38 protein-coding genes are annotated in these 41,727 nt (G+C 70.6%); 21 read left to right on the forward strand and 17 right to left on the reverse strand.

What is annotated here, in order from left to right; all coding sequences use genetic code 11:
• Positions 1-58 precede the first annotated feature (58 nt).
• A complete protein-coding gene (locus tag ACFV0T_RS37165) occupies positions 59-1,393 on the reverse strand; it encodes an ABC transporter substrate-binding protein (RefSeq protein WP_385789183.1) in 1,335 nt (444 codons plus the stop codon).
• Positions 1,394-1,681: 288 nt separating this feature from the next.
• The gene (locus tag ACFV0T_RS37170) at positions 1,682-2,689 is read right to left on the reverse strand and encodes a LacI family DNA-binding transcriptional regulator (RefSeq protein ID WP_385789185.1); all 1,008 of its coding nucleotides are present in this window, start codon (positions 2,687-2,689) and stop codon (positions 1,682-1,684) included.
• Between the two features lie 438 nt (positions 2,690-3,127).
• Between ACFV0T_RS37170 and ACFV0T_RS37175 the strand changes: the two genes are divergently transcribed.
• Complete coding sequence (locus ACFV0T_RS37175; RefSeq protein ID WP_385789187.1) at positions 3,128-4,627, forward strand: MFS transporter; 1,500 nt, start codon at positions 3,128-3,130, stop codon at positions 4,625-4,627.
• A 61-nt stretch (positions 4,628-4,688) separates the two neighbouring features.
• On the opposite strand, the gene ACFV0T_RS37180 is transcribed toward ACFV0T_RS37175, so the two are convergent.
• Positions 4,689-5,504 carry a DUF899 domain-containing protein gene (locus tag ACFV0T_RS37180; RefSeq protein WP_385789189.1) on the reverse strand — a complete coding sequence of 272 codons (816 nt, stop codon included), beginning with the start codon at positions 5,502-5,504 and terminating at the stop codon, positions 4,689-4,691.
• 625 nt (positions 5,505-6,129) lie between these two features.
• Between ACFV0T_RS37180 and ACFV0T_RS37185 the strand changes: the two genes are divergently transcribed.
• Positions 6,130-6,645: a hypothetical protein gene (locus tag ACFV0T_RS37185; RefSeq protein WP_385789191.1), complete on the forward strand. Its 516-nt coding sequence runs from the start codon at positions 6,130-6,132 to the stop codon at positions 6,643-6,645.
• A gap of 76 nt (positions 6,646-6,721) precedes the next feature.
• Here ACFV0T_RS37185 and mca read toward each other — a convergent pair whose 3' ends face one another.
• Complete coding sequence (mca, locus tag ACFV0T_RS37190; protein WP_385789193.1) at positions 6,722-7,603, reverse strand: mycothiol conjugate amidase Mca; 882 nt, start codon at positions 7,601-7,603, stop codon at positions 6,722-6,724.
• 86 nt (positions 7,604-7,689) lie between these two features.
• Complete coding sequence (locus ACFV0T_RS37195; protein WP_385789195.1) at positions 7,690-7,947, reverse strand: hypothetical protein; 258 nt, start codon at positions 7,945-7,947, stop codon at positions 7,690-7,692.
• A gap of 175 nt (positions 7,948-8,122) precedes the next feature.
• Here ACFV0T_RS37195 and ACFV0T_RS37200 point away from each other — a divergent pair, with 175 nt between their 5' ends.
• A complete protein-coding gene (locus ACFV0T_RS37200) occupies positions 8,123-8,647 on the forward strand; it encodes a MarR family winged helix-turn-helix transcriptional regulator (protein ID WP_385789197.1) in 525 nt (174 codons plus the stop codon).
• A gap of 161 nt (positions 8,648-8,808) precedes the next feature.
• Here ACFV0T_RS37200 and ACFV0T_RS37205 read toward each other — a convergent pair whose 3' ends face one another.
• The 4 genes from ACFV0T_RS37205 to ACFV0T_RS37220 all read right to left on the reverse strand — a co-directional run bounded on the left by ACFV0T_RS37205 (position 8,809) and on the right by ACFV0T_RS37220 (position 11,981).
• Positions 8,809-10,311 (reverse strand): MFS transporter, encoded by a 1,503-nt coding sequence (locus tag ACFV0T_RS37205; RefSeq protein ID WP_385789199.1) that lies wholly within the window; start codon positions 10,309-10,311, stop codon positions 8,809-8,811.
• A gap of 431 nt (positions 10,312-10,742) precedes the next feature.
• Positions 10,743-11,237, reverse strand: coding sequence for an SRPBCC domain-containing protein (locus ACFV0T_RS37210; RefSeq protein ID WP_385789201.1), 495 nt, complete (start codon positions 11,235-11,237; stop codon positions 10,743-10,745).
• Positions 11,234-11,602 carry an ArsR/SmtB family transcription factor gene (locus ACFV0T_RS37215; RefSeq protein WP_385789203.1) on the reverse strand — a complete coding sequence of 123 codons (369 nt, stop codon included), beginning with the start codon at positions 11,600-11,602 and terminating at the stop codon, positions 11,234-11,236. Before ACFV0T_RS37215 ends, ACFV0T_RS37210 begins: the two co-directional genes overlap by 4 nt.
• A 4-nt stretch (positions 11,603-11,606) precedes the next feature.
• The gene (locus tag ACFV0T_RS37220) at positions 11,607-11,981 is read right to left on the reverse strand and encodes a VOC family protein (RefSeq protein ID WP_385789204.1); all 375 of its coding nucleotides are present in this window, start codon (positions 11,979-11,981) and stop codon (positions 11,607-11,609) included.
• A gap of 572 nt (positions 11,982-12,553) precedes the next feature.
• Between ACFV0T_RS37220 and ACFV0T_RS37225 the strand changes: the two genes are divergently transcribed.
• Both ACFV0T_RS37225 and ACFV0T_RS37230 read left to right on the forward strand, forming a co-directional pair.
• Positions 12,554-13,369, forward strand: coding sequence for an endonuclease/exonuclease/phosphatase family protein (locus ACFV0T_RS37225; RefSeq protein ID WP_385789206.1), 816 nt, complete (start codon positions 12,554-12,556; stop codon positions 13,367-13,369).
• Between the two features lie 258 nt (positions 13,370-13,627).
• Positions 13,628-14,170 (forward strand): GNAT family N-acetyltransferase, encoded by a 543-nt coding sequence (locus tag ACFV0T_RS37230; RefSeq protein ID WP_385789208.1) that lies wholly within the window; start codon positions 13,628-13,630, stop codon positions 14,168-14,170.
• 25 nt (positions 14,171-14,195) lie between these two features.
• Here ACFV0T_RS37230 and ACFV0T_RS37235 read toward each other — a convergent pair whose 3' ends face one another.
• Together ACFV0T_RS37235 and ACFV0T_RS37240 are read right to left on the reverse strand one after the other, a co-directional pair.
• Positions 14,196-14,414 (reverse strand): hypothetical protein, encoded by a 219-nt coding sequence (locus tag ACFV0T_RS37235; protein WP_385789209.1) that lies wholly within the window; start codon positions 14,412-14,414, stop codon positions 14,196-14,198.
• 305 nt (positions 14,415-14,719) lie between these two features.
• A complete protein-coding gene (locus ACFV0T_RS37240; RefSeq protein ID WP_385789211.1) occupies positions 14,720-15,655 on the reverse strand; it encodes a LysR family transcriptional regulator in 936 nt (311 codons plus the stop codon).
• Between the two features lie 134 nt (positions 15,656-15,789).
• Between ACFV0T_RS37240 and ACFV0T_RS37245 the strand changes: the two genes are divergently transcribed.
• Complete coding sequence (locus ACFV0T_RS37245) at positions 15,790-17,034, forward strand: MFS transporter (protein ID WP_385789213.1); 1,245 nt, start codon at positions 15,790-15,792, stop codon at positions 17,032-17,034.
• 782 nt (positions 17,035-17,816) lie between these two features.
• Here ACFV0T_RS37245 and ACFV0T_RS37250 read toward each other — a convergent pair.
• A complete protein-coding gene (locus tag ACFV0T_RS37250; protein ID WP_385789215.1) occupies positions 17,817-18,335 on the reverse strand; it encodes an adenylate kinase in 519 nt (172 codons plus the stop codon).
• A gap of 147 nt (positions 18,336-18,482) precedes the next feature.
• On the opposite strand from ACFV0T_RS37250, the gene ACFV0T_RS37255 reads away from it, so the two are divergent.
• Positions 18,483-19,025 carry a TIGR00730 family Rossman fold protein gene (locus ACFV0T_RS37255; protein ID WP_385789249.1) on the forward strand — a complete coding sequence of 181 codons (543 nt, stop codon included), beginning with the start codon at positions 18,483-18,485 and terminating at the stop codon, positions 19,023-19,025.
• Between the two features lie 315 nt (positions 19,026-19,340).
• On the opposite strand, the gene ACFV0T_RS37260 is transcribed toward ACFV0T_RS37255, so the two are convergent.
• Complete coding sequence (locus ACFV0T_RS37260) at positions 19,341-20,780, reverse strand: PLP-dependent aminotransferase family protein (RefSeq protein WP_385789217.1); 1,440 nt, start codon at positions 20,778-20,780, stop codon at positions 19,341-19,343.
• A 47-nt stretch (positions 20,781-20,827) separates the two neighbouring features.
• On the opposite strand from ACFV0T_RS37260, the gene ACFV0T_RS37265 reads away from it, so the two are divergent.
• From ACFV0T_RS37265 to ACFV0T_RS37320, 12 genes are all read left to right on the forward strand, one after another.
• A complete protein-coding gene (locus tag ACFV0T_RS37265; protein WP_385789219.1) occupies positions 20,828-21,328 on the forward strand; it encodes a carboxymuconolactone decarboxylase family protein in 501 nt (166 codons plus the stop codon).
• Positions 21,329-21,425: 97 nt separating this feature from the next.
• The gene (locus ACFV0T_RS37270; RefSeq protein ID WP_385789221.1) at positions 21,426-22,190 is read left to right on the forward strand and encodes an MIP/aquaporin family protein; all 765 of its coding nucleotides are present in this window, start codon (positions 21,426-21,428) and stop codon (positions 22,188-22,190) included.
• A 67-nt stretch (positions 22,191-22,257) separates the two neighbouring features.
• Positions 22,258-23,148, forward strand: a complete 891-nt coding sequence (locus tag ACFV0T_RS37275; RefSeq protein WP_385789222.1) for an NAD-dependent epimerase/dehydratase family protein — start codon at positions 22,258-22,260, stop codon at positions 23,146-23,148.
• A 568-nt stretch (positions 23,149-23,716) separates the two neighbouring features.
• Complete coding sequence (locus ACFV0T_RS37280; protein ID WP_385789224.1) at positions 23,717-24,268, forward strand: sortase; 552 nt, start codon at positions 23,717-23,719, stop codon at positions 24,266-24,268.
• Positions 24,269-24,464: 196 nt separating this feature from the next.
• A complete protein-coding gene (locus tag ACFV0T_RS37285; protein WP_385789251.1) occupies positions 24,465-25,061 on the forward strand; it encodes a class F sortase in 597 nt (198 codons plus the stop codon).
• A gap of 681 nt (positions 25,062-25,742) precedes the next feature.
• A complete protein-coding gene (locus tag ACFV0T_RS37290; protein ID WP_385789226.1) occupies positions 25,743-27,278 on the forward strand; it encodes an ATP-binding protein in 1,536 nt (511 codons plus the stop codon).
• On the forward strand, positions 27,275-27,682 hold the full coding sequence (locus ACFV0T_RS37295) for a roadblock/LC7 domain-containing protein (protein ID WP_385789228.1): 408 nt from the start codon (positions 27,275-27,277) through the stop codon (positions 27,680-27,682). Before ACFV0T_RS37290 ends, ACFV0T_RS37295 begins: the two co-directional genes overlap by 4 nt.
• Positions 27,679-28,026 (forward strand): DUF742 domain-containing protein, encoded by a 348-nt coding sequence (locus ACFV0T_RS37300; protein ID WP_385789230.1) that lies wholly within the window; start codon positions 27,679-27,681, stop codon positions 28,024-28,026. The genes ACFV0T_RS37295 and ACFV0T_RS37300 overlap by 4 nt, the downstream gene beginning before the upstream one ends.
• 13 nt (positions 28,027-28,039) lie before the next feature.
• A complete protein-coding gene (locus tag ACFV0T_RS37305; protein ID WP_385789253.1) occupies positions 28,040-28,633 on the forward strand; it encodes an ATP/GTP-binding protein in 594 nt (197 codons plus the stop codon).
• Positions 28,630-29,853: a cytochrome P450 gene (locus ACFV0T_RS37310; RefSeq protein WP_385789232.1), complete on the forward strand. Its 1,224-nt coding sequence runs from the start codon at positions 28,630-28,632 to the stop codon at positions 29,851-29,853. The genes ACFV0T_RS37305 and ACFV0T_RS37310 overlap by 4 nt, the downstream gene beginning before the upstream one ends.
• The gene (locus tag ACFV0T_RS37315; protein WP_385789234.1) at positions 29,850-31,076 is read left to right on the forward strand and encodes a cytochrome P450; all 1,227 of its coding nucleotides are present in this window, start codon (positions 29,850-29,852) and stop codon (positions 31,074-31,076) included. Before ACFV0T_RS37310 ends, ACFV0T_RS37315 begins: the two co-directional genes overlap by 4 nt.
• Before the next feature lie 296 nt (positions 31,077-31,372).
• Positions 31,373-32,155, forward strand: coding sequence for a class I SAM-dependent methyltransferase (locus ACFV0T_RS37320; protein WP_385789236.1), 783 nt, complete (start codon positions 31,373-31,375; stop codon positions 32,153-32,155).
• A 97-nt stretch (positions 32,156-32,252) separates the two neighbouring features.
• Here the strand turns inward: ACFV0T_RS37320 and ACFV0T_RS37325 are convergent, their stop codons facing one another.
• The 4 genes from ACFV0T_RS37325 to ACFV0T_RS37340 form a co-directional block, all read right to left on the reverse strand.
• Complete coding sequence (locus tag ACFV0T_RS37325; RefSeq protein ID WP_385789238.1) at positions 32,253-35,132, reverse strand: FAD-binding and (Fe-S)-binding domain-containing protein; 2,880 nt, start codon at positions 35,130-35,132, stop codon at positions 32,253-32,255.
• A gap of 167 nt (positions 35,133-35,299) precedes the next feature.
• Positions 35,300-36,466 (reverse strand): anhydro-N-acetylmuramic acid kinase, encoded by a 1,167-nt coding sequence (locus ACFV0T_RS37330; protein WP_385789240.1) that lies wholly within the window; start codon positions 36,464-36,466, stop codon positions 35,300-35,302.
• A gap of 185 nt (positions 36,467-36,651) precedes the next feature.
• Entirely contained in the window at positions 36,652-38,202 is a 1,551-nt protein-coding gene (locus tag ACFV0T_RS37335) for a sodium:solute symporter (RefSeq protein WP_385789242.1), read from the reverse strand.
• Between the two features lie 136 nt (positions 38,203-38,338).
• Positions 38,339-39,319 carry an N-acetylglucosamine kinase gene (locus ACFV0T_RS37340; protein WP_385789244.1) on the reverse strand — a complete coding sequence of 327 codons (981 nt, stop codon included), beginning with the start codon at positions 39,317-39,319 and terminating at the stop codon, positions 38,339-38,341.
• A 201-nt stretch (positions 39,320-39,520) separates the two neighbouring features.
• Here ACFV0T_RS37340 and ACFV0T_RS37345 point away from each other — a divergent pair, with 201 nt between their 5' ends.
• Together ACFV0T_RS37345 and murQ are read left to right on the forward strand one after the other, a co-directional pair.
• Positions 39,521-40,465: a MurR/RpiR family transcriptional regulator gene (locus ACFV0T_RS37345; RefSeq protein WP_385789246.1), complete on the forward strand. Its 945-nt coding sequence runs from the start codon at positions 39,521-39,523 to the stop codon at positions 40,463-40,465.
• A gap of 35 nt (positions 40,466-40,500) precedes the next feature.
• Positions 40,501-41,397: an N-acetylmuramic acid 6-phosphate etherase gene (murQ, locus tag ACFV0T_RS37350; RefSeq protein WP_385789248.1), complete on the forward strand. Its 897-nt coding sequence runs from the start codon at positions 40,501-40,503 to the stop codon at positions 41,395-41,397.
• Positions 41,398-41,727: the final 330 nt, after the last annotated feature.

The raw sequence follows: 41,727 nt of genomic DNA on the forward strand, positions 1-41,727 counted from the left end.
GCCCCCGGTAGACGCCACCACGCGGGTCTCGCGGGTCGCGGTGTCAGTCATACCGTGGTCACTTGCCCGCGGTGGCCGGGATCGCCTGATCCTTCATCGACTTCAGCGCGGTCGCCTGGGCGGCCGAGAGCGCGTCGCTGAGCGTGCCGCTGCCACCCGCCGCCTTGGCCATCGCGTCCTGGAGCGACAGGTTCACCGTCTTCTGGGTCGGACCCCAGGAGAAGTCGGTGTCGATGTTCTTGGACGAGTCGGCGAAGACGTCGAAGATCTTCTCGTTGTTGTAGTAGGGGACGCCCTGCGAGAGTGCGGGAAGCTGCGAACCGGCGGTGGCCGCCGGGTAGAGGCCGCCCAGCTTGTTCTCCAGCGCCAGCGCCTCCGGGTCGGTGTTCAGCCAGGAGTTGAACTTGACCGACTCGTACAGGTGCTTGTTGCCCTTCATGAACGCGACGGTGGATCCGCCCCAGTCGCCCGACGCGGCGCTCGAACCCCAGGTCGGCATCGGGACTATCGACCACTTGCCGGCCTGGTCGGGCAGGTTGTCGCGGAACATGCTGTAGCCCCAGGCGGCGCCGACGTAGCTGGCGATCTGGTTCTTCTGGTACGCGGTGTACATCTGGGTCGAGCCGTGGGCGAGGTCGGTGCGCACGAGCTTGTCGTCGATCAGCTTCTGCCAGTAGTCGGCAACCTGCTTGCTCTGGTCGGACGCGACCGAGACGTGCCACTTGTCGCCGGAGTACGTGTACATCTCGGCGCTGTTCTGCCAGAGGAGTCCGTTGAACGCCTCGGCGTTGTTCGGATCGAAGAACGTGATGCTGAGTCCGGGGTCCGCCTTGTGCAGCTTCTGCGCGTCCGCCGCGTAGTCGTCCCAGGTCTTGGGGATCTCGAGACCGTGCTTCTTGAAGATGTCGCTGCGCACGTAGAGGGCCATCGGGCCGGTGTCCTGCGGGAGGGCGAACACGCCGGTGCCGCCGAAGCTGGTCTGGGACCAGGTCCAGGGCACGAACTTCGACTTGGCCGCGGTGGCCGCGGAGCAGGCCGAGGCGTCCACGAAGGCGTCCTGGGTGCGCAGGAAGGGGAGTTCGTCATAGCCGACCTGGGCGAGCTCCGGCGCCTTGCCTGCCTTGAGGGCGTTGCCGATGGTGCCGTACTGGTCGTTGGAGATGTTCTTCATCTCCACCTGGATGTCCGGGTTCTTCTTGTTCCACAGGGCGACGACCTTGTCCATGCCCGGAACGGTGTTCCAGTACTGGAGGGTGACCTTGCCCTTGGCGGGCTCGCAGGAGGCCGCGGCCGCATCACTCGACGGAGCGGGCGACGAGCACCCGGCGAGTACGGCGACACTGGCTGCCGCAGCGACGACGGCAAAGCGGATCCGCGTGACTGTGTTGCTCATATCTTCCGTTCCAGAGAACGACTAGCGACGGCGCTAGGCGGGTCGACGTTGACACCTCAGGCGTGAAGCCATCTGGTTGGAATGGCGGGACATCACGGTGTCGGCTAGAACACCCGGCGCCGTGGCGGGACAACTCAGCAACTCTGTAGAGCGCTCCGTGAGCGTTCCCGTGAACGTTCACGGGAACGCTCACGGGAACGTTCACGGGAACGTTGTGAATTGCTCGGAAGTTTGCGCTCCGGCGTGCACGAGTGTCAAGACTTTCGAGTCGCGCACGAGTCCCCCAGGTTACGCGGACCCGCTCAGCCGCAGCTCAGCGCGGACGACGAGGTCGTCGTCCGCCAACGGGTTCGCCCCCGTCAGCAGCCGGGCGACCTGCTCGATGGCGAGCGCGCCGAGCTTGCGCGTGTCGAGGGCGACGCTGGAGAGCGGGGGCTCCACGAGCGCCCCCAGTTGCAGGCCGTCAAAGCCGATCACCGCCAGATCCTGCGGCACGCTCCTGCCGAGCCGGCGCGCCTCGCGCAGGACACCGATAGCGATGATGTCGTTGAAGGTGAAGACAGCCGTGACATCGGGATGGGCGTAGAGCAAGGCCCTGAGCGCCGCTCCTCCACCGTCGGCAGACTGCTCCGCGCCGACCACCACGTCGGCGGCGATCCCGTTCGACACCGCGGCCGTCGTGAACCACTCGCGCCGGATGCTGGGATCGACGCGACCGTCGTGGTCGAGCATGCCGATCCGCGTGTGACCCTGCGCGACCAGGTGCGCGACCGCGGCGTGCACGCCCTCCTCGCCGTCGATCCGGATCGAACTGAACCGCGCGGTGTGGTGCTCACGGCCGATGAGCACCACCGGCATGCCACGGGTGAACAGCTGGAGCTCGTCCTCGGCGCAACTGAAGTATCCGACGACCGCGTCCACCTGTGAGCTGATCACCTGCAGTGTGCCGCGTTCCTCTTCGGCCCGGTCCGCGGTGTCGTACACGACCACGTGCCAGCCGCGCGCCCGGGCCGCCTCCAGCGCGGCCGCCGCGACCTCGGTGAAGAACGGGTTGAGCAGGTCGGGTATGACCAGCCCGATCGTGGTGGCGTCCTGGCGGACCAGGCCGCGGGCGAACCGGCTCGGCCGGTATCCGAGCGCGCGGGCGGCGTCGAGGACGCGCTGTTTGGTGGAGCCGTCGATCTCGTCCTTGTCGTTCAGTGCCCTCGACACGGTCTGCCGGGACACCCCGGCGGACCGGGCGACGTCATGGATCGTGACTTTGCGGGGCTCCCCCGACACCGACGACGACACCATCGCCCACCTCCTGCTGCCAGCGGACGCCGTTGCGCCCGCAGGGCCCCGAGTATGCCTGTGCCTGGCGCGAACGCGCGACGTCAGGCCTCCTCGCGGCCGCACGGCCCGTGCCCACGGTATCGCCAGGTCCGCGCGGTTCTCCGCGTTTCACCCGCCGGCCGTACGAAGTCGTACGGGGCTGCCGGCGCGCCGCACGGACACCGGATTGTCGCCTTCCCCCCGGGGCCGCGGAAGGCCTGCGGACCCGGCCCCGTTCCCGGCGGCAGCACGGGAGCGCCTGGGCGTCGGCGGTGCGCGCGCCCGGGCGCGGCGGTGACCCCGACTACGCGAAAGGCATCGGCTACAGCGCGAAAGGCATCGTCCCAGGCCCGGCGGCCGCGACGCGCGCGGAACGGCTCCTTCCAAGCGTTGGGCGGGGTGGCTGTCTAGCGTGACCCCATGACCACAGTCCAGGCCCGGCCCACCCCCGACAACCGGCGGTGGAAGGCGCTCGCGGTCTGTCTGACGGCGGGCTTCATCTCGCTGCTCGACACCTCGATCGTGAACGTGGCGCTGCCCTCCATGGAGCATGGGCTGGCCGCCTCGGAGGCAGCCCAGTCCTGGGTGGTCTCCGGATATGCCCTGACCTTCGGACTGGTGCTCGTCCCCGCGGGCCGGCTGGGCGACATGCGCGGGCGGCGCCAGGCCTTCCTGCTGGGGCTGGCCCTGTTCACGCTGGCCTCGGCCGCGTGCGGCCTCGCTCACAGTGCCTCCTGGCTCGTGCTGTTCCGGCTGCTCCAGGGCACGGCGGCGGGTCTGATCGCCCCGCAGACCTCGGGGCTGATCCAGCAGATGTTCCAGGGCTCCGAGCGGGCCAAGGCCTTCGGCCTGCTCGGCAGCGTCATCGGGGTCTCGACGGCGGTGGGTCCGCTGGCGGGCGGTCTGCTGATCAACGCCGTCGGCACCGACAGCGGCTGGCGCTGGGTCTTCTTCGTCAACCTGCCCATCGGGGTGGCCGCGTTCGTGGCGGGACTGCGGCTGCTGCCCCGAATCCCGGCGTCGACGGGCAAGCGGGAGGAGTTCGACCTGTTCGGCGTGCTGCTCCTCGGCGCCGCCGTGCTCGCGCTCATGCTGCCGCTGGTGCAGGAGCAGCAGTGGACCGGGCGGCTGAAGTGGGCGCTGCTGCCGGTGGCCGCGCTGCTGCTGGCCGCCTTCTGGGCGTGGGAGCGGCGCCAGGGACAGCGCGGGCGGGCTCCCCTGGTCGATCTGGGCCTGTTCTCCCTGCGGTCCTTCACGCTGGGCTCTCTGATCAGCCTGACCTACTTCGCGGGCTTCACCACGGTCTTCTTCGTCTACTCCCTGTTCCTGCAGAACACGGTCGGTTACAGCGCACTGGCGGCGGGCATCTCGGTGCTGCCCTTCGCTGCCGCCTCGGCGGTCGGTGCCGCCATCGGGGGCCGGCTGGTGATGCGCCATGGGCGCAAGCTGGTCGTCCTCGGCCTGAGCGGGGTGGTGGTGGGGCTGCTCGGGGTGGTCGTGGCGGTGCAACTGGCGCCCCTGCAGAGCGTGGGGTGGGCGACGGCCGTGCCCATGTTCATCGGAGGAATCGGCTCCGGTCTCACGGTCTCCCCCAACACGACGCTCACTCTGACCCGCGTCCCCGTGCACCGTGCCGGTGCGGCCGGCGGAGTGCTGCAGACGGGGCAGCGCATCGGCTCGGCGGCCGGGATCGCCGTGGTGGGCGCGGTGTACTTCGCGCATCAGGCCAACCACGAGCGCTCCGTCACGGCCATTCAGCTCGGACTGCTCACCGCCGTCGGCATCAGCCTGATCGCACTGCTGCTGGCGGTCACGGACCTGCGTGAACGCCACGTGCACCCCGAGCCGGAGCGAGCGGTCGAGCCCGCCCGGCAGGGGTCCGAGGAGGGCGGCGCCGGGGAGGCGGTCGGATCGCGCTGACCGAACCGGGCCGTGGCCGACGTGGATCGCACGCCGGCCGCGGCCCGTCGGCGAAGGCGCGTCAGTGGTGGTGGCCGTGCCGGCCGAGGGTCTCCACGGGGGTCGCGCCGGGGCGGGTCCACTGCGGCACGGGCCGGCTGGTCGGTCCCCAGGTGGCGACGCCGTCGGCGTCCGAGCGCCAGTACCAGCAGGCCTGGCGGCCCACGGCCGGATACCCCTCGCGGACATCGCCGATCACGCGCCGGCCTTCGGGGTTGTCCTCCCACGCCTCGCCGCGGCCGTAGGGCGTCATGTCGAGCAGGCTGAGGGACCCGTTGACCGGCTCGTTTCCACGGCCTGTCGTGGAGTAGGTGAGGAACACCCGGTCGCCGTCGCGCAGGAAGCAGGTGAGGTGACCCATGTCGCCGCCGACCGGCGCCTGTGAGCCGCGCACCGAGTACCAGGGCTGGGTGTAGCCCATGAACTCGACGTAGGGGGCCACCTCGTCCCAACGGCCCGTGGTCAGGACGGCGAACGAGACGCCGCGGGCGTTGAGGTAGACGGCGTCCTTCACGTGCCAGGCCGTGGTGGTGCAGCCCTCGCACTGCCCCTGGTGCGGCGCGCCGTCGTGCCACATGTGCTTGTAGACCACGAGTTCGTCGCGCCCCTGGAACAGGTCCAGGAACGGGACCGGGCCGTCGGGTCCGACGACCTGGACCGTCCCGTCGAATTCCACCATCGGTAGCCGGCGGCGGGCCGCGGCGATGGCGTCACCCTCGCGGGTGTGGGCCTTCTCGCGGACCAGCAGCTCGTCACGGGCAGTCTGCCAAGTAGCCAGATCGACCACGGGCGGGCGGCCGGGCAGCGCGGTGGTCGGGTCGTCCGGGGCGGTGGTCATGATGTCCTCCGAGGTGTTTCGCGCCAGGCGGCGTCGTACGACGTTCTACGGCGTCACACCGGAACAGACTCGTGACCCGGCCGGAACTCATCGCAGCAGCTGTTCGGCCTGGCCGGCGCCGGCCTTCCGGTACGGGGGCTTCACGTCCTGCCCGGCGCGTCCCTGTGCTTCAGGGACTCCCCATTCGGCCGCGACAGCCTGCCGTTGATCGCGAGCTTCGCGCTCCTGGCGACCGGCTCGGGGGTCGCCCCGCCGTTGACGACGGTTGACCCCGCCCGGACGTGGCGCGTCACCGCCCTCCCGCGCCAACCAGGTTCGTGGCTGCGACGGCTTCCACCCCGCCACCACCATCGGCCCCGGCACCCCGTCCGCGACAGGCGGGTGCCTCCGCCATAGCGTTCACCCGCAACCCGTTGCAACGATTGACGATGCGCCTGTTGCATTAGCTTCAGCCCATTGCAACAATTTCCCCGACTCTACCTGCACATATGAAGGTGTCACGCAACAAAGTCGTTGCCCACTACGTGAATGCAACGTAGCGTTTCTTCCACAAGAAACGCCATGCCGGAGCGCACAGGTCGAGAGGCGCGCGTTTCACGGAGTGAGCGATCGAAGGGGGCGGATCATGGACACAACGCAGCGGCAGCAGCAGGCGGCACCCGCCGCCTTCGCCCGCTTCGTGCTCTGCGGCGGCGGAGTGGGGCTCGCCTCCAGCTTCGCCGTCGCGGCCCTCGCCTCCTGGATTCCCTGGGTCCTTGCCAACGCCCTGATCACCGTGGCCTCCACGCTCCTCGCCACCGAGTTGCACGCCCGCTTCACCTTCGGCGCGGGCGGCCGCGCGACCTGGCGCCAGCACGCGCAGTCGGCCGGGTCCGCGGCAGCCGCGTATGTGGTGACCAGCCTGGCGATGCTCGTCCTGCAGCAGCTGGTCGCGGCACCGGGCGCGATGCTGGAGCAGGGCGTCTACCTGTCCGCCTCCGCACTGGCCGGTGTCGCGCGTTTCGCGGTGCTGCACCTCGTCGTCTTCGCGCGAAACCGCGCGCAGGCCGGGACCGCCGTCCGCACCACCCGTCCCACGCACGTGACGGTGGCTCACGCCGCGCCACTGGTCGCCCCGGCGGCGGCCTGCCGCGCCGCCTGAACGTTCCGGTGGCGCTCTCCTCGGAGGCGAGACACCGCCTCCCGCCTCGGCGAACGGGGTTTCGGCCAGGGCAGGGTCAGACGGTGATGTCGGCGGTGACGCCGGCGAACAGGTCGACCTCGGGGAGGGTGGTGTCGACCAGCGAGCGGGCCAGCTCGTACTCCTCGGTCGGCCAGATCTCGCGCTGGACGTCGACCGGCACCCGGAACCACGGGCCGTCCGGGTCGATCTGGGTGGCATGGGCGAGCAGCGCCCGGTCGCGCACCTCGAACCAGTCGGCGCACTGCACGCGGGTGGTGAACTCGCGATCCGTGCGGCCCTCCTTGTCCCAGTCGGCGATCCACTCGCCGTAGGGGGACTCGTGGCCGTGCTGCACCAGGTAGGCGTGAAGGGCGCGGATCCGGGCCATCGAGAGGCCGTGGTTGTAGTACACCTTCAGCGGCTGCCAGGGCTCACCGGACTCCGGGTAGGCGTCGGGGTCCCCGGCCGCCTCGAAGGCGGCCATCGTGATCGTGTGGGTCATGATGTGGTCGGGGTGCGGGTAACCGCCGTTCTCGTCGTACGTGGTGATCACGTGCGGCCGGAACTCCCGGATCAATTTGACCAGCGGTTCGGCCGCCTCCTCCACCGGCACCAGCGCGAAACAGCCCTCGGGCAACGGAGGCAGCGGGTCACCCTCCGGCATGCCGGAGTCGACAAAGCCCAGCCAGGCCTGTTTGACGCCGAGGATCTCCCGCGCGGCGTCCATCTCCTGGCGCCGCACCTCGTGGATGTGGGCCTCGATCTCCGGGTCACCCTGGAGCTTCGGATTCAGAATGGAACCGCGCTCTCCCCCGGTACAGGTGGCCACCAGTACGTCCACGCCCTGCGCGAGATACTTCGCCATGCTGGCGGCGCCCTTGCTCGACTCGTCGTCCGGGTGGGCATGGACCGCCATCAGCCGCAATTGCTCTGTCAACGCATGTTCCTTTCGCATCGCCCCGCGGCGGGGGCGGGAAACCTTCGCCGGGGCCCTCCGCACCGGACAACCGAACAGAGGACCACTCAGCGGCCTGCCATGCCTTTCATGGCGGTGATGTCGTGCCGGTACCGCTCCACCGACGCCGTGACCGTCAACTCGAGCTGCTTGTCGGGCATCTGAGCCCGCGTCACGGTGAGCACGACCGGCGCCCCGACCCGCGGGCCGTGCAGGACGCCGTCCAGCCCCCACATCCCGTTGGCGCCACGCCGGGCACCGGCGAAGGTGACATGCGACTCACGCCTGCCCCCCAGGAACGTCCGCGACAGCACCTCGCGCAGCACGCCGAGCAGAGATCGAACCTGGAGTCGTAGTCGATGCCGTACTCACCCCGCGGAAATCCCCCGGCACTCGGACAGGACACCTTTCACTTGAACTTTCATGTCTCACCTTAAGGTGCCACACGTGAAGATTCAAGGGTGAGCTGTCCGTGACGTTCACGCCGGATAGACTCCGGGCATGCCTGAACAGCCTCCGCACCCCAACGATCAGCCCCGCTGGCTGACCCCGACGGAGCTGGAGACATGGCGGCAATTCGGCCTGATGCTGCACAAGCTGCCCACCGCACTGGAGGCGCACCTGCAGCAGGACGCGGGCCTGCGTTACGTCGAGTACTACGTCCTGGCCGGGCTGTCCGGCCAGCCGGAACACCGCATGCGCATGAGCGACCTGGCCGTGCTCGCCAACTCCGAACTGTCCCGTCTCTCCCACCTGATCAGCAGGCTGGAACGCCGGGGCCTCGTCCGCCGCGAACCCGACCCGACCAACGGCCGCTACACCCACGCGATCCTGACAGACGCCGGCCACGCCCATCTCGTCGAGGCCGCCCCAGGACACGTGGCCCGGGTACGCGACCTCGTCCTCGACGTTCTCGAGCCCGCCGAACTGGACAGCCTGCGCACCGCCGCCGAGAAGATCATCGAACGGATCGACCGCCGGGAACAGCACGACGGCCCCGGCAAGGACACAGCCCCCAGCGCATGAAGCCCGCAGCAGCGGTCCTCCTGGCCGGGGGCCACTGAGACCCGCGGCACCGACACGGTCCAGTTCGTCTTGGCCTCGGGCCACCGGCTACGGATGAGCGAACCGGCCAGGAACGCGGAGGTCACCCGCTCGCGCCTCTCACCTCAGGTGGACCCGGTGCCTCAGTGCGCGACCACCGGCACAGCCACCTCGTCCTCGGCGCTCTCGCTGCCCGGCCGGCCGGCGTTCACCAGCGTCAGGACGATGAGCGTGGCGATCACCAGCATGCCGACGGCGAACCATACGGCGGTGGTGTAGCCGTGCACCACGCCCTGCAGCTGGACCAGTTGCGGCTTCGTCGCGGCGTCGGCGACGTGGTCCTTGACGTACGAGGTCGCCGCGGAGGCGGCGATCGTGTTCAGCAGGGCCGTGCCGATCGCACCGCCCACCTGCTGCGAGGTGTTGACCATCGCGGAGGCGACCCCGGCGTCCCGGGGCTCGATGCCCAGGGTGGGCAGGGACATGGCGGGGTTGAACGTCGTACCCATGCCGAGACCGAGCAGCACCAGCGCCGGCAGGACGGTCGAGGTGTACGACGAGCCGATCTCCAGCCGCGTCAGCAGGAGCATGGCGAGCGCGGCCACCAGGAAGCCGGAACCCATCAGGAACCGGGCCGGGACGCGGGTCACCAGACGCGTGCCGATCTGTGTCGAGCCGACCATCATGCCCGCCACCATCGGCAGGAAGCAGAACCCGCTCTTGACCGGCGAGTAGCCCTTCACGACCTGCAGGTAGTAGGTCAGGAACAGGAAGGTGCCGAACATCGCGATGACCGCGATACCGAGGGAGAGGTAGACGCCGCCGCGGTTGCGGTCGGTGACCACGCGCAGGGGCAGCAGCGGGTTCTTGACCTTGGCCTCGGTGAGGACGAAGGCGAGCAGCAGGACCACCGACACGACGAACAAGGAGATGGTCGTGATGTCGCCCCAACCGTCGGACTCGGCGCGGGTGAAGCCGTAGACCAGCGAGACCAGACCCAGGGTGGACAGGACGACGCCGGGGATGTCGAGCGGGGAGCGGTTACGGCCGCCCTCGGGCTCACGGACGACGAGGTAGGCGCCGAACGCCGCGACGATCGCGAACGGGATGTTGACGAAGAACGTCCAGCGCCAGTCCAGGTACTGGGTGAGCACACCGCCGAGGATGAAGCCTACGGCGCTGCCGCCGCCGGCGATCGCGCCGTAGATGCCGAACGCCTTGGCGCGCTCCTTGGTGTCCGTGAACATCACGGCGAGCAGGGAGAGGGCTGCGGGGGCGAGCAGGGCGCCGAAGGCGCCCTGGAGGGCGCGGGCGCCGAACATCGTCGCACCGGTGGTCGCCGCGCCGCCGAGCGCGGAGGCGGCGGCGAATCCGATCAGGCCTATGACGAAGGCGCGCTTGCGGCCCCACAGGTCGGCCACGCGCCCGCCGAACAGGAGCAGACCGCCGAAGGCCAGGGCGTAGGCCGTGACGACCCATTGCCGGTCGCCGTCGGAGATGCCCAGGTCCTGCTGGGCGGAAGGCAGGGCGATGTTCACGATGGTGGCGTCGAGGACGACCATCAGCTGGGCGAGCGCGATGAAGACGAGCGCCTTCCAGCGGTTGGCGTACGCGTCGACTGGAGGCTTGGAGGCTGTTCGAGACATGGAGGTATCCACTTCGGGACTTCGTAAGGAAAGGCGTGGCTGAGGGCGTGAGGCGGACACGGCTCGTCCACATCGACGGCCGACGGTCTCGCCGCGAGTGCCGACCCCGGCCCGGCCACGAACCGATCGGCCAGGTCACGTCGGTGCTCGTGCGCTGCTCTTTCAGGCTTGGCGCAGGGCCTCCGTGGTCACGGCCACCCCGCCAGGACGGATCCGCCGAAGTCCGCTGCCCGGCCGGCAACAGCTGCGGACGACAGTGCACGCACAGGTCGACGTTCACCGGCCGGCACGACGCCGACCCCTCACTTGAATTTTCATGTCACACTCTAGGCGACAACTCATGAAGTTTCAAGCGTGAGCCGACCTGTCAGCCTTCGGGCCAACTCCGCGGCCCGGTCATCCATGGGCGACCGGGCCGTCCGGTGCGCCGATCACATCTGCGCGAGAACCCGCTCCAGGCCCCGCATGACGGACGAGCGCCAGCCCTGTCCCATGATCTTGTGCGCCATACGCTGGGCCGGATCGTCGGGATCGAAGCCCTCGTGCACGAGGAACAGCCGCGTCCCACGCCCCTCCGGCTCAAGGGTCCATGTGATCGTCCAGTCGGCGTCGGAGCCTGTGGAGTTCCCTGGTCCCGCCGACACGTCGCGCCAGCGGACAGACAGCATCCGCTCGGTCTCGTAGGCGAGGACCTCCGCCTGTACCGTGCCGGAGAAGTCGGTGTTGGGGCGCGGCAGGGTGGTCATCGTGTACCGGTGCCCGACTTCGAGGCGGAAGTCGCCGGGCATCAGCCACTGGGCGAGCAGTTCAGGCTCGGTCAGGGCCCGCCACACCTTGGCCGGCGGGTGGGCGAGGAACTGGGCGACGCGGAGGGTGGTGAGGTCGTCCTCGCCCCCAGGGTCGTAGCCGTCGTGACGTGTGCTCATGGCTGCTCATCGTCCGGCATCCGGTCCAGGAGCTCACCGAGCCCCTGGAGCTTGGCCCGCCAGAATCGCTCGTACGGATGGAGCCAGTCCTGCACGTCGGCCAGCGGGGCGGCTTCCAGCCGGTAGATGCGCTGCCTGCCATGGCGCTCCTCGGAAACGAGACCTGCCTCCCGGAGCACCTTCAGATGCTCCGAAAGGCTCGGCCTGCGCATCTCGAAGTGGTCGGAGAGCGCCTGCACCGGCTGCGGACCCCGCTCCCGCAGCAGCGTCAGGACCTCGCGGCGGGTGGCGTTGGCGAGGGCGGCGAAGAGACGGTCCTCATCGCCGGCTCGGACGCCGGCCGCCTTGGCGCTGGTGGTGACCACTCGGTCAGAAGCCTTCCTTCTCGGTGAGCAGCATGAAGCGGTTGCCGTCGGGGTCGGTGAACTGGGCCATCCTGCCCCAGGGCTGCTCGTCCGGTCCTTCGACCTCGGCTCCCGCGGCGCGCAACCGCTCGCAGTCGGCGTCGACGTCGCTGGTCACGAACATGATCCCTTGAGTACTGCCCGGCGTGAAGCCGCCCATGCCCGGCCCGGAGAGGGTGAGCACGGTCTGGGCTCCCGCCGGGGCGACCTGGAGCCAGCGGCCGGGCGGCATCTGCAGGTCGGCGGTGATCTGGAAGCCGAGGGTCTCGGTGTAGAAGCGCAGGGCCGCGTCCTGGTCGGTGACGGGGACGGTGATGAAGGAGGCGTGCGTGATGTTCATGCCGCGAGCATACGTAGGAGTTTCCCTACCTGTAAAGCGTAGGGAAACTCCTACGTATCTCCGGACGCGGCCGCACGGACGCGCCTGAGACCCCCACCCGGACGGCATCCCCTCGGGACCTGACCGTGGCCCGCCCTCCGGGATCGAGCGCCGCGCACCCCTTTCGCGCCAGGCCGGTAGGACGACCGCACCCGCTCCCCTCGGCCCCTTCACCACCGGCCCCGTTCAGTTGGAAACGTCCTGCTCTCAACGACGAGAAGAACAAGGAAAGATCACCATGTGCAAGCACCGAGCCGTCCTCGACGGACCCGTCTCACTCGCCCTCGCCTTGTCCGCCCGCGTCAAGAGCGGTGGGTGAGAGCCCCACCTGACGATCCAGAGATCCACAATGTCCGCCAACTGGCTTGCATCCCGAGGTTGTTACGCGACAGCCCGATGACCCGTCCCTACGGTGGCCCGTCCGGTCGTGGACGTACGCCCCGCACCGGGGGCGGTAACGGCTGAGCGAGAGGGTGGTGAACTCTCGCTCAGCGGCCTTCCTGACCTGGTCTGCCGTCAACACAATCGGCGTCATGATCAGTTCTTCCCTGAGACCCCTGCGCGTGTTGATCCTCGGCTTCCTCCTGGGCGCCGGGCTGCTGCTCTCTCCGAACAGCGCCGTGGCCGCCACCACGGCTCAGTCCGGAGGGTCGCACTCGCACCACGCGCACCGCACCTTCGCACTGCTGCAGATGAACGTGTGCTCCAGCGGATACGCCGGCTGCTACGCCAAGACCGAGTACCCGAAAATCGTCGACGAGGTAGTCGGCCGCATGCGGGCCAACCACGTCGACGCGGTCACGCTCAACGAGGCGTGCAGCGGCGATGTCGCCACGATCGCGGAGCGCACCCGCTTCCACTACCGCTTCGCCACCGTGATCTACAAGGGTGCCCCGCTGCCCTGCAAGTCGCCTGAGGGGCGGGGCTTCTTCGGCAACGCGGTACTGACCAAGGAGGCGATCCGCGCATCCCAGGACGCGCCGTACTCCGTGTTCAGTGGAGTGGAGCAGCGACGCTGGCTCTGCGTGACGACGGCCCACAAGCTGGACGTGTGCACCAGCCACCTCTCCACCGACGGCGAGGCGCCCGGCACCGCCAACTCGACCCAGTGCGCCGAGTTGACCCAGGTACTCGCCTCCCGTGGCCGGTCCACCATCTTCGCCGGTGACGTCAACCGGCACGCCTCGTGCGCGCCGGAGAAGCAGTGGACGCTGACTGACGCGGCCGCGGTCCAGTCGCCCGGCATCCAGCACGTCTACGGCAACCTCACGGCGCCGACGCTGGAGATCGAGCCGACGACGTACACGGACCACGACGCGCTGGTGGTGCGCGCCAAGCTGCGACACTGATCTGCCACGGTTGGTCGGTCCGGAGCACAGGCCCCGGACCGACCAACACCCGGCACCTGGCGACCCCATGACGGCGACGGCCGCCACCCCGGGGCCGTTCCGGAGCGGACGGCACCGCCCGCTGGCCCAGTTCCCACCATCCGTCCGGCACCAGACGTTCCACCACCGCCATCGCGCCTGCCAGCCCCATGATCAAACCAGTTGGGACGATCCCTTATCGGTTTGCCGCCGGCCGACCCGGTCGGATAGGAAGCTTGCATGCTAAGGGGCAGCAAGGTCGGGCTCAGGGCCCGGCACGAGGACGACATCCCGATCCTGCAGGCCGGGCTCTACGACGACGTGGTCAACCAGTCGCGGTCCAGCGGCCGGCCGTGGCGGCCGATCACACCCGGCTCCAAGAACTCGCAGTACGTGGTGGACGACGAGGAGCTACGGCACGCCCCGTTCTCGGTGGTGGAGCTGGACGACGGCACACTGGTCGGCACCGCGACACTGTGGGACATCGACAACCACAACCGGTCCGCGCACATCGGGCTGGGGCTGCTGCCGTCCTCACGTGGCAAGGGCTACGGCACCGACGTGGTCGCGGTGCTGTGCCACTACGGTTTCGTCGTGCGTGGCCTGCGGCGGCTGCAGATCGAGACGTTGTCGGACAACGCCGCGATGCTGCGCTCCGCCGAGCGCAACGGCTTCGTCCGCGAGGGCGTGCTGCGCTCCGCGGCCTGGGTGATGGGCGAGTTCCTGGACGAGGTACTGCTCGGTCTCCTCGTCCAGGACTGGAAGCCGGACGCGAAGGGCTAGGCTGCCGCCCGACGCCGAGGACGGGCTACATGCCGGCGGCGACCCCCGACGGGCTACGAAGCCGACGGTCGGGGGCCAGGACGGCAAGGTTGTCCCGCTTGGACCGAGGGTCCTTCTCGCCGACCGACAAGCCGTCCGCCAGGCCGATGCCGCCGGTCGACGAGACGCCCAGGCCGATGCCGCCCGTCGATCCGTGGGGGCCCTTGCCGCCCCTCCACCGCCCGATGGGCGTCGCAACGTCCACTGGACCTGACCCCACAGGCGCGGGGAACCACATGCGTCGTCGGGCGGGTCAGTTCAACCCGGGCAGCCCGTAGCCGCCGAGCACGGTGCCGCTCTTCTGCGTGAGGTCGACGTCGGCCGCCGTGATGACGGGGCTGCCCTTGACCACCGGCCCAAAGGCGCCCTCCCGTGAAGACCCGGACGGCCCCGTTGGCGGTGTTCTCGCCGGCCCCGCCGACGAATGGTTCGGGCTTGCCGTCCTTGTGCACGTCCCCGGCGGCCACGGTCGTCCCGAAGAGGTCGCCGGACTCGTCGACGCGGCGGGGTTCAGGGTGGGAACACCCAGCCCGGCACCCAGGTCCCGGCGGCGTCGTGGCCTGCCGCTGTGGCGGCGAGGTGGGCGCGGAGAGTGGCCAGCGCCGGGTGGGGGTTGTCGCGGTGCCAGAGGAGCGAGTGCGGGTAGACGGGCTTCGGATCGGTCACCGGGATGCGGCGCAGGCCGTGGCCGGCGGGCCAGACGAGACGGGTCTGCCCGCCCATGAAGGTGGCCAGGGCCGGGGTGTCGGCGATGGTGTCGAGGAGCGCGTCGGAGCCGAAGTTGGGGCCGGTCGCCTCGATGGTCAAGCCGAACTCGGCTACGAGGTCGTCGTAGTAGGCGGCCCACTCGGTACCGGGAACGATGCCGGGCATCCAGATCCGGTGCCCGGCGAGCTGAGCGACGGTCACCGACCGGGCGCTCGCCAGCGCGTGGGCGGGACCGGTGAGGAGCTGGAGCGGCTCGTCGAGCACACGGACGGACTCGACGTCCTCGGGAAGGGGCCGGCCGGGCATGGCGACGGCGCGGAAGGACGCATCGATCGCACCGGACCGGATGGCGGCGACGGCCGTCTCGATGTCGAACAGCATCACCACGTCGAGGTCGATCTCGGGGTGCGCGCGGTGGAATCCGCGCATCAGTCCCGACGCGGCGCCGCGTGAGGCGATGATGTCGACGCGCAGCGGACGGTGGCCGGTGCGCACGGACGCGACCGCGCGCTCGGCGACGCGCAGCAGCTCGCGCGCGTGGGGCAGGAAGGCCTGCCCGTCGATGGTGAGCTCGGCGCCGCGCGGGGTGCGGGTGAACAGCCGCACCCCGAGGTTGCGCTCCAGCGCGGCGATGCGCTTGGAGACGGCCTGTTGGGTGACCGCCAGCTCGGCGGCGGCCTCCTGGAACCGCCCCGCGTCGGCGGCGGCGACGAAGGTCCGGACGGTGTCGAGGTCCATACCGATACCCTACGGGCACAACCTTTGGTTGTGACTGGGCGGCTCCGCGGTTGTTTGATCCCTGGGTATGGCGCTTGCTTTGATGCTTCCGATCGCGGATCGGTTGTGCGGGTGAGTGGCGAGGGGCATCGGGCATGAGGAGCGGGCACCGGCTGGGGCGGCCGTTCGGGTGGCTCTGGGGAGCGTACGGGACCAGCGCCCTCGGCACATGGCTCGCCTTCGGCGCGTTCCCGCTGATCGCCATCCAGGTGCTGCACGCCGGACCGGCCGAGGTCGCAGCGCTCGCCTCCGTGGGGGCCGCGGTGGGCGCTGCCGTGGCGGTGCCGCTCGGCCCGTGGGTGGAGTTCCGCCGCAAGCGCCCGGTGCTGATCGCGACGGACCTGGTGCGGTTCGCGGCGCTGCTGACGATCCCCGCCGCGTTCGCGCTCGGCGTGCTCACCTTCCTTCAGCTCCTGCTGGTCTCGGTCGTCGTCGCGGCCGCCGACATCACCTTCCGCGCCGCCTCCGGCGCGTATCTCAAGACGCTGCTGCCGGCCGAGGACCTGCTCGTCGCCAACGCCCGGTTAGAGTCCACGGCCTGGACGACCACGATCATCGGACCGCCGCTGGGCGGCGCGGCGATCGGGCTCCTCGGTCCGGTGGCGACGGTGGTGGCGGACGCGGTCAGCTATCTGCTCTCGGCGCTGGGCATCCGCGCGACGGGCGGGCAGGAGGCGCGAACCGAGCGCCGAGCGGCCGCGCGCATGCGGGTCGGGGACCTGCTCGACGGCTGGCGGTACATCCTCGCCGACGCCACGCTGCGTCCGCTGTTCTACAACACCGCCTTGTTCAACGGCCTGGTGATGGCAGCCCAGCCGCTTCTGGCCGTCCTGATGCTCGGCCGACTCGGGTTCGCACCATGGCAGTACGGACTCGCCTTCGCCGCCCCCTCGATCGGCGGCCTGCTCGGTTCGCGGCTGGCCCGACCGCTCGTCACCCGGTTCGGGCAGCACCAGGTCCTGGTCATGACCGGGGCGCTACGCGCGATCTGGCCCGTCGGCCTGGCCTTCGTGGGACCGGGCACCGGAGGGCTGCTGCTGGTGGTGGGCGTCGAGCTCGGGCTCATCTTCTGCTGCGGGGTCTTCAACCCCGTCCAGGCCACCTACCGCCTCGAGCGCACCCCGACCGACCGGGTCGCCCGCACGCTGTCCGCCTGGGCGGTGACGACCAAGGCCTCGACCGCGATCCTGACGGCCGTCTGGGGTGTGCTGGGCAGCCTGCTCGGCCCGCGTACGGCCATCGGTCTGGCCGGCGTGCTCCTGCTGGCCACCCCCCTGCTGCTCCCCCGCCGCGCGGCAGCGCTTCGCCCCGAGCCGGAGCCGGCTCCGAGCCGTACCTGACGGGCCGTTACGGCCGTCACCGGGTCGAACTGCGCCGCCTTTTTCTGCGGTCCCACACCCGCGGCCGGCCTGCCCTCGACCCGGACGCCGAAATCGCCGCCGTCGACCGCATCGCCGACTCGCCGCGCCGAACCAGGCTGTCGCCCTGGTCACCCATCGCATGTCCGGAGTCCGCCACGCCGACCGCGTCCACGTCGCGCAACAGAGCCGGCTGACCGAACAGGGCCACCACGACGAACCGACGACCGCCCGGGACCGCTACGCCGCGATGTCCGACGCCAGGCCGCCCAGGCCGCTCAGTACGCCCGATACGCATCCGCGTCCCGCCTCGCCCACCGATGCGGCCCCCGCCCGACCGCCGCCCCCGTAAGTTACTCACGATCACCAGTGAGACTGCCTCAACCCGCCTGCCTGCAAGGCGAGTTGGACGGCGTCGCGCGGAGGGAAGCGGCGCCGAGGACATCCGTCGCGCCGGGGAACGCCTCACCATGCCCCGCCGGCTCGTCCGAAGGCGCGCGGCCCGGCCGCGCCCCCGCCGCGTCGGCGGTGAAAAGCGCTGTCCTGTTGCGGAGCACAGTGGGCCGGTGAACTGGTCCTCACCCTGCACGGCCGCATTCCGGTGGACTCCCTGAAGCTCGACGGCGACCGGCGTCTGTTCGACCCGCTTCAGGCCTGGGAGCCGGAGGAGTAGGACGTCACGGCGCGTGCGTCACCTGCTGCGCCCCGCGCCGACGGGACACGACTCAGGCCGGCGCGCAGACGGACCGCCGTGTGCCCCCAGGTCACACGGATGCCAGCCACTTCGCGGCGTCCTCGGGATGCCCGAAGTGGCGGACTTCGAGAGGGGCGAAGCGGGGATCGCGGGCGCGGCGCTCGATGTCCCGACGGCGGATCGTGTGCTGCGACCAGGCCCACCAGGCCGGGTGTTCTCGGCTCAGCCAGCCTCTCCAGGTCTCTCTGTTGCCTCCGAACAGCGCTTCGCGTGTGACCGTGCGGCGGAAGGAGCGCCGCAGGACTCGGGGCATGACGACGCGTTTGGAATAGTCCAGCCATATCACGCTGTCAGCGCGCTCCCACAGGAGATCACGGACCTCCGGATAGCCGAGTGAATCGATGATCCAGCGAGTCCCGGTGGTGAGCTGTGCCACGTCTTCGATGAACCTGTCGTTCACGGCCCAGTCAGGGCCGTTGAAGTACAGCGCGTCCATCTCGTGGTAGGGCATGCCCCACCGATCGCTCAGAGCACGGGCGAGCGTGGATTTCCCCGCACCGGTGACTCCCACGACCAAGATCCGTTCCACGGATGCACCCTATCTCTACGCCCGGCCGGCCCTTGCCCACCTCGGTCGGACCGGGATTGGCCCCGTAACTCTCTGCGGGATTGGTCCGGGCTGACGCCTATCCGTACACCTAGGGTCCCAGTCATGACCGCAACCTTTCCCGCCACCATGAGAATCGGTGTGTTCCTCTCGGCCGCCGACCTCGACGAGCGCTACACCCGGCCCGCCCGTGAATTCGCGGAGCTGATCGGCAAGGCAGGTCACACGTTGGTGTGGGGTGGATCCGACACCGGGCTGATGCGTGTCGTCGCCGACGGAGTCCGGGAGAGCGGGGGGCGGCTCGCCGGGGTTTCGGTCGGTTTCCTGCGGCAGTGGGCCAGGACGGACACCGACGAGATGGTGTTCGCCGAGGATCTCTCGGAACGCAAGGCTCTGCTGCTCGCCAGGGCGGACGCTCTGGTGGTGATGCCCGGTGGTCTGGGCACCCTGGACGAGGTGACCGAGATCCTGGAGCTGCGCAAGCACGGACTGCACGACAAGCCTGTGGTGCTGCTGAACACGAAGGGCTTCTACGACGGGTTGGCCCTTCAGCTCCGGAGGATGGAGGAGGAGGGCTTCCTGCCGACACCCCTGTCAGAGCTGCTCATCACCGCCACGTCGCCCGCCGAGGCCTTTGTCTGCCTGACGGAGGCGGTGGATGGCGCGCGGTGACACAGCCGCGGCGGGCCGGCCCGCGCGGACGCGCCACCACGGCCGTTCACGGGCCGTTCGAAGACGCCGTCGACCGGTTGCTGACGGCGACGCCCTCGCCGCGATCAGCCCAAGCACCGGCGGGCCCGATGTCCGCGCCCGGGGTTGGGGCTAGTGCCGTGGCGGGCAACGTTGCCCGTGAGGGAGCGGCGTCCGGTGCGTGCTCGCGGCGTGCCGGCCGGGAAGTCCTCGTACTGGACGTACGTGGGCTTTCGGCCGGTGCGGCGGGAGGGCGCACCGGGCGCCACGACGGGGCGAACGTCGCCCGCTGCGGCCCTAGGGCATCACCCGGCACAGCGTGTCCAGTGCGCCTGCCCACGCACTGTCCGACGGCGCCGCGTAGTTGACCACGAGGGCATCGTGTTCAGACGACCGGGCCGCGGAACCCCCCGGCTCGTGCCGGAACTCCGCCAGCCCACTGAGCGCCAGCCCCTGCCGGGCCGCCGCTTCGACGACCGAGCGCTCGGTACCGCGCGGAAGTTCCACGACCGCTTGCAGTCCGGCGGCGATGCCGGCCACGCGCACCTGTGGCGCTCTGCTCGCGAGGGTGGCGACCAGTTGGTCTCGGCGGCGCCGGTAGCGCAGGCGCATGGAGCGCACATGACGGTCGTAGGCGCCGGATGAGATGAACTCGGCGAGTGTCAACTGCTCCAACGCGCTCGACATGTAGTCCCCATGGTCCTTGGCCGCGGCGATCTGCGGAATCAGCTCCTCGGGCAGCACCATCCAGCCGAGGCGCACGCCCGGCGCCAGCGACTTGCTCACCGAGCCGAAGTACACCACCCGGTCCGGGTCCAGCCCCTGGAGGGCACCCACGGGCTGCCGGTCGTAGCGGAACTCGCCGTCGTAGTCGTCCTCCAGGAGCAGCCCACCGGTGGCTCGCGCCCAGTCGACGGCCGCCACGCGGCGGTCCGGGCGCAGTGCGGCTCCTGTCGGGTACTGGTGCGCGGGGGTCAGCAGCACCGCGCCGATCTCGCGCAGTCGCGCCAAGTCATCCGTGCGGGCGCCGTGTTCGTCGACGTGGACCGGTGGCGTGTGGAGGCCGGCATCGGTGAGCAGGGCGCGGTAGAGGCCGAGTCCGTAGGCCTCGACGGCCACCGCGCGTACCTGGCGCGCTTTGAGCACCCGCGCCATCAGCGCGAGCCCGTGGTGGAAGCCGGCGCAGACGACGATCCGTTCCGGATCGGTGTGGACACCGCGGGCACGTGCCAGGTAGTCCGCGAGGGCCGCGCGCAGCTCAGGCCGGCCGCGCGCGTCTCCGTAACCGAAGGCGTCGTGCGGTGCCGCGGTCAGAGCGCGGCGTGCGGCGGCGAGCCACTGGATGCGCGGGAAGTCCGCGAGGTCCGGCGCGCCCGGCTGCATGCCGTACAGGGGACGGCGCGGGGCCGGTTCCGTACGGGAAGGGGCGGGCGTGACGTGGCGCGGCTCGGTCCGCTCGGCCACGCGGGTTCCGGAACCCTGCTGGGCGGTGAGCCACCCTTCGGCGACGAGTTCGGCGTAGGCGTCGGTCACGGTGTTGCGGGAGACGCCGAGGTCGGCGGCGAGGGAGCGGGAGGGCGGCAGCCGGATGCCGGGTGCCAGTTGCCCGGACCGTACGGCCTCCCGCAGCGCCTTGATGAGCCCCGCGCGCAGGCCCGGGCCGCGCAGTTCCAGGTGCAGATCCGTGCCGGACACCGAGGGCCGGCCGTCCGAGGAATTGGTCTGAGAACTTCTCATAGAAATGGACCATACTCCGGGACCATTACGTACGTAGCGTGTGAGCCATGGACACGAACACAGCACCCGAAGGCGCGACGCGCCTGGCCGAACACAGCCCTCGTCTGGACTGGGCGAAGCTCGCCCCGGAGGCCTTCAAGGCCATGGTCCGTCTGGACACGGCAGCCCGGCAGGGCCTGGAGCCCGCCCTGCTGGACCTGGTCAAGATCCGCGCCTCGCAGCTCAACCACTGCGCCTTCTGCCTGGACATGCACAGCAAGGACGCCCTGGCGGCCGGTGAGACCGCCGCGCGGATCATCCAGCTCGACGCGTGGCACGAGTCGAAGCACTTCTACACGGCCCGCGAGATCGCGGCCATCGAACTGACCGAGGCGATCACCGTCCTCACCGACGGATTCGTCCCCGACGAGGTCTACGCCAGGGCCGCGAACGAGTTCGACGACGGCGAACTGGCCCGGCTCATCGTCGCGATCACCACGATCAACGCGTGGAACCGCTTCGGCGTCTCCACCCGACTCGTCCCCGGCCACTACTCGCCCGCCAGTTGACCTGCGTCCGCAGCGGGCCCCGCATCTCAGGGCCCCGCGGCCGCCGGTTTCCCGGCCCCGACCCGCCGTCGGACCGGGCCAAGACCAGGAGGTTCCGGTGAATGCCGGCTTCTCGCTCCCCCGGCGGCCGGGTCTGGCGCGCGCCGCCGACGAGTTCCTCCTCGCCACCGTCCTGCTGTTCCTGGCGGTGACGGTCGTCCGGTGGGTGCGCGCCCCGGACTCCGCGCTGTACGTGAGGGACATCCGCGCCGCGCTCGCCGTCATCGGCGTCCTCAGCGGGGCCGTCCTCACCGGGCTGATCCTCAGCCCGCCCGGCCGGCGCAGCGGGGGCCACATGAATCCCGCCGTGACGGTCTCCCTGTGGCTCATGAACGCCTTCCCCGGCCGCGGTGTCGTGCCCTACGTCCTGGCTCAACTTGCCGGCTCCGCGGCGGGAACAGGGCTCGGGCGCCTTGCGTGGGGGCCCGCGGTCACGCTTCCGTCGGTGGACTACGCGGTGATCGTGCCGTCGCCCACCTGGCAGCCCCTGTCCGTCTTCGCGGCCGAGGCGGGCAGCATGACCATCATCATGGTCGCCGTGGGGTTCACCATGGTCCGGGCTCGTGCAGCCCGCCTGGTCCCCTACGTCATCGGGCTGTCCGTGACTCTGGTGATCGCCTTCCTGGGGCCCCGCAGCGGCGGTTCGATCAATCCCGCCCGCCAGTTCGGCCCCGCCGCGCTCACCGGACAGCGCACGGACCTGTGGATCTATCTGATCGCGCCGGTCCTGGGAGCGGCCCTGGGGTCGTGGCTGCACCACCTCCTGAGCGGCCGCCGACCGCCGGCGCATGAAGTGGCGCGATCCGTCATCTCCCGCCGCTGACCCCACCCCTCTGCCCCGCGCCTCTCCCGGGAGCGGGGTTCCCGACCAAGTGAAAGGACTGATCTCCATGCGCATCCTGATCGCGGGCGCGACCGGAGCAGTCGGCCGACTGCTCGTTCCCATGCTGCTGGACGCGGGACACCACGTCACAGGACTCTCCCGTACCCCGGCCGGCGCCGAGCGCGTACGGCGGCAAGGCGCCGAAGCTCTGCAAGCTGACGTCTTCGACGCGGAAAGTCTGCGGCGGGTCATGACGAATACCGCTCCGGACGTGGTGATCCACCAGCTGACCGCCTTGTCCGACGCGGACGGGGAAGCGACCGACCGGCTGCGGCGGGAAGGCACACGCCATCTGGTCGACGCGGCCAGGTCAGCCGGCGTCGGAAGGATCGTCGCCCAGTCGATCGCCTGGGCCTACATGCCGGGCGAAGGGCCGGCCGAAGAATCCGTCCCGCTCGACATCGGCGCAGCGCGGCCGCGCGGAGCGATGGTGGACGGCATCCAGGCGCTGGAGAGGACGGCGTCCGAGCTGGAGAGTGCCGTGGCGCTGCGGTACGGCATCCTGTACGGCCCCGGCACGTGGTACGCACCAGGGGGCGCCGTCGCCGCAGCCCTGGCAGGCGATCCCAGCGCGCGCCTGCTGGCATACCTGGAGGCGGACCGTTCCGTCACGTCGTTCGTTCACGTGGCCGATGCCGCGCGAGCCGCCGTCGCCGCCCTCGACTGGCCCTCCGGTCCCGTCAACATCGTGGACGACGAGCCGGCGCAGGGCCGCGAGTGGCTGCCCGTCCTGGCCACAGCACTCGGCGTACCGCTCCCCGAACCCACGGCAGGAAGGCTGGACTGGGCACGCGGGGCGAGCAACTCCCTGGCCCGCTCCCGGGGGTGGCGGCCCGAACACCGCACATGGCGCGAGGGCTTCGCGGCACAGGCAGGCCCGACGAGGCCGCTGGGGTGAGAGGGCGGCCGACGACCACTCGGTGGACAGACACCTGACGCGACGCCAGCCCTGACAGCACCGTCAGGGCTGGGGCCGGCAAGCCCCGCCGAGCGCCCCACCGTCACGCCCTCGGGCCTCCCGGATGACCACCTCGCGGCCGGCCACCACGTCCGGCGGCTCCTGGCGTACGCCGCCGGACAAGTGACGGTCGAGCGTTCGCAGGACGTGCCGTCGGTGAAGTGGCGCAGCATGGTCGCCGGCCGCGGCCCGGGGGACAGATCCTCCAGCGCGCTCCGGCCCGGTCCCGCAGCGCGTGCCGGTCGAGAGCCTCTGCCGGGTCCGGTGCGCCCTCCCGACCGATCCGTCGCGACGGCCGGGCCGGTACCGGCACCGTGGGCCAGGGGCCCGACTGGACCTGAAGGCCCTTAGCCCATCCGCTCTCCTGTGGCGATACCTCCACGGTGTCGGTCGCCGCTCCAGCGACCTGCGTAAACGTCGATGCGAGACCAGTCGCTACGCCTGCCCGAGTGACACATGTGCCGCTACCTCCTGTTGCGGAGCTGACGGACTGTCGGTTGCCTGGTCGGTGGAGCAGAACAGGGGCGCCGCGCAGACAGGCCGGCCACTGCTCTGTTGGAGGATTCCCTTGCGAAACAACCACGTTGGCGTCGGCATCGGCCTGGTCATCGGTGTCCTGGCTCTGCAGAGTCCGGCCGCTTCCGCCTCCGATGACTCAGATCTCGACATCCGCCCGGGGAATGGCTCCCCTGGCTCTACCGTCACCGTCACCACCACGGCCTGCGGCCCGGACGTGACCTACGGCAAGGGCGAGTCGGAGGCGGGAGGGCAGTTCCACATGTTCGAAGGTGACCGCGCGGGTGAGCTCACCGGCGAATTCCAGATCCCGGGAGACGGAGGACCCGACACCGACACTGTCACCGTGAAGTGCCCGCCACGGACCAAGCTCACGGATACCTACCAGATCAACGGACGGGAACCGAACGGCGCCGTCGAAGCCGGCTTCGGAGCCGCCAAGGACACCGATACACAGATCGTCGTGGGCGGTGCACTGCTCGCCACAGCCACCGCCGGGGGGCTGGTCAGGATGCGCCGCCGCTCGCACAGCAGCCGAACCTGACCGCCCAGCTCCTGCCACACCGGCCGGACACCGCACTCGCCCCGAGGACGGAATGAACCCCACCCGGCCGCAGGCAAGAGACTCGACCGCGACGAAACCCTGGCACAAGGCCGGCGCGCCCCCACCCGTGTTCGTCCCCCCGGTCAAGTATCTGGTCGTGGCACTGGTGACGGGCAGCGTGCTGGTGATCGGCGCGATGCTCGACAGGCAGCCACCACAGCCTGCGGCCGGCCAGGCCTTCGCCACTCCGTCAGCAGGCAGCAGGCCCGGCCGCACCGCCCCGGCGACGCACCCCACCGTCCAGCCGCTGCCCCGGTCGAAGCCGGTCCGGCTTCGCGTCCCCGCCATCAGCGTGAACGCCCCCATGACCACGCTGGATCTCGACAAGGCGGGGGCGCTGCGGCCTCCGCCCGGCGACAACCCCAACCTCGCCGGCTGGTACGGCAAGGGCCCGGCACCCGGTTCGGCAGGCACCGCCGTGATCGCGGGCCATGTGGACCTGCGCACGGGCGGCCCCGGCGTCTTCTACGACCTCGGCGCCCTCGCCAAGAGCGACATGATCGAGATCAGCCGGGCAGACGGGCGCACGGCCATGTTCACCGTGGACGCGGTCGAGGTCTACGACAAGGCGAGGTTCCCCAACAAGAAGGTCTACGGCGGCTCCGAACGGCCCGAGCTACGGCTGATCACCTGCGGCGGCTACGTCAAGAACGCCGGATACCGGAGCAACATCGTGGTCTACGCGACGCTCACCGCGGTGAAACCGCCGATCGGCCGCTTCCTGGCAGAGTGAACGGGCCGTCAGCGCACATGCCCCTGACCTTGCCCATACCCCTCACCGCCCCGGCGGCCGGGCTCAGTACATCGACCGCGGCAGGATGGCCCGGCGGGCGCGCCGCAGTTCCTCGTCGTCGGCGATGCTCTTGAGGCGACCGCTGCGGCGGGGCCCGCGAGTTCCGACCGGATGCGGGGCAGGGCCGGTGTGATACCCGGCCCATCCGGGTCGAGCGAGCCAGGACGTGGTTCGAGGTCGCTTCCTTCTGCTCCCACGCGGCAGGCGACGTCTGCGGGGCGAGACCGACCTCGGCCCTCGCCGCCGATGTCCCACAGACCCAGGAAGAGACCGGGCCCTCGATCGCCGACCGCCGCACCCGAGGGCGCCGGTGCTCGTCCCTGGCGACTGCTTCGAGAAGTGGGCGTCGGCGAGGCAGCCCGGACAGCTCCCCTTGTCGGTGAGCGGCGCTGTCGAAGTCACCCAGCGCCGTCCACGAAGCGTGCGACACACCTCATGTCCGACTCGTCACCACCGTCTGCTCGCGGGGTGGCCGGCCGTGCACGCGAGACCCTCTCACCTTGATCGCAAACTCTCGTATAGTGACGCCTTGTTGATCGACACCCGTGGTTTTCCGCACGTAATTTTCCCCAGAACGACACGAGGGCCGCAATACGACGTGGCCAGTCGAGGAACCGATTGATGACCGCGCCCGCCGCCCACGGCGACCGCCCCACCCTCCGATCCCTGCTCCCCGTCTTCCTTGCCACCGCGGCCGCCTCGGCTCTCGTCGTCGCCTGGGCCGTCGCCGCGGCGCCGTCCTCCGTACGCGGCCCGCTCGGCTGGTGCGCGGGCATTTCCGCGCTGCTGCTGTGCGCGTCGGTGACGGTCGCCGCGTACGGACTGCGGGCCGCACGGGCCGACCGTGCCGCGCACCGCATCACGGCAGCCGAGGCACAGCGCGCCGTCGAAGAGGGAGTGCGTTCGGCTGAGCGGTGGCGGCAGGAGAAGCAGGACCTCGGTGACGCCGCCGCGGCCGAGCGTGACCGGCTCGTGCAGGCGGGCGAGGCCGAGCGGGCGCGGCTGGCCGACGAGGTGCGGCGACTGTCCGCGCAGCTCGAGCAAGCCGCCGGCGAGCGGGCCGCGGCACTCTCCGCGACCGCGAACGCGGCGGCTCGTATGCAGGCGCTGGCCACCGGCACCCTCGCCGACCTGCGGGCGATGGAAGAACGGCACAGCGACGAGGAGGTCCTGGCCGACCTGCTCCACCTGGACCACCGCACGGCGCAGGCGGGTCGTCTCGCGGACTCGGTCGCGGTCCTCACGGGCGCGCGCTCCGGGCGTCGGTGGGCGCGTCCTATCCGTATGGAGTCCATCCTGCGCGGCGCCATGGGCCGTATCGGCGGTTACCAGCGCATCCGGCTGCACTCCGTGAGCGACAGCGCTGTCGCGGGACACGCCGCCGAGGGAGTCATGCACGCTCTGGCGGAACTCCTGGACAACGCGGCCAACTTCTCGCCGCCCAACGCCGAGGTCCATGTCTACGTCGAAGAGGTTCCCGCGGGTGCCATCGTCTCCGTGGAGGACAGCGGGCTCGTCATGGGCGATGTCCAGCTGCGCCGGGCGGAACAGGCCGTGTCCGGCGGTGCGACCGGACTGGGCGGGCTCACCGGTACCCGGCTGGGTCTTGCCGTGGTCGGCCGCCTGGCGCGCAAGTACGGGCTGAAGGTGTCGTTCCGTCCCTCCGCGCGCGGCGGCACCGGTGTGCTGGTGCTCATCCCACAGGACATCCTCACCACCGCCGCGCCCGAGCCGCGTTCCACCTCGCCGGCGCAGCCTCAGCCGGCCGCCCCGTCGGTACGGCAACCTCCGGCCGACACCGTGTCCGCCACGCCTGCCACCGGCCGCGACGCTACGGATGAGGAGGCGCCGGACGGACCCTCCGGCCTGCCCAGACGACGCCGGGGCCGTACGCTCGCCGCCGCGGAGCAGGCTCGCTCGGTACCCCGGGACACCGAACATCGGACGGAGCCCGCCGCGGGTGACATCCGTACCAGGGCCGACCGCTTCGGCGCCTTCCGTCAGGCCGTACGCACCACTCCCGGAGAGACCTCCGGCCACCACCCACTGCCGCCGACTCCTCAGCAGGCGCAGGCCGCACGGTCTGCATCGTCCGAGACGGCACCCGATATCTCGTCCCGCTCCCCCAGACACCCGGAAGGCGACACCACCTCATGACCGGCACGACCACCGTCGACGAGAAGCTCACCTGGCTCATCGAAGGACTCCTGGAGCGCACTCCGGGTGCCCGCCACGCACTGGTGCTCTCCCGCGACGGGCTGAAGCTCTGCCGCACGAAGGAGTTGACGGTCGACCAGGCAGACCACCTGGCCGCCATCGCCTCCGGAATCCAGGCGCTGGCGCACGGCGCCTCGGTGGAGTTCGGCGACGGCAGCGGCGGCGTGCGCTCGTCGATGACCGAGTTCTACGGCGGAACCCTCTTCATCGTCGAGGCCGGCGAGGGCGCCCACCTTGCCGTGGTGACCACCGAGGAAGCCGACGCCGGGCTGATCGGACACAACATGAGCGAGCTGGTGGAGCAGCTCGGCGAGCACCTGACGGCCCCGCCTCGCACCGCATGAGCCGCCCCGGCAGGGACGACGCCCCCGACCGCCTCTACACCCTCACCGGCGGACGCAGCAGACCCGGACCGGACAGCCCCTTCGATCTGGTCACGCTGGTGGTGGCCGAGTGCGAGCCGTCGGCCGGCATGCAGTCGGAGCACGCCACGATCCTGCGGATCACGCAAGCCCCCACCGCCGTGGTGGAGGTCGCCGCGGAACTCGGCCTGCCGGTGAGCATCACCAAGATTCTGCTGTCCGACCTTCTCGCGACAGGCCGCGTCAGCGCACGCCATCCCCGCGGATCGGCCCTTCCCGACCCCGACCTCCTGGAGCAGGTGCTCGTTGGACTCCGCAATATCTGACGTGCGCACCCCCCTGGGTGCCACCGCCGACAACGGTCTGAAGATCGTCATCGTGGGCGGTTTCGGCGTCGGCAAGACGACCATGGTCCGTTCGGTGAGCGAGATCCGCCCCCTCAACACCGAGGAGACGATGACCCGGGCCGGCGAGACGGTGGACGACATCAGCGAGGTGCGCGGGAAGAGCGCCACCACCGTCGCCTTCGACTTCGGCCGCATCACACTCGACGCGCGCAACATCCTCTACCTGTTCGGCGCACCGGGCCAGGAACGCTTCTGGTTCCTGTGGGACCGGCTGTTCTCCGGCACCCTCGGCGCGGTCGTCCTCGTCGACACCCGCCGCATCGACGACTCCTGGTACGCGATCGACCGCCTCGAACGTCACGGGACACCGTTCATCGTCGCCTGCAACGACTTCGGCGACGTCCGCCACACCCACGCCGACGTCCGTGCGGCCCTCGACCTCGATCCGCACGTGCCGCTGGTCGACTGTGACGCCCGCTCACGCGAGTCCAGCAAGCAGGTGCTCATCACCCTGGTCCGACACATCAAGAACCGTTACGCCGGGCAGACGGCCCGCGCTGTCGCCTCCCCACGGGAGTTCGCGTGACCACCGACGCCGTTCCGCTCAGCGGTCCCCGTTTCCAGACCGAACCCGCCCTGCTGTACAGGGAGATGCGCCGCGACCACGGCGCCGTCACACCGGTGCTGCTGGACGGCGGCGTACCGGCATGGCTCGTACTCGGCTACCGCGAACTGCACCAGGTGACCGGCGACCCGGTCCTCTTCAGTCGCGATTCGGACCTGTGGAACCAGTGGGACTCCATTCCCGGCGACTGGCCCCTGCTGCCCATGATCGGCCGCAAGCAGCCCTCCATCCTGTACACCGTGGGCGAGCGGCACCGCGAGCGCGCCGCCATGATCAGCAACGCTCTGGAAGGGACCGACCCGTACGAACTGCGCGGCCACGCCGAACGGTTCGCCGACGAACTCATCGACTCCGTCTCCCCGCTGGGTCGAGCCGACCTCATCGGCCAGTACGCCATGCTGCTGCCGGTACGCGTCCTGGCCCAGTTGTACGGGTTCTCCGACGAGGACGGCCCCGGGCTGGTCACCGCGCTCAACGACATGATCGACGGCCGGGAGCGGGCCCTCGCGGGTCAGTCCCATCTGGCCGCGTCCATGGCGGAGTTGCTGGCCGGACGCCGGGCCGAACCCGCCCACGACGTCGTCTCGCGCATGCTGGCCGACGACAGTGGGTTCTCCGACGAGGAGATCGCCCAGGACCTCATGGTGATGATGGCCGCCGGGCACCAGCCCACCGCCGACTGGATCGGCAACTCCCTGCGTCTGATGCTCACCGACGACCGCTTCGCCGCCTCCCTGTTCGGCGGCCGCCACAGCGTCGCCGAGGCCATGAACGAAGTCCTCTGGGAGGACACGCCCACCCAGAACGTCGCCGGCCGCTGGGCCTCACGCGACACCCACCTCGGCGGCCACCACATCCGGGCAGGAGACCTGCTGCTCCTGGGCCTGCAGGCCGCCAACTCCGACCCGCAGGTACGCACCGACGGCTCCGCCCTCACCGGCGGCAACAGCGCGCACTTCTCGTTCGGTCACGGCGAGCACCGCTGTCCCTTCCCGGCTCAGGAAGTCGCCGAGGTCATCGCCCGGACGGGTATCGAAGTGGTCCTCGACCGGCTGCCCGACATCGATCTGGCGATTCCCGCCGAATCCCTGACCCGTCGCCCCTCGCCCTGGCTGCGCGGACTGACCGAGCTGCCCGTGCATTTCACACCCACCCCCGCCCTGGGAGGAAACCGAGCATGACGACCGGCACCGAAGCATCACGGATCGCACTCGACCCGTTCGTCAACGACCTGGACGGCGAGAGCGCGAAGCTACGCGCCGCGGGCCCCCTGGTCGCGGTCGAACTGCCCGGAAACGTTCCCGTGTGGGCCGTCACCCACCATGCCGAGGCCAAGGCACTGCTGACTGATCCGCGCCTGGTCAAGGACATCAACGTGTGGGGTGCCTGGCAGCGCGGAGAGATCCCGCAGGACTGGCCGCTGATCGGACTGGCCAACCCGGGCCGTTCCATGCTGACCGTGGACGGCGCCGACCACCGCCGGATGCGCACACTCGTCGCCCAGGCACTCACCCCACGCCGAGTGGAGGCCATGCGCGCCCGCATCGCCGAGCTGACCGAGCAGCTGCTGGACCGACTGCCCGCGGACGCTGACGTCGTCGACCTGAAGGCAGCCTTCGCCTATCCGCTGCCGATGTACGTCGTGGCAGATCTCATGGGCATCGACGAATCCCGACTTCCCCGGCTGAAGGTCCTGTTCGAGAAGTTCTTCTCGACTCAGACCCCGCCCGAGGAGGTCATCGCCACCCTCGTCGAACTCGCCGGCATCATGGCCGAGACGGTAGCGGCGAAACGCGCGGAACCCGGGGACGACCTGACGAGCGCGCTCGTCCTCGCCTCCGAGAACGGCGACCAGCTCACCGACGAGGAAATCGTCTCCACCCTGCAGTTGATGGTCGCCGCCGGCCACGAGACCACCATCTCTCTCATCGTCAACGCGGTCGTCAACCTCTCCACCCACCCCGATCAGAAGGCCATGGTCCTGTCAGGCACGGTGGACTGGTCGGCGGTGGTCGAGGAGACGCTGCGCTGGTCGACGCCGACCTCGCACGTGCTGATCCGCTTCGCGACCGAGGACGTCCCCGTCGGCGACAAGGTCATCCCGGCAGGAGACGCGCTCATCGTGTCCTACGGGGCGCTGGGCCGAGACGAACAGGCACACGGTCCCACCGCCGGAGACTTCGACGTGACCCGCGACACGCGTACCCGCCACATCTCCTTCGGCCACGGCCCCCACGTATGCCCAGGAGCAGCGCTCTCCCGCCTCGAGGCCGGCGTGGCGCTGCCCGCCCTGTACGCCCGCTTCCCGCAGCTGGACCTGGCAGTGCCCGCGTCGGCGCTGCGGAACAAGCCGGTCGTGACCCAGAACGACCTCTTCGAACTGCCGGTACGGCTGACCGCCTGACATCCCGTCCCACTCCCTGTCCGGGCTTCGGCGCGATGAGCCCACCGCGCCGAGGCCCGGAACCATCTCGAACCGGGCCGCGACGCGTCCGCGGGACGACCTCGAAGTGCCCACAGGTTCCCAAGTGGCCGGCAACGGCAGGCCATTGCGGCTCCCGCCGCGCATCCGCCGCTCACCCGAGGTCGCGCACCAGCCGGAGGGACTTCCCAGGTGAGCGCGAGGTTCGTAGTCGGGTGGCCGTCGACATCCTGGTGAGGCGGGGTGGTCGACCGCCGGCAGCACCGATACGGTGAGGCGTGGACAGGGACGAACGGCTGCTTCACGCCTCGTCGTTCGGCGCGGCGGCGGTGGCGTACGACGAGCACCGTCCGGACTACGCGCAGGCCGCGGTGCGCTGGGCGCTCGGGCCCGCGCCCGGCCCGCGCGTGCTCGACCTCGGCGCAGGAACCGGCAAGCTCACCGCCACTCTGGTCGCGCTGGGTGCCGAAGTCACCGCGGTCGAACCCGACCCGGCGATGCTGACCGAGCTGCGCCGCTCGCTGCCGAGTGTCCGTGCCCTGCCGGGCAGCGCCGAGGCGATACCGCTCCCGGACGCGTCCGTCGATGCCGTGCTGGCCGGCAACGCCATGCACTGGTTCGACATGGCCGTCGCAGGACCCGAGATCGCCAGGGTCCTCGCACCCCGTGGTGTGCTGGCCGGCCTGTGGAACGTCATGGACGACCGGGTCGAGTGGGTCGCCGCGCTCGCACGGGTCGGCGGGAGCGCGGCCGTCGGCCCGCGTGACACACCCACCAGTTGGCGCGCGGAGACGGCCGGCGCGCACCTTCCGAAGGAGACCGGCGTGGCCGGCCGGTTCGGCTCGCCGGAACAGGCCGAGTTCCCGCACGGGCAGCGCCGCACCGCCGACTCTCTCGTGGCGACCCTCGCGACGCGCGCGGGGGTGCTGGTCATGCCGGCACAGGAGCGAGTAGCCACACTGGGCCGGATCCGCGCATTCCTCGCGAGGAGACCGGAGACCGCCCTCGGCGAGTTCACTCTCCCGATGCTGACCGGAGTGCTGCGCGTCCGGCGGCTGTGAGGTGGCGCGACCGACCCGAGGGTCGGCCGACGCCGGACCAGGTGGGTGACGGCCCGGTTCAGGCTGTCGTAGGCAGGGCACCGGGCAGCGCCTGCAGTCAGCGTGTGGCTTCTTCGAGCAGTTCCAGGATGTGCCGGTACGGCCTGCCCGTGGCCCGGGTCATGCCCATCTCGCAGGTGCGGTTGCACGAGGCGTAGGCGTCGTGCTCACGTTCCGTCACCTCCGCGGCCTGGGCGGCGGTGGCACCGGCGGTGATCTCGGGATGGAGCAGTCCCCTGTCTCCGGCGAAGGCGCAGCAGCTCCAGCTGTCGGGCACCATGACGTCGGTGGACACCGCGTCCGCGAGTGCCCGCAGCGCGCCGTTGATGTCCAGGTGCACGGTGGAACACGTGGGATGCAGCGCCATGGAGTCCAGTCGGCGTGGCTCCGGCAACGCCGGGAGGAGATGTTCGACGGCGAACTCCACGCTGTCGACGATGCGCAGACCCTGATAGCGCCCACGTTCCTCCGGTGGCAACGCGCCGGTGAGCTGCTCCAGTCCGTGCGTGCAGGAGGAGGCGTCACAGACCACCGGCAGCCTGCCGTGGCCGGTCGCCTCCCAGAGGACCTCCAGGGTGCGTTCGGCCATGGCCCGGTGGCCGTCGGTGAAGCCCTTGGACTGCCACGGAGTACCGCAGCACAGCCCGTCCAGTCCCGCGGGGACGGTGACCGGGACGCCCGCCCGTTCGCACAGAGCCAGGAACGCTCCGGCGGCTCCACGTGGACGGTCATCTCCCGCTTGCTCGCCCTCCGGGGCGAACACGGTCCCGATGCACGCCGCGAAGAACACCGCCCGCGCTTGCTCAGGCTCACGGGCGGCGGGGCGCGGCTCGCCGCTGCGCGGCACGTCCTTGGTCCAGGCCGGCACCAGTTCGGACGCGCCGAGACGGCGCATGGCCCCGGTGGCAGCGCGCGTCACAGGGGTGGGCATGGCGTGGGCGGCGGTGAGCCCGAGCCGAACGCCCTTGAGGGCGGTCCCCCAGTGGTTGGCGGTCGCCTTGCCGACGGACTGGGCGAGGGTGCCGTGCCGTTCGCTGCGCAGTCGCTTCATCACCGCGCCGGTGTCGATGACCACGGGGCAGGCGGTGACACACAGACTGTCGGCGGCGCAGCTGTCCACGGCCGCGTAGGTGTAGTCGGCTTCGAGCTCCTGACGGCGCTTCTCGTCGCCGCTCGCGACGGCAAGGGCGATCTCCCGTTGCAGGACGATGCGTTGGCGCGGTGTGGTGGTGGTGTCGGCGGTGGGGCAGACCGGCTCGCAGTACCCGCACTCGACGCAGCGGTCGAGCTCGGGGTCGACGGGGGGAACGGCCTTGAGGTGCCGCAGGTGAGCGGTCGGGTCGTCGTCCAGGACGACCCCGGGGTTGAGGACGCCCGACGGGTCGCAGAGCTGTTTGACCTCGCGCATCACGCCGTACAGCTCGTCGCCGTACTGGCGCCGGACGTAGGGAGCCATGACGCGGCCGGTGCCGTGCTCGGCCTTGAGTGTGCCGCCCGCGTCGAGGACCAGGTCGACCATGTCGTCGGTGAAGCGGGCGTAGCGGTCGATCTCGGCGGCGGAGTCGAAGTCCTGGGTGAGCATGAAGTGCACGTTGCCGTCGCGGGCGTGGCCGAAGATGACCGTGTTCTCGTATCCGTGCCGGTCGAAGAGGCCGATGAGACCTTCGCAGGTCTCGGTGAGCCGCGGCATCGGTACCGCGACGTCCTCCAGGAGCGCCGTGGTGCCGGCCGGGCGCGCGGCGGCGACCGCGGTGTAGAGACCCTTGCGCAGGTGCCACAGTCGCGCACGGGCCTTCGGGTCGCGGGTGAGTCGTCCGCCACCGGCGACCGGGATCCGGGACAGGGCCGGGCGCGCGGCTTCCACCACCGACTCCAGTTGCTCGGCGGAGTCCTCGGCGAATTCGACCAGGAGCGCTGCGTGTCGCTCGACCCGCAGGCCGCGCAGCTCCTCGTCCGCGTCGGCGTCGAGCTGCGCCACGCGCAGGGCGGCCGCGTCGAGCAGTTCGGCGGTGCGGGCACCTGCCGCGAGCAGTGCCGGCAGCGCGTCCGTGGCCTCGGCCAGGCTCGCCAGTACAAGCAGTCCGGTGGCGGCGTGCGGGAGGACCGGGACGGTACGGAACACGGCCTCGGACACGAAGCCCAGGGTGCCTTCGCTGCCGATCATGAGATGGGCCAGCACGTCGACCGGACGGGTGTGGTCGAGGAAGGAGTTGAGCGCGTAGCCCATGGTGTTCTTCATGGAGAACTGGTGCTCGATGATGGCTCGGGACTGCGCCGAGCCACGGACCCGGTCGCGCAACCGGACCAGCCCGGCGTGGAGTTCGGGCTCGCGGGCGAGCAGAAGGTCGTCCGCGTCCTTGGCCCCGGAGTCGACGACGGTGCCGGAGGGCAGGACGAACTGCAGCGACTCCAGCGTGCGATAGGTGTTGTCCTGGGTCCCGCAGTTCATGCCGCTGGAGTTGTTGGCCACCACCCCGCCGATGGTGCAGGCGGACTCGCTCGCGGGGTCGGGGCCGAGTCGGCGGCCGTAGCGCGCGAGCCGGGCGTTCACCTGGCGGACGGTCGTCCCGGGCTTGACCCGGATGCGCAGACCGTCGTCGAGTACCTCGGCGCCGCGCCAGTGGGTGCGCACATCGACCAGGACGCCGTCGCCGCCGGCCTGCCCCGAGAGGCTGGTGCCGCCGGAGCGCAAGGTCAGCGGAAGGCCCGCGGTACGTGCGGCGGCCATCAGCGCCCCCACCTCGGTGGCGGACGCCGCGCGTACGACGGCTTGCGGGTCGAGGAGATAGTGGGACGCGTCGTGCGCCGCGGCGGCCCGCTGGGGCACACCGGTGCGCACTCTGGCGGGGTCGCTGACACAGCCACGCAGCAGCTCAGCCAGGTCGGTCGCGCGGTTGCCGTCGGCGGGCGGCGGAGGGATCACGGCTGAGGGGCTCATGGGTCCTTCGAAACAACTCGGGGCGGTCCGGGGACCACCGGCAGGCTGGAGAAACAGGCGAGGGTGCGGCATCGCGGCATCGCGCGGGTCCGTCCCGGCGAAGGGGCGGCATCGCGCGGGTCCGTCCGGGCGGCGCTGTCCGGCTCGCGGCCCGCCCGGACAGGGGTCTAGCCGACGACCCGCAGAGTTCGCGGCTGAGTCGCCGCCACGGGCAGCTGCAGTGGCCCGCGGCCCGGAGTGATGCTGCCGAGTACCGAGGAGTGGCGGGCACCGGTGCACGAGGGCACCACGCCCGGCAGTCCGTGGGCTGTCAGGAACCCCAGGACGGCGAAGGCCAGGGCTTCCTTGGCGGTGGACGACACACCGAGGTCGTCACTGACCAAGAGTCGCACGCCGGGCAGTTCTTCGCCGATCATCGCGGTCATCACGGGATTGCGGACGCCGCCGCCGGACATGACGAGTTCGGTGACGCCGAGGGCACGGCAGGCGTCCGCGACGGTCACGGCGGTGAGCCGGGTGAGCGTGGCCAGGACGTCGTTCTGGTCCGGTACGGGTTCAGCCGCCAGGGCGTCCAGCAGATACGGCAGGTGGAACAGCTCCTTGCCGGTGCTCTTGGGTGCCGCTCTGCGGTAGTACGGGTCGCTCAGCAGCCGGGCCAGCAGGCCGGGATGCACCCGGCCCGAGGCGGCGCCCCTGCCGTCCTCGTCGTAGTCGCGCTCCCCGTCGGTGAAGTGCCGTACGGCGGCGTCCACCAGCGCGTTGGCGGGGCCGGTGTCGAAGGCGGTCGGATCGGCGTCGGGCGCGACCACTGTCACATTGGCGATGCCGCCCAGGTTGAGCGCCGCGGGGACGCCGTCCCGGCCTCGCAGCAGCAGGGCGTCGACCATGCTGACCAGGGGCGCGCCCTGGCCGCCGGCGGCGACGTCCCGGCTGCGCAGGTCGAAGACGACGGGCAGTCCGGTGGCCTCGGCGATCCAGGCGGGCTGGCCGATCTGGAGTGTCCCGCGCACCACACCGTTCTCGACCCAGTGGTGCATGGTCTGGCCGTGCGACACCACCAGGTCGGCGCTGCCGGAGCACAGCTCTTCCACGCCACGAACCGCGGCGTCCGCGAAGGCCTGGCCGAGGGCGGTGTCCAGGCGGCAGACGTCCTCCATGGTGGTGGCCGCCGGAGGCAACGCGGCACCGATCCTGCTTCGTACGTCGTCGCGGTACGGGAGGCTCAACGCGCCGAGGGGGCGCATCACCAGCGTGTCGCCCTCAAAGGTCAGGTCGGCTGCCGCGGCTTCGATGGCGTCGTAGGAGGTGCCGGACATCAGGCCGATCACGCGCACGATGCCTCCCTGTCGCCGTGCAGCGAGTGGCCCGCGGGAGCTGCGGCGGTGCCGCGCACGGGTCCGGGCAGGGGAACGCGAATCATGGATCCTCCAGGTCGTGTGGAAGGTGCGGAGGGCGGTTGCGGTGCAGGTGCTGCACCGCAACCGCCTCGGCTCAGGGCCGGTGTGAGCGCCGCTGTGTGTCAGGCCACCGTCACGGTGTCCTGCTCGGCCTCGTCGCGCACCAGCGCGGGCTTCGGGGCCGGCGCCTGGTGGAACAGGCTCATCACGCTTCCCACCACCAGGGTGATGATGACGCCCAGCGGGACCAGCCACTGCGCCGCGATGGCTGTGGGCACCGTGGCCCCGGCCACGGTGACGTCGATCTTGACGCTGCGCACCACATAGGTCATCACGCCGATGGTGACCAGGAAGGCGACCACGGCATCGATCTCGTTCGAGCGCTTGACGAGACGGCCGAGGAGGAACGCGCCGAGCAGTGCGCCGTAGGTGTATCCGGCGATGGTCAGGCCGGTGACGTAGACGTTGCCGGTGCTGGTGCTGAAGGCACAGGCGAAGATCGCCATCAGTACGGCCCACACCAGCGTCATCACGCGGGCCAGCTTCAGCAGCGTCTCGTCGGAGGGAGCCCGCTTGAAGAAGCTGTGGATGATGTCCGAGACGGTGGAGTTGGACATCGAATTCAGTGCGGACGACAGCGAGCCCATCGCCGCGCCGAGGATGCCGGCCACCAGCAGGCCCGAGACTCCCACGGGCAGGTCGTGGAGGATGAAGTTCGGGTACAGGTTGTCCGCGCTCTGCAGGCCCATGTCCGCGAAGGTCTTCTGGCTGTTGTAGCTCCACAGCAGCGCGCCCACGAGGGAGAACGCGGCGAACTGGATGGCGACGAAGATACCGGAGCCGATCATGGCCTTCTGGCTGTCACGCAGGCTGTTGGTGGCCAGGATGCGCTGGACGATCAGCTGGTCGGAGCCGTGGCTGGCCATCGCGAAGATCGCACCGCCGATGATCGCCGTGGGCAGGGCGAACGAGCTGGTCATGATGTGAGCCAGGTCGAAGTCGGTGTCGAACAGCTTGAACCGGCCGGCGTGCAGGGCGTCGGAGAAGCCGCCGCCGCCGACGTGTCCGCTGAGGACCACGATCGCCAGGATCGCACCGCCGATGTACAGGACCATCTGGATGGCGTCGGTCCAGATGACCGCCTTGATGCCGCCCATGTAGGTGTAGAGGACGGTGATCAGGGTCAGCACGATGATGATGATCTTGAAGTTGGTGTGCACGCCGAGCTCGTCGAGCAGGAGCTTGATCGGGATCGCCGAGGCGAACAGGCGCACCCCCTCGGCGAGCAGCCGCGTGAAGACGAAGGTGATCGAGGCAAGGCCCTGCAGCTTCAGACCGAAGCGGTCACCGAGGTACTGGTAGGCGCTGACGAAGCCACCTCGCTTGTACAGGGGGATGAGCACCGTGGCGACGATCACGCGGCCGACGATGTAGCCGAAGGCCAGCTCGACGTTGCCGAAGCCGCCGCCGGTGTAGGCGGCGCCGGGCACGCTGATGACCGTGAGCACGCTGGTCTCGGTGGCCACGACCGAGAAACAGACGGTCCACCAGGGCATCTTGCCTTCGCCGACGAAGTATTCCTTCGCCGACTTCTGCCGCCCTGACAGGCGCAGACCGATCCAGGCGATCGCGATGAGATACGCGACGATCACCACGAGGTCCAGGTGACGCACGGGCTCGCTCCTTTGCGAGGGGCCGGTGCGTTCACACCGGCTGTGAGAGGCCGATGCCGGAGCATCAGCAGGGGGACTGTTAGCGGAGTAGGTCGGTGTCCCGCCCTGCCTCAGGGCCGGACGGGGGATGTGGCGATCACCGCGGTGGGGCCGCCGGGATCGTCGTGTGATGTCTGATACGCGTGATAAAGGACTCGTGAGGCAAGTCACTGCTGAGGGCGAGCCGTCGCGCCCCGTCGAGCGGATCACCGAGCGGCGCCTGCAGGGTCAAGGACAGGCCGGACTCGGCGATCACGGCGCGGAGCGGATCCAGCAGTGGACCGCCGACCCCGGCGAGTCCGCCGGTGATGGCGACCGGGACCGGGCCGGATGCCCCGATCTGCCGCGCGGCGGCGATCACCGCCTCCCCCAGCGCGGCCGCGGCCGCCCCCATGATCTCGGCGGCGACCCGGTCTCCGGCAGCGGCCGTGCGGCCGACCACGGGAGCGAAGGACGCGGCGGTCCGGGCGGGGTTGTTCTCCTCGGTCAGAACGAGCGGCAGCCGGCCGAGTTCGCCGAACATGTCGATCGCCGCCTGATGCAGCGCGGTGTCCGCTCCCCGGCCGTCAAAGGCGCGCAGCGCGGCGCGCAGTCCGGCGAGGCCGATCCACGCGCCGCTTCCCTCGTCGCCCAGCCAGGGGCCCCACCCGTCGACCCGGGCAAGCACTCCCCCGTCACCGACCCCGACGGCGACCGCCCCGGTCCCCGCGGCGAGCACGACACCGGTGCCGGCGCCCAGGGCGCCCGCATGCGCGGTGATCGCGTCACTGGTGACGGCGACCTCGTCGGTGGGCAGCCGGTCCAGCAGACGATCGGCCAGAGCGCGGGCGGCGTCGGGGGCGGCGGCGGCACCCGCCGCCCCCACGCACACGGCGTCCAGACGGCCGATCTCCGCGTCTTCGAGCAGCGATGCGGCGGCGGCGACGACCGCGACCGCCGCCGATGTCACACCGTCGGGGACGGCGAGTCCGGGGGCCCCGGGGACCTCGCGCACGAGTCGGGGTTCGTCGGCGTGGCCGGTCCAGATCGTGGCACGGCAGCCAGTCTTACCCAGGTCCACAGCCAGCACAGCCGTCATACGAGCGCTCTCCTTTCGAAGACGGGGAGCGGACCGCTTCGGATTCACCGCACGGTCCGCTGAAGGTCGTCCAATGTGCAGCGAGTATCGGAAGGTCGACCTCCACATGTCAATAAGTTACGGAAGATCATTTGTTCCGTAGCTTTTTGACCTAACCCTGGACCGTGGCTACGCTGGCGCCCACCCACTCAGGAGGACCCCATGGCGCACCCGGTCAATCGGCAGGACGCGGCCGAGCCGGCACCGGAACCGGCCGCCGACATCCTGGTGCGCATCCGCGGGGCCCTGCCGTCGCTGGCGCCGTCCGAACGACGCGTGGGCGAGACGGTCCTGGCCGACCCGGCCGAAGCCGCGAGCCTGTCGATCGGCGCCCTCGGCGACCGTGCGGAGACCTCCGGCGCCACGGTGATGCGGTTCTGCCGAGCCATCGGACTGGCGAAGTACGCCCAGCTGCGCCTGGCCCTGGCAAGCGCGGCCGCACGCGAAGACGCGCTCGGCGGAGACCGTCCGTCCCCGAGCACGGACATCAGCGCCACCGACTCGCTCGCCCAGATCACCGAAAAGATCATCTACAACGAGGTCCGCGCCCTGCAGGAGACCGGCAACGGCATCGACATCGAAGCACTGGGCCGGGCCATCGACGCGGTCAGTCAAGCCCGCCGGGTGGACATCTTCGGCGTCGGAGCCAGCGGCTTCGTGGGCCAGGACCTGCACCAGAAGCTGCACCGCATCGGCCTCATGGCATTCATCTGGACCGACATGCACGCCGCCCTGACCGCGGCCGCGCTGCTCGGGCCCGGCGACGTGGCGATAGCCATCTCCCACTCCGGGAGCACCCAGGACACCATCGAGCCTTTGAGGGACGCGGCCGAGCGCGGTGCGAGCACCATCGCCCTCACCAACTACGCACGCTCCCCCCTCGCCCAGAGCGCCGATGTGGTCCTCACCACCAGCGTCCGGGAGACTCCGTTCCGCTCCGGCGCCACCGTCAGCCGCATCGCGCAACTCGCGCTCATCGACTGCCTCTTCGTCGGAGTGGCGCAACGCTCCTACGACGACGTGGCCACCGCCCTCCAGAACACCTACGGCGCGATCCACCGACGCACCCGGCAGCCGGCTCCCCGCCGGTCGCCCGCCGACAGCTGACGCGCTCTGCCCCCACACGAAAGGAAGCCCGCACCGTGGACCTCAGTGCGCTCGGCACCGAAACCCGCAACGACCGGACGGCCGAACTGGACCGCATGCCGGTCGCCGAACTGCTCGACGTCATGAACGCCGAAGACCAGTCGGTCGCTCTCGCCGTACGCGCCGCCCTCCCCCAGATCGGCGCCGCGGTCGAGCTGATCGCCGACTCACTGCGCCAGGACGGCCGGCTCATCTACCTCGGCGCGGGAACCAGCGGCAGGATCGGCCTGCTGGACGCCGTCGAGTGCCCGCCCACCTTCGGCACCTCCCCCGACCAGGTGATCGCCCTGCTCGCCGGCGGCCCGAACGCCTTCGTCGTCGCGGTCGAGGGCGCGGAGGACGACCCTCAGGGTGGCGTCACCGAACTGGAAGGCGTCAAGCTCACAGCGCGCGACACCGTGGTCGGGCTGGCCGCCAGCGGCAGAACCCCCTACGTGGTCGGAGGCCTCGACTACGCCCGCTCGGTCGGAGCCAGCACCGTGTCGGTGGCCTGCAACGCGGACGCCGTGATCAGCCGGCACGCCGACGTGGCCATCGAGGTGGTCACCGGTCCCGAGGTGCTGACCGGCTCCACCCGCCTCAAGGGGGGCAGCGCCCAGAAGATGGTCTGCAACATGCTCTCCACCGCCGCCATGGTGCGCATCGGCAAGGCCTACCGCAACCTGATGGTCGACGTCCGCCCGAGCAACGACAAGCTCGTCGAGCGAGCCCGGCAGATGGTGGCGGAGGCGGCGAACACCGATCTGGAGACGGCGACCCGTGCCCTTGAGATCACCGGCGGCCACGCCAAGACCGCGATCGTGATGCTGCTGGCGAGCTGCGGCCACGACGAGGCCAAGGCCCGGCTGGAGCGGTCCGGCGGCGACGTGCGCACCGCCGTCACCCCGGGCTGACCCGTCGAGGCGGTACCGAGGCCGTCCCCCAGGGGACGGCCGCCGTGCCAGGACTCCGGACCGACACCCGCGTCGGTCCTGGGGCCCTGACCGACACCCGCGTCGGTCCTGGGGCCCTGACCGACACCTGCGCCGGCCCTGGGCCGTGACCGGCGCACGAGCGTTCCACTGACGGCCCCCGCTCTTCTTCCCGCTGATCCCGGTGCCTCATCCTCCCGGGCTCGCCCTGCTCCCCGGCGCCGCCGAGCACCGGCATGCCGACCGGGGCGACCGGCATCGAGGCGGCGTCCGGCTCCCTGCCGCCGCGGAGGGTGGTCGCGGTGCAGGTCC

Origin of the sequence: Streptomyces sp. NPDC059582 (assembly GCF_042735715.1) — a bacterium.
Taxonomy (GTDB): domain Bacteria; phylum Actinomycetota; class Actinomycetes; order Streptomycetales; family Streptomycetaceae; genus Streptomyces.

What these genes read in the sequence shown, in the direction of transcription:
- ACFV0T_RS37345 (WP_385789246.1), top strand. Translation starts at nt 39,521, where the DNA reads ATGGCGCACCCGGTCAATCGGCAGGACGCGGCCGAGCCGGCACCGGAA.
- ACFV0T_RS37260 (WP_385789217.1), bottom strand. Translation starts at nt 20,780, where the DNA reads ATGAGAAGTTCTCAGACCAATTCCTCGGACGGCCGGCCCTCGGTGTCC.
- ACFV0T_RS37265 (WP_385789219.1), top strand. Translation starts at nt 20,828, where the DNA reads ATGGACACGAACACAGCACCCGAAGGCGCGACGCGCCTGGCCGAACAC.
- ACFV0T_RS37290 (WP_385789226.1), top strand. Translation starts at nt 25,743, where the DNA reads ATGACCGCGCCCGCCGCCCACGGCGACCGCCCCACCCTCCGATCCCTG.
- ACFV0T_RS37170 (WP_385789185.1), bottom strand. Translation starts at nt 2,689, where the DNA reads ATGGTGTCGTCGTCGGTGTCGGGGGAGCCCCGCAAAGTCACGATCCAT.
- ACFV0T_RS37220 (WP_385789204.1), bottom strand. Translation starts at nt 11,981, where the DNA reads ATGAACATCACGCACGCCTCCTTCATCACCGTCCCCGTCACCGACCAG.
- ACFV0T_RS37185 (WP_385789191.1), top strand. Translation starts at nt 6,130, where the DNA reads ATGGACACAACGCAGCGGCAGCAGCAGGCGGCACCCGCCGCCTTCGCC.
- ACFV0T_RS37245 (WP_385789213.1), top strand. Translation starts at nt 15,790, where the DNA reads ATGAGGAGCGGGCACCGGCTGGGGCGGCCGTTCGGGTGGCTCTGGGGA.
- ACFV0T_RS37175 (WP_385789187.1), top strand. Translation starts at nt 3,128, where the DNA reads ATGACCACAGTCCAGGCCCGGCCCACCCCCGACAACCGGCGGTGGAAG.
- ACFV0T_RS37230 (WP_385789208.1), top strand. Translation starts at nt 13,628, where the DNA reads ATGCTAAGGGGCAGCAAGGTCGGGCTCAGGGCCCGGCACGAGGACGAC.
- ACFV0T_RS37315 (WP_385789234.1), top strand. Translation starts at nt 29,850, where the DNA reads ATGACGACCGGCACCGAAGCATCACGGATCGCACTCGACCCGTTCGTC.
- ACFV0T_RS37325 (WP_385789238.1), bottom strand. Translation starts at nt 35,132, where the DNA reads ATGAGCCCCTCAGCCGTGATCCCTCCGCCGCCCGCCGACGGCAACCGC.
- ACFV0T_RS37275 (WP_385789222.1), top strand. Translation starts at nt 22,258, where the DNA reads ATGCGCATCCTGATCGCGGGCGCGACCGGAGCAGTCGGCCGACTGCTC.
- ACFV0T_RS37340 (WP_385789244.1), bottom strand. Translation starts at nt 39,319, where the DNA reads ATGACGGCTGTGCTGGCTGTGGACCTGGGTAAGACTGGCTGCCGTGCC.
- ACFV0T_RS37285 (WP_385789251.1), top strand. Translation starts at nt 24,465, where the DNA reads ATGCTCGACAGGCAGCCACCACAGCCTGCGGCCGGCCAGGCCTTCGCC.
- ACFV0T_RS37180 (WP_385789189.1), bottom strand. Translation starts at nt 5,504, where the DNA reads ATGACCACCGCCCCGGACGACCCGACCACCGCGCTGCCCGGCCGCCCG.
- ACFV0T_RS37200 (WP_385789197.1), top strand. Translation starts at nt 8,123, where the DNA reads ATGCCTGAACAGCCTCCGCACCCCAACGATCAGCCCCGCTGGCTGACC.
- ACFV0T_RS37240 (WP_385789211.1), bottom strand. Translation starts at nt 15,655, where the DNA reads ATGGACCTCGACACCGTCCGGACCTTCGTCGCCGCCGCCGACGCGGGG.
- ACFV0T_RS37300 (WP_385789230.1), top strand. Translation starts at nt 27,679, where the DNA reads ATGAGCCGCCCCGGCAGGGACGACGCCCCCGACCGCCTCTACACCCTC.
- ACFV0T_RS37225 (WP_385789206.1), top strand. Translation starts at nt 12,554, where the DNA reads ATGATCAGTTCTTCCCTGAGACCCCTGCGCGTGTTGATCCTCGGCTTC.
- ACFV0T_RS37165 (WP_385789183.1), bottom strand. Translation starts at nt 1,393, where the DNA reads ATGAGCAACACAGTCACGCGGATCCGCTTTGCCGTCGTCGCTGCGGCA.
- ACFV0T_RS37255 (WP_385789249.1), top strand. Translation starts at nt 18,483, where the DNA reads ATGAGAATCGGTGTGTTCCTCTCGGCCGCCGACCTCGACGAGCGCTAC.
- ACFV0T_RS37295 (WP_385789228.1), top strand. Translation starts at nt 27,275, where the DNA reads ATGACCGGCACGACCACCGTCGACGAGAAGCTCACCTGGCTCATCGAA.
- ACFV0T_RS37210 (WP_385789201.1), bottom strand. Translation starts at nt 11,237, where the DNA reads ATGAGCACACGTCACGACGGCTACGACCCTGGGGGCGAGGACGACCTC.
- ACFV0T_RS37205 (WP_385789199.1), bottom strand. Translation starts at nt 10,311, where the DNA reads ATGTCTCGAACAGCCTCCAAGCCTCCAGTCGACGCGTACGCCAACCGC.